This is a genomic window from Xanthomonas sp. DAR33341 (assembly GCF_003992815.1).
Lineage (GTDB): Bacteria > Pseudomonadota > Gammaproteobacteria > Xanthomonadales > Xanthomonadaceae > Xanthomonas > Xanthomonas cissicola.
Genome location: NZ_QEYV01000028.1, coordinates 1 through 57,671, shown reverse-complemented (window position 1 = coordinate 57,671; position 57,671 = coordinate 1). Strand labels below are relative to the sequence as shown.

The following is a 57,671-nucleotide window of genomic DNA, read 5'->3' as shown; positions in this document are numbered from 1 at the left end:
CGTAGCTGTTGCCTTCCAGCGGTGCGAGATAGCGCCCGCTGCGGTCGCGATTGTTTTGCGGCTTGAAGATGCCGGTGTAGCTGGCGTAGAGCGAATGGTGATCGTCCACGTCCAGGATCAGGCCGGCGTACGGCGTGGTGCGACCACGGCGCTCGTAGGTGTTGGCCGGCACCAGCTGATCGGTGTTCTTCCAGTCGGTGACGCGTGCGCCGGCGATGGCCGTGAGCGCGTCGGTCAGGCTGAAGCGGCCGGCAGCGTAGGCGGCCACCTGGCGCACGTCGCGTTCTTCGCCCTTCACCAGCGGCGTCCATTGCGGCTGCGCCATGCTGCCGGTCCAGGCGTAGACGCTTTCGGCCGTCAGCACCTGCGGCGGCTGCGGCCCGTTGGACCAGCTGCGCACGTTGCGGTTCATCCAGGTGGCACCGGCGACCAGTTCGTGATTGCGGCCCCACCAGGTCAACGGCACGCTGAGGTAGGCATCCAGGCTGTTTTGCGCAGTGATTGCGGGATAGCGCCCGCCAAAAGTGTTGGAAAGGCCCAGGCCGGTCTCGCGGTCCGGGTAATCGAAGTAGCCGAACAGCACCGACTTCCAATCGGCTTCGAACCGCTGATGCGAATATTCCACGTGCAGCTGCGCACCGTTGTCGAAGCGATGGGTCAGGCCGGCAAACGCATTGGTGGTGTCGGCCACGCCGCGCGCCCAGCGCGGCGTGAACGAATCCGATCGCGCAAAATCGGTGCGGCTACCGTCGCTGAAATACGCCGGCACGCCGCCCCAGGTGGTGCCGCGGCCGTCGTTGCGCTGCTTGTTGACGCCGATGTAGCCGCGGGTGGCATCGCTAAAATCCGCATCGACGATGCCGTAGAACAGCGACGATTGCTTGCTGTAGTAATCGCGGAACGACTGCTTGTCCTCGTCACTGGCAACCACCCGTCCACGCACGTTGCCGGCGGCGTTCAAGGGCGATTGCAGGTCGACGGTGCCGCGATAGCGGTCCCAATGCCCTGCCGACAGATCGACCCGACCGGTGAACACATCGCTGTCGGCATGCTTGCGCACCAGGTCGATCGACGCGGCCGGACTGCCCGCGCCGGTGGTCAGGCCGTTGGCGCCGCGGATGATTTCCACCCGGTCGTAGATCGCCATGTTCTGCTGCACGTCGCCGGTGTAGTCGGTGGGAATGCCGTCGATGCGGTAGTAGTCCACTTCGAAGCCGCGCGCAGTGATGTAGGTGCGCTCGGTGTCCCAGGTCGGCGAGTTGAAGCCGGCCACGGTGTCGGTGACGTCCTGCAGCGATTGCAGGTTACGGTCGACGATCTGCTGGCGGGTCACCACCACCACCGACTGCGGCGTCTCGCGCAGCGACAGCTCCAGCTTGGTCGAACTGCGCGCCACATCGGCGGTGTAGGAGTCGCTGCCTTCGGTCGCGGCGCCGCGGTGTGCCTCGATCTGCAGGCGGTCCAGATCGACCGGGTCGCGCGTGCTCGATTGCGCCGCAGCCGCCAATGGCCATGCGCAGGCCAGCGCCAGCAAGGAGTACGCCAGCGGGAGCTGCGGCGAACGGAGATCCGCACGCGTCAGCGCGCGCGCAGGGACGATACGATGGGACATGGGGTCAGCCTCAAGAGCGAGTATGGCCGTCGATGACGGCTATTGAGGCTGGCGTCGGCAGCGCCATCGGAAGGCGCGTACCGTTTGCTGGCTGGGGGCGCATGTTCGATCCGCGTCGAATCGCTGTCAATCCATGCGCGGGTCGATGCCGGGGCTCAGGAGCGCCAGCTCCGGGCAATCCGGCGAACAAGAAATGTCGCGTCGCACCGAAGCATGCCTGCCGACAGTGAAGATGGATCCGGCAACATACGCTCTGCTTCCACGCCATCGGCCACGCCGTGCGCAGGACCTCAGAGCGGTCGCCGCCCCGCCAGGCCGCGCGCGCGCATCGCCTCCAGTACGCCGCGCAGGATGGTGAGGTTGTGGCCGTGCGCAGCGCCTTCATGCAGCAGCACGATGGCGCCGGGTTGCAGGTCGCGCACGATGCGGGCGATGGTGGTGTCCGGCTCGCAGCGCACGCCGTCGAAACCGCGCGCGCTCCAGGCCACCCGGGTCAGGCCGTGCGCGCGCAGCGGCGAGGCGACGAAGGGGTTGGTCATGCCGACCACCGAACGGTACAGCCGTGGCGCCTGGCCGGTGATGCACGCCAGCACGCGCTGCGCCTGGCCGATTTCCTGTGCCATCCGGCGCGGTCCCAGCGCCCAGAACCAGGCTTGCGGATGGGTGTGGCTGTGGTTGCCGATGCCATGCCCGCGCCGCACCATGTCGCGCACCAGCTCGGGCCGCTGCTCGGCACGCGCGCCGACCACGAAGAACGTTGCCTTGGCGTCGTAGGCATCCAGCAGGTCGAGGATGGCCGGGGTGTCGTCGGACGGGCCATCGTCGATGGTCAGCCACACCTGCGGCACGCGACCGGATAACCGCGCCAGCACCGGCGCGTACAGCCGCGCGCGCGGCAGGAACACCGGCACCACGAACAGCGCATGCGACAGCAGCAGCGCAGGCAGCCCCCACGCCCAGCCCAGATGCCACCACAGCAGTGCCACCGCTACCTGCGAGAGGGCCAACAGGCCCACCCAGCGGTAGGGGCGCGAAGGGGTGCGATACAGCGTTTCCGGCGTGGTCATGCCCAATGATGCCATGCGGCGTAGAATGCCCGGTCTCCACGCTGCCACCGAAGTGCTGCCATGTCTCTCGATCCCGCCCTGCGTTCCCGTATCGATACGCTGCTGCAATCCAGCCGCGTGGTGCTCTTCATGAAAGGCCAGCCCGGCATGCCGCAATGCGGTTTTTCGGCCAAGGCGGTCGGCGTGCTGGACGGCCTGGGCATCGACTATGCCCACGTCAACGTGCTGGCCGACCAGGAAATCCGCGAGGGCATCAAGGCCTACGGCGACTGGCCGACCATCCCGCAGCTGTACGTGGACGGCGAGCTGATCGGCGGCAGCGACATCATCGTGCAGATGGCCGATAGCGGCGAGCTGAGCAGCATGCTCGGCCTGCAGGCGCCCGACCGCAGCCCGCCCAAGATCACCATCACCCCCGCCGCGGTCGAGATGCTCAAAGGTGCGCTGGCCGATGCGCCGGATGCCTCGCTGACGCTGGCCATCGATGCCAATTTCCAGCCCAATTTCCAGCTGGCGCCGACCAACCCGAACGCCATTGCGGCTGAATCCAACGGACTGCGCGTGCAGTTCGACCTGGCCAGCGCGCGTCGTGCCGACGGCATCACCATCGATTGGGTCGACGACATCCGCGGCCGCGGCCTGGCCATCGACAACCCCAATGCGCCCAAGCCGGTGCAGGAGCTGTCGGTGCGCGACGCCGACGACCGTCTCAAGGCCGGCAGCCTGACCCTGGTGGACGTGCGCCCGGCCGACGAGCGCGCGCTGGCCACGGTGGCCGCACCGTTCCGCACGCTGGATGCGCACGAGCGCGCCGCCATCGAACAGTTGCCCAAGGACACCCCGCTGGCGTTCCTGTGCCACCGCGGCGGCCGCAGCCTGCAGGCCGCCGAACATTTCCGTGGCCTGGGCTTCACCAACGTCTACAACGTCACCGGCGGCATCGATGCGTGGTCGGACGAGGTGGACAACGGCGTGGCGAAATACTGAGCAAGACATCAGCGGTCGTCGCACGGTCGCGGCTGCCGCTCACCGGTCATGCTCCTCTGCAGACTGCCGCACTTGCGACAACCGCGTGAGCGCAGCTTGCTCGGAAGCAGGCTAGGCCGGCACACCGCATACCGAAACGGGCGCTCCCTGAGCGTCCGTTTTTTCATGGATCGACCTGCACAAGGACATCGCTGCAATGCATACCCGCCTGCTCTCTGTCGCCCTGGCCGCGCTGCTACCGTTGGCCACCCACGCTGCCGAACCGTCGCGCGCGGTGCTGTTGGTCCAGACCTACGACAACCAACCGACCGACGATCCGCTGGAATACATTCCGGTCTGGCTCGGCAAGGGCCTCGCCAAGGAATCGACCCTACCCAAGGCGCTGCTGGGCCAGCCGTTGCAGGTCTTCAACGCAGGCGTTTCCACGGGCAACGTGCGGCTTGCGGCACTGACGGTGGACGACAACAGCATGTGCGGCGGCACCGCGAAGCTGCGCATCAAGGGCAACCCCACGCTGTCCGATTCGCCGCTGCTGTCGACCGTGGATGTGAATCCCGGCAAGCGCTTTGCCGGCCGCGCCGCCACCACCAGCGAACAGGCCGAGCTGTTCGCCCAGGTGAACAACACCGCGCAGCTGCGCAAGCGCGTCAAGCCGGCAGCCCTGGCGCAGGCGCTGGCCGCGTTCAATGCCGATCGCGCGCAGGATCTGGCGGCGCTGCAGATCGTCACCGATACGCCGCAACCGCAGCGACGCGTGGCGATCCTGACCTCCAACCATCCGATCGAGACCGGCAACCCGGACAACCCGACCGGCGTGCTCGTCGTCCTTGCGATCTTCGAGCATGACGGCAGCCGTTGGCAGTTCCGCAAGGGTCACGCTGCCAGCGGCTGCGACGATTGCGAAGACCTGCCGCTGCGCACGCATCTGCTGCAATTCGGCGATATCGACGGCAACGGCACGCTCGATTTCGTGCTGGCCGAAAGCGGCTACGAAAGTTACGGGTTTTATCTGCTGCTCGGGGAAGGCGCCAGCTGGCGTTCGGAAGCATTGCCGGGCGGCTGCTGATCGCCCTTGACGGCTCGCGCACTGCCTGGTGCGGCATGGGCATGGCGGAATCTTCTGCGTTGCGAGGTCCACCTCTGTCCGGCTGCAGCAGCGTCGTTGCCCGCGCTGCGCGGCAGACCTCGAGCATCGGCATGCAGATGGCCGATGCCGGTCCTTAGCCGGCAAATCCCCCGTCATCCAGAAACTGCTGCTCTTCTGCCGTGGCCTCACGCCCCAGCACCGCATTGCGGTGCGGGAACCGGCCAAAGCGCTGAATGATGCGCTGATGCTCCAACGCCCAATGGGTGGTCTGTGCATCGCCCAGTGCAGTGATCAGCTGCACCGCTCGCGCCTGCTCATCGGCGTCTTCGGCATGCTCGAAGGGCAGATAGAAAAACAGGCGCAGTTGCGCCGACACCTGTTGATCGAAGCCGCTGGCGAGCGCCTGTTTGGCGTGCCGCAGTGCCAGGCCATCGGTGGCATAGGCATGCGCGCTGCCGCGGAACGCATTGCGTGGAAATTGATCCAGCAGGATCAGCAAGGCCAGTGCGTCTTCGGCGCGCGCCATCCACTGCGCGTACTCGCCCCGTGCGGCGGCGAAATGCTGCTCGCTGAAGTGCTGCCGAAAATTGGCATCGAAGGCATCGTTGTGCGTGAACCAGCGGGCCGCACCGGCCAGCTCCCAGAAAGCCAACACCACATCGGCCTGCTTGTTGCGCTCTGTTTTGGCAATCATCGGCACACCCCCTGACGAATTCGGCATAGCATGCACGGGTGCATGTGATGAGCCCGCCGCTCTCGACCTCCAGCACTTGGCAAGCACGCCGCCGACGACTAGGTTGGCGGCTGACGTTTTCGTTTTACCGGGGAAATCCATGCGTTCCATCCTGTTCGCCGCGCTGGGCGCGGCGGTGCTGTGCGGGCCTGCGTCGGCGGCATCGCGCTTCGTGCAAGATCCCTACCCCAGCACCTATCGCGCGCTCGCGTCCGCTCCGGTGCTGATCCAGCACGCCACCGTGCTCACCGGCACCGGCGAGCGGCTGGACGATGCCGACGTGCTGCTGCGCGATGGCAAGGTGGCTGCGGTGGGCAAGGCGCTCGAGGCGCCAGCAGACGTGCGCCGTATCGACGGCACCGGCAAGTGGGTGACGCCCGGCATCATCGATGTGCACTCGCATCTGGGCGTGTATCCCAGCCCGGGCGTCAGCGCGCATAGCGACGGCAACGAGATGACCGCACCGGTGACGCCCAACGTGTGGGCCGAGCACTCGATCTGGCCGCAGGACCCCGGCTTCGGTACGGCGCTGGCCGGCGGCATCACCTCGCTGCAGGTGTTGCCGGGCTCGGCCAATCTGATCGGCGGGCGCGGCGTCACGCTCAAGAACGTCGCCTCCACCACCTACCAGGGCATGAAATTCCCCGGTGCACCATGGGGGCTGAAGATGGCCTGTGGCGAAAACCCCAAACGCGTGTACGGCCAGAAAGGTGGTCCCGGCACGCGCATGGGCAACGTGGCCGGCTATCGCGCTGCGTTCATCGACGCGGCCGAGTATCTGCAGAAGAACGCACCGAAAAAGAAAACCGCCAAGAAGCGCCATTGGTGGAGCCGCGGCGGCGACAACGACAGCAGCGGCGATGCCGGCGGCAAGCGCGATCTCAAGCTCGACACACTGGCCGGTGCCATCAACGGCGATATCCGCGTGCACATCCACTGCTACCGCGCCGATGAGATGGCGACCATGCTGGATCTGTCCAAGGAGTTCGGCTTCCACATTGCCGCCTTCCATCACGGCGTGGAGGCGTACAAGCTGGCCGACCGCCTGGCGCAGGACAACGTCTGCGGCGCGCTGTGGGCCGACTGGTGGGGCTTCAAGATGGAAGCCTTCGACGGCATCCAGGAAAACATCGCATTGGTCGATCGCCCGGCCAATAGCTGCGCCATCGTGCACTCGGATTCGGAAGAAGGCATCCAGCGGCTCAACCAGGAAGCCGCCAAGGTGATCGCCAACGCGCGCCGCAGTGGCATGGAGATCCCGCCGGAACGCGCCATCCGCTGGCTCACCAGCAATGCCGCCAAGGCGCTGGGGATCGAGCAGCAGACCGGCGCACTGGAGCCGGGCAAGATGGGCGATGTGGTGGTGTGGAACGGCAACCCTTTCAGTTCGTATGCGCTGGCCGAACAGGTGTATATCGACGGCGCGCAGGTCTACGACCGGCACAATCGCGCACTGCAGCCGGTGTCGGACTTCATGCTTGGCCAGGAGGTGGCACGATGAGCCGCGCAACCGTTGTGCGCCCGCGTCTACGCACGATCGCGGCGCTGGTGATGGCCACGCTGGCATTGCCGGCCTTCGGGCAGCAGGTGTTGATTCGCGGCGCCACCGTGCACACGGCCACCGCGCAAGGCACTCTGCAGAACACCGACGTGCTGGTGCAGGGCGGCGTGATTCGCGCCATCGGCCGCAACCTGGCAGTACCCACCGACGGCCACGTGGTCGAAGCAAAAGGCCGCCCACTGACGCCGGCCTTGTTCGGCGGCATCACCGAGATCGGTATCGAAGAAGTCTCTGGCGAAGAAAGCACCGTGGACAGCGGCGTCAAATTGGCCGATCAACCGATGCGCCCGGAGTTCGACGTCGGCCTGGCCTACAACCCCGACTCGGTGCTGGTGCCGGTGGCCCGCGTGGAGGGCATCGGCTTCACCGCGTTGGGGGCGACCACCAGTGGCGCCTTCATCGCTGGCCAGGGCGGCATCGTGCGGTTGGATGGCAGTCCGGATCCGATAGGCCCGCATGCCTTGTTTGTTCGCATCGGTGCAGCGGCGTCCGATCTCACCGGCAGCTCGCGCGCGGCGCAATGGATGTTGCTGGATCAACTGGTCGCCGAAGCACGCGGGCGTCTCCCGGCCGATTCGCCGCATGCATTGCTGACCCCGGTTGGACGCGGGGTACTCGCAAACTATCTGGCCGGCCGGGGTCGCATCGTGGTGCAGGTGGAACGCGCAGCCGACATCCGCCAGCTGTTGCGCTGGGCGCAGCGCGAAAAGGTGCGCATTGCCATTGCCGGCGGCGCCGAGGCCTGGAAGCTCGCGCCACAACTGGCGCAGGCCAAGGTCCCGGTGTTGGTCGACGCGCTGGCGGATCTGCCATCGACCTTCGACCAGATTGGCGCGACGCTGGAAAACGCCGCACGTCTGCGCGCTGCCGGTGTGGAGGTCAGCTTTACCCAGAACGGCGATGCCTCGCACAACGCGCGCAAACTGCGCCAGCTGGCCGGCAATGCGGTCGCCAATGGCTTGCCATGGGAATCCGGCCTGGCCGGTCTGACCCGCGTGCCGGCGGACATCTTCGGTGTGGGCGATCGCATCGGCAGCATTGCGGTCGGCAAGCAGGCCGATCTGGTGCTGTGGGAAGGCGACCCGCTGGATGTGGCGCATTATGCCGAGCAGGTCTGGCTGGGCGGCCGCGACATGCCGATGCGATCGCGCCAGAGCGAGCTGCGCGACCGCTACATGCAGCAGGCCGGCCCGCTGCCGCGCGCCTATCTGAAGTAGGCGTGCGGTGGTTGCTCAAGCGCCACCTGAGCATGGTCTTGCATCGTTGGTGTACCGGCGCAGCGGGGACCGGCGCACCGCTTGGCTGCTGTGCGCAGGCGATGTGCCGTCATGGCGTCCTGCCGCATCTTGCTGGCGGCCTTCGCTCTAGTGCTGTTTCCCACAAGGCCTATCGCATGCTCTCGGTTTCGCTCCTGACAGCGCTTTGCCGCCTTGGCGTCTTGCCCCGGCACATGCCACGCGCCCACCTCGCCGCTGCACGACCGTGAGCTCGCTCTTCCACGGTAGCGGCTTGCGTTCGATCGATCGTGCGGTGCTACGCCAGGCACCTGCCAATCTGCAGCGTGGCATGGAAGCGGTGGGCGGACGCCTGATTCTCACCGCAGATGCGCTGCTGTTTCAGCCGCATGCATTCAATGTGCAGTGCCAGTCGCTGAGCCTGCCGTTGCGGCAGATCGTGGCGATGCAGCCCTGCTGGACGCGCCTGTTCGGCCTGCTGCCGATCGCGCCGACATCGCTGGCAGTCCGGCTGGATGACGGAAACCAATACCGCTTCGTGATCGGCAAGCGCACGCATTGGATGGCGGACATCGCCTCGGCGCGAGATGCCTTGCGCTGAGCCGTGCAACGACGTCGATGCGTCGCAGAAGCAGTTGGCAAGGCGACTGCGTTCACTGCCAGGCCCCAAGCGGCCGCTGATCCGTGCGGCATTTCCCGCTCGTGCAGCGCGGTTGCCGTCTGCCCTCCACGCCAACCGACAACGGCTCTCGACGTTTGGTAGCCTCTTCATGGCGGACGCCAGAACTGCTAATTGCAGTTGCCCACTGTGGCGACAGTCAGCGATGCCCGCAAGCAACCAACGACTCCACCCTTGATCGCTGGAATTTCGAACAGTGCGCACAGTCTCCGTCTTCAGCACTCGCCTGGCATCGCGCGCACGCATCGCGACCATGCCTTGCTTCCGGACACTCACCCGCGTGCCTCGCAATCGTCCACATACCTTCGCCTGTGCGCTGCTGTTCTATGCCGGCGTCAGCGCACCTGCGCTGGCCGACTTCGGGATCAGCCGCAGCGGCGACCGCGTGATCGTCGACAGCGGCGCCGAGCTGGTGTTTGCGGTCGATGCCCGGAATGGCGACATCGTCTCGATGCGCTATCGCGACAACGAACTGCAGACCACCGAATCGAAGGGCTCGCACATCGCTTCGGGGCTGGGCAGTGCCAGTGTAGATGCACGCATCGTTGGCGAGACGATCGTGGTGTCGGCCAAGGCCGGCGACTTGGTCCAGTACTACATCGCGCGCAAGGGCCGCAACGCGATCTACATGGCCACCGATGCGCCAAGCTTGCTGCCGGTGGGCGAATTGCGCTTCGTCGCCCGCTTGAACGTGTCCACGTTGCCGAATGCGCAGCAGGAGCCCGATTCCAATGTCGGCAAAGCGATCGAAGGCAACGATGTCTTTCTGTTGCCGGATGGGCGCACCAGTTCCAAGTTCTATTCCGCACGTCGAACGATGGACGACCAGGTGCATGGCGTCAGCGGCTCTGGCGTTGCCGTGTTCATGCTGATGGGCAACCGCGAGCGCAGCGCGGGCGGCCCGTTCTTCAAGGACATCGCCACGCAAAAAACCAGCGTGACGCATGAGCTCTATCACTACATGTATTCCGATCACACCCAGACCGAAGCGTTTCGCGGCGGCCTGCACGGTGTGTACGGGCTGCTGTTCACCGATGGAAGCGCGCCGTCGGGCGCGCAGCTGGACACCGCCTTCGTCGATGCCACGCTGGGCCTGAGCGGTTATTTGCCGGCAAGCGGGCGCGGCGCAGTGAGCGGGCACGTCGGCGGCGTGTTGCCGGGCCAGCCGGCCGTCATCGGTCTGCGCAATGCGCAGGCGCAGTACTGGGCCACCGCCGACGGCAGTGGGGACTACCAGGTGACGGGTGTTCGCCCGGGCAGCTATCGCATGACGCTCTACCAGAACGAACTGGACGTCGCACAACGCAACATCGAGGTTTCCGCCGGCGCCACTGCGCACGCCGCACTGCAGGCAGTCGTTTTGCCGGGCACGGTGAAGTGGCAGATCGGCATTCCCGATGGCACGCCGGCAGGGTTCAGATATGCGGACCTGTTACCGCGGGCGCACCCTTCCGATGCGCGCATGCACTGGTCTGCGGTGACCTACACCGTGGGATCGAGCAGCCTGAGCAGCTTTCCGGCGGTGCAGTGGCGCGGCATCAACACCCCGAGCCGGATCGACTTCACCCTGCCCGCCAACGAGGTGCGCGGCTATCGCCTGCGTATCTTCGTGCCGTTGGCACAGGGCAGCGCACGTCCGCAGATCAGCGTGAATGCACGCTGGAACGGCCCGGTGCCTGCCGCGCCCACGCAGCCAAAGACACGCGGCATCACGCGCGGCACTGCGCGTGGCAACAACACCCTGTACGAAGTGGACATCCCCGCCTCTGCCTTGCAGGCCGGCAACAACCGCATCGAGATCGGCATTGCCTCCGGCTCCCCGGACAACGGTTACCTCAGCCCGGCAATCGTGTTCGACAGCATCCAGCTGGTGGCGTTATAGCAGCGTCCGAACACACGATCCGCGCAGCTGCCAGGCACGCGCGGCTGGTGCGTGGCGTGGGCATGCAGCGCTCAGCCGTTCCGATGTTCTTGGCACCCGCACCGCCCGTTTAGCGGCACAGTGTTAGCCGCTCCAGATCTGCGCGCCAGCACGTACGCGACCACATGCCGCGCAGATGCAGTCATCCATGCACATCGCTCACCGTGAGCTCATTCGAAATCCGATGCCGAAGCGACAGGCGCCACACACGCCACGTCGCTGTCATGTGCGCAACGAGCTGCGCCGACAGTCGCTAGCGAACAACGCACAGGCGGCGACTTGTCCACTTTGACAAAAACCGTGTGCGTGCCGACCGGTACCGCCGACACGCACAACACCGCTGCGGCTGCGCTTACTTCGCATCCAAGGTCGCGCTGACCTTGGCCCATCCGTTGCCGCGTACCACTTCAAAGCCCGCTTCGGCCGCATGCAGATACATGCTGTTGCTGTAGCGGCCATACTTGGAGCGGTTGTTCTGCAGCCAGGTCAGAAATGGCTTGGCATCCACGTTGAGGCTGCCGCTGGTCTTCAGCGTCGGCTGGCCGGCGGTCCCGGTCGGGATGAAGGTATAGACGTAATAGCCGGCGCCGGAATTGAAGCCTTCCCACAGGTCGAAGGTACGCCCGCCCGCGGTGATGACCTTGGTCGCGGTCACGGTGCCGACCGGCCAGGAATTGTGGTCGCCCCAGATCATCACTTCCAGCTGCGGATTGCCCTTTGCGGTGTCCCAGCGAAAGAAGATGTCGTAGGCGAAATCACCGGCCAAATTGGTGCCGCCTGCGCTGTAATTGAATTTGAATGGCAGCGAGCCGATCGAGGAGATCTGCTTGGGGAACAGCGTGTCGGTGGTCGGATTCCAGTCGTAATGCCAGCCGCGCACGATCGCGGGATAGCCGTAGAGGTTGTAGTCGGCGAAGTTGAAGGTGACCGTCAACTCCGGCGTACTGCCGGTGCCGAACGTGCCCTGGATGATATTGTTGGGATCGTTGAAATTGTTCACCCACGCATAGTGGTTGCCAAAGATCTTGTACGGGCCGGCGAGCGCCACCGGGGTGAGCGCGACCAGACCGAAGGCGAGCGCCGCGGTCCATCAGCGCGCGGCGCGCCGCCGCGGGGTCGGCGCCTGGGCGCGCGTCTGGACAAGGGAGCTGGATGGGCAGTTGTGCATAGTGACTCTCCGTATGATTCAACGCGGCGGCGCTGGTGCAGCGCTGTCGGGACCTGCCGTGCGGCAGTCGGGGTTGGACCCTAGCGGCGGCACCGCGCGGGGAGCTATAACGATTCCGGCGGCGCCACCCGGCCAAGCGCGATAGCGGGTGCCACCTTGCACTTGGAGCGTGCGCTGGCTAGCACTTAGGTCACAGGACGAGGGCGCAGCGGCAGGTTTCGCGCGAAGACGCCCGGGCGTGGGGGCGGCGAATGGTGCATAGCCACATACCCATCGTCCATCTCCCCACGTGCCGGGCGGCGTCGCTTGCGCGTGCAATGTCGTTCAACGCAGTGCGGCGTCGCTGCCAACGGTCTGGATCAGTCCGGCCGCCATCCGCGCGATCGGTGCCCGGAACAAGCTCCACCTCAGGCCTACGCGGCGGCGCCGTTTTGCGATAGCGTTCGCACGACAGACAACGCAACAGCCGGAGCGGGCGACGATGCGTATCGGAATCGTGGTGGACAGCGCGTGCGATCTGCCGCAGGACTTCATCCAACGTCACAACATCGTTGTATTGCCGATCAGCGTGCGCATCGGCGAGGCGGTGCTGGCCGATCACCGCGACGAGGAAGCCACGCTGAGCTTTCTGCAGGCGCACGTGGCCGAGCGCGGGCACGAAGCGGAAACCACGCCGTTTTCGGTCAACCAGATCCGCGATCTGTTCCTGCAACGACTGGTCATCGACTACGACCATGTGTTCTGCCTGACCATTTCCAAACTCCGCAGCCAGATCTTCGACAACGCGATGCAGGCCAGCTTCGCGATCCTCAACGACTACAAGCCGATTCGGCAGGCCGCAGGCCACACCTCGCCGTTCGCGCTACGGGTGATCGACACGCTCAACCTGTTCGCCGGCCAGGGCATCACCGCCGTGGAGGCGGCCCGCCTGCGCGACCAGGGCCAGAGCGTGGCGGTCATCCGTACCCGTCTGGAACAGCTGGCCGAGCACACCTATGGCTACATGATTCCACGCGATCTCTATTACCTGCGCGCCCGCGCGCGCACCAAGGGCGATCGCAGCGTCGGCCTGATCGGCGCCGCGCTCGGCAGCGCGCTGGACATCAAACCGGTGCTGCGCGCCTACCGTGGCGTCACCGAGCCGGTGGCCAAGCTCAAGGGTTTCGAACCTTCGGCCGAAAAGCTGTCCGGCTTTACCGTGCGCAAGATTCGCGACGGTCTGATGACGCCAACGGTGTGCGTGGGCTACGGCGGCGAGCTGGCCGAGCTGCATGCCCTGCCCGGCTACGCCGCACTGCAGGGCGCCTGCCAAACCCACGGCGTGGAACTCCTGGAAAGCGTGATGAGCCTGACCGGCATGGTCAACGTCGGCAAGGGCGCCTTGGCGGTCGGATTTGCCGCCGAGCCACACGCGTTTTCGGCCTGAGGCATGGCCGAGGGTGCGCTACCCTCGCCGCTCGCCAGACACGCCGTCAATCCACCGCGAGTCGCCGCTGCGTTCATGCCGCCAACGCTGACGCTAGCGACGAGGGCACCGCGCCAGGCAGCTTGCTGATGGCCACCTTGAATGAGGCGAAATCCAGCACAGATGGCTGCCGTCCATGGCGGCAGCCACGCCGCAATGGACACAGCGAACGACCTGCTAGAGATCGTAGGACAGCACGTCTTCGAAACCGAACGTGTCGAAATTCTCGATGCGCGAAGGATACAGGCGACCGACCAGATGATCGTATTCGTGTTGCACCACGCGTGCGTGGAAGCCTTCGGCGTCGCGCTCGATCGGGCTGCCGTCGGGTGCGAAGCCGCGGTAGCGAATGAAGCGATAGCGCGGAATCACTGCGCGCAGGCCGGGAATCGACAGACAGCCTTCCCAGCCGTTTTCCATGTCTTCCGACAGCGGTTCGATCTGCGCATTGGCCAGGGCCGTGCGCGGCACTGCGGGCGCTTCCGGATAGCGCTCGCTGGCGTCGAAACCGAACACCATCAATTGCAGATCCACCGCGATCTGCGGTGCTGCCAGACCGACGCCACGCGCCGCGTCCATGGTTTCGAACATATCGGCCACCAGCGTGTGCAACTCGGCGCTTCCCAGGTTGGTGACCGGCGGTGCCACGCGTAGCAGACGCTTGTCGCCCATGCGGATAATTTCGCGAATCATGCGGGTGCTCCTGACGATCGTGGCGTGGATTCTAGAGCGGCTGACGACCGGTAGCGAACAGGTGCAGGCGGTGCAACGGCACGCAGACGCTGCAGTGAACGGATGGTAGTTGCCGCGGGTTGTGCATGCCCGGCGTCGGGCGCCGCTCGCGCCAGCGCACGGTGCCGACAGTCGCCTTGTCTTGCCGCACTCAGCAGGTGTAGTGCATGCGCAAGCGGGCGTGTAACAGGCTTGTTCATCGCCCTGTGAATAAGCGTACTGCGCCTATCGTCAGCGCTGCGGCCAGCGTGAAGGTGCAACACCCGCTTCGCACCGGTTGAACCGGCTCGAACATGTCAGCGGCCAATGCGTTGACCGGCCTCGTCCAGCACGCGTTCGCCGTCTTCCTTGATGAAGCCGTGCGTGGCTGGCGGCAACAGGTCCAGTACCAATTCGGAGGGGCGGCACAGGCGCGTGCCGCGCGCGGTCTGGACGAATGGGCGGTTGATCAGGATCGGATGGGCGAGCATTGCGCTCAACAGTGTCGCATCGTCCAGGGTGGGATCGTCCAGTCCCAGTTCCAGATAGGGCGTGCCTTTCTGGCGGATGGCCTCGCGGACCGTGATGCCGGCAGCGGCGATGAGCGACTGCAGCGTCTGGCGGCTTGGCGGATGCTGCAGGTAGTCGACGATCTGCGGTTCGACGCCGGTGTGGCGGATCAGGGCAAGGGTGTTGCGTGAGGTCCCGCAACCGGGATTGTGGTAGATGACGGCGTGCATGGTGGCCTGGCGCTGGGTTGGCTGATGGAAGGCGGCGCCGGCAACGGATGTCCGAACGACGACCAGACCGGCCAGTGTACGAGTGGCGTCCGGGGATGCCGAGCGCCGGCCACGGCGTGCGCTGGCGCCTTGGTGACGGGCCGGGGGGAAGTGAATTTCCAGACTGCAATCCTGCCGATGACTTTTTCAGATTGCCGCTTCGCATTCGACGGCGAATGTGTCAAAAGATTGACACGAATCACGGATTCATGATTCAGTCATGAACAGACTGAAACGGAAGGATTCTCCCGAGCGCCGGTGTCAGCACGGCGTTTTTTCCCCTGTTGGACCCAAGGAAACCCCAACGATGATGAGCTTTCGCAAGCCCGGATGGATGCTGTCCGGTGTGTTGTGTGTCGCATGCCTGCCGGCGATCGCTGCAGCGCAGGAAGCTGCTACTGGCAGTTCCAAGGTCGGTATCGACCCCACCACCGGCAAATTGCGCCCGCTGACCGACGCCGAGAGCGCGGCGCTGGATCAGCAGGCGGCTGCAGCCGCCTCCGCAGCACGTAGTAGCGCCGCACGTAGCAGCTCGGTTCCGCAGACCGAAGCGGCCGCACGCGCGACCGAGCGGCGCCTGCCCAATGGCACCGTGGCGCGCAAGTTGCCGGCCACCCAAATGAGCTCGTTGACGGCAACCCGTCAGGCCGATGGACGCATCGTCATCGAACACAGCGACGAGGCCGGCGCCACCCAACCCACCCACGCCGAGCATGGAGCGCTGCCGCATGAATAAGCCCTTGTTGCTGTTGTCCCTGGCCGTGGCGGCCGCCCTGGCACCGCTGCATGCTCGGGCCGCCAATGTCACGCTGATCAATGGCGATGCCGGCACCGTGGTCGGTTTGAACGACCCGACCGCTGCCGCACCGCTGGGCGGCAACCCGGGCCGCACGATCGGCGAGCAACGCCGCATCGCATACCAGTACGCCATGGACCTGTGGGGCGCGGTGCTGCAGAGCAACGTCGAGATCAAGGTGTATGCCTCGTTCGCGCGGCTGACCTGTACCGCCACCGGCGGCACGCTGGGCCAGGCCGGGCCGAACTGGATCGTCAACAACTTCCCCGGTGCCAAGGCCAATACGCTGTATCCGTCCGCGCTGGGCGATGCGATCGCCGGGCAGGACCTGGTGCCGGATCCGTCCGATCCGGCCGACGTGTTTTCGCAGTTCAACGGCGACCTGGGCAAGGACGATTGCCTGGCCGGTTCCGGCTGGTATCTGGGTCTGGACGGCAAGACGCCCGAAGGCCAGATCAACTTCCTCAACGTGGTGATGCATGAGATCGGCCACGGTCTGGGCGCGGCCGGCTTCCTCAACAAGACCACCGGCGTGCTGGGTTCGGGCAGCGGCCTGACCGACGTCTACACCTCGCAGGCCTACGACAACGTCCAGAACAAGCGCTTCGACGACCCGACCATGACCAACGCCCTGCGCGCCGAAGCGATGCGCACGCCCGGCCGTACGGTATGGGCCGGGACGCGCGTGAATCGCGAGGCGGCGTTGATCCTGGATCCGCGTACGCTGCTGCGCGTCACCGCACCGGCCAGCGCTGCGGGCAAGTTCGAAGTGGGCTTTGCCAGCTTCGGTCCGCTGGCCACCGCGGCCAATTTCCCGGCGCGTTCGGTGGTGACGGTCAACGACGGCGTGGCGGCCGCATCGGCCAGCGATGGCTGCGAAACCCCGTTCGTCAATGCGGCCGATGTGGCCGGCAAGGTGGCGCTGATCGACCGCGGCACCTGCGCGTTCGCGATCAAGGTGAAGAACGCGCAGCTCAACGGCGCGGTGGGCGTCATCGTCGCCAACAACGCGGCCGGTGTGCAGACGATGGGCAACGCATCACCGCCGATCACCGACATCACCATCCCCGCCATCATGGTCTCGCAGGCCGATGGCGCGCGCCTGAAGGGCAGCACTGCGGTGGTCGCGGCGCTGTACGAAGATCCGCAGCTGCTGCAGGGCACCGACAGCGCAGGCCGCACGCGGCTGTACTCGCCCAGCGTGGTGGCCGGCGGTTCGACGTTCTCGCACTTCGATACCGATCTGCAGCCCAATGCCTTGATGGAACCGTTCGACACGCCGGAAGTGCAGGCGCACGTCAACATCGACCTGACCCCGGCGCTGTTTGCCGACATCGGTTGGACCTTGAACACCGGGCCGGCCAAGTTGGGCACCTGCAACACCTCGGTCCCGACGCTGGAGACCGGCGGCCTGATTCCGGGCGCGAACGTGTCTGCCGAAAGCAGCCTGTGCAAGACGCAGAACGTCGGCAACCGCCTGGGTTACCTGACCTGCATGGACGAACACGCGCGCGAGCTGCAGAGCCAGGGCGTGATCAGCCGCGTGCAACAGGCAGCGGTCTTCGTCTGCGCCACCAAGGTGCGCCCATAAGCACCGAACGCGTGATGTGAAGCGATGCGAACGGCGCCGGAAGGCGCCGTTCGTTTGTCTGCTGCCGCGTTGTTGCGTGCAGGCCACGCGGTCCATGCAGCGTGGCGACGATGCACACCACGGCGCAGGCGAGGATGCGGACCCCATGCACGCGCGGCATCACGCCGCCTGCGTGCATTGGCTACAAACCCTGCTGCGCGTCTTCGGAGCGAGGCGCCAGGCTTGCCGGCGCATCAATGCTCCGCCGCATACGGCGAGGTCAGCACCTGCGGCGCACGCCCCAGCGCAGCGCCCAGGCGATCCATCACGAAACGCAGGTAGAGGTTGCTGCTGAACTGGTTGTAGTCGCGTGCATTGTTGAAGGTCAGCCGCCCGCCCAGAAACAGCTGCGGCGCCACCTGCCATTCGGCCGCGCCACTGAGGTTGTAGGACACGCCGGTGCGGCTTTCGCCCGCATACACCGGGTCGGTGTAGCGATCGACCAGGCCAAGCAGCGCGGCCAGCGATGCGGCGTCGTAGGCCGCCTGTTGCAGGGTCGGGTCGGTGGGGAAATATGGCGAGGCCTCGGTGCTGAAGTGCTGCACACCGACGCTGGCGTCGACCTTCCAGTTCACCGTCTGCCCGGCCGTGCGCCCGCTCCAATGCACCGGGAACCCCAGGTCCACATAGTCCTGCGGGCTGAAGTAGCCACCGTGGCCGTAAGTGAAACCGCTGAGATTCTTGTCGTACTGCATGGTGGTCAGATTGACGCCGGCGGTGAGCGATTGATGCTCGGTCTCCAGTGCGTGCACGTAGAAGCCCAGGTCGACCTGGCGATGGTCGTTGTCGGCCACGTTGTTGCCCTGCAGGCGGTGCGCGGCAAGGTTGGCGTAGCCGCCGAGCAGGCCGTTGTCGGCAGTGGCCGACAGCGACAGCCCGGTGCTGGTCACACCGCCCCATTGGCGCCCGCTGCGTGCGTCCTGCGCACCGGCAAACGACAGCACGCTATCGGTCACCGCACGCCGCGAGGCCTCGGCCGACCAGCTGACGGTGTCGCCGAGCTCGCCGCGATAGCCCACGCCACCGATGAGGTTCTGCTCCTGGAACCTGATCGGGGTGCTGCCCAGTTCGGCACTGAAACCGCCATTGCGATACCGCACGCCGACGCCCACGCCGGTGTCGTCCTGGCTGAGCCGGCGGCTGCCGTTGCCGCTGGCGGCCATCGCATTGAGCGTGTCGGCCAGGCCGGTCGGCGTCTGCTGCGCGGCGGCCGTGCTGCCGGCCAGCGCGCGCAATGCGGCCGCATCGCCTGCACCCAGCTGTTCGCTGAGCGCGGCATTGCCCAGGATGTCGCGTGCCAGCTGCCCAATCGGCGTGTTGGAGGCGTTGATGCTGAGCAGGTAGGCCGGCAGCGGCTCGTTGGCCAATGCAGCCAGCGCAGCGGCAGTGCTGTTGTTGTTCTCCACCAGCAGTGCATTGAACAGGCCGGTATTCAAGGCGTAGCGGCGCAGGCGTTCGCGCGTGGCGGCGGTATCGCCTTCGGTGGCGAGCAACTGATACACCGGCGAATCGACCAGCGTGTCGATCGGGCCACGGTTGGCGGCCAGCGCATCGCCGATGGCGCTCTGCGGGCCGGTGCCGAAGCGGCTGGCGGTGGCGTAGTCGGTGCCGAGCGTGCCGGCATCCACCACGGTCGGTGTCAGCGTGACGCCGAGCTTGCCCTCGCCGACTGCGAATTCGGCCTGCACCGGCATTTCGATGTCGTCCAGACGGCCCAGGCCGTCTTCGCCGTCGCGCGCGCGATACAGCGCGCCGCCGGCAAGGCCGTCGCTGTTTTCCGCCTGCACGGCGCGCAATTCGTCGAGCACGCTGTTGCCGCTGCTGCGCGCGGGCAGTGCTTGCGCGGCGATGTTGCGCGGCTGCAGATCGCTGCCCGACACAGCCGGCAGCGCGCCATGCGTGGAAGCGCGCAAGCGGCTGGGCGCAGGCAACGTGGAAGGCACGGTGCTGGCGCGTACCGGTTGCGGCAACGCGTCGCTGCTGAGATCGGCGGCGGCATTGACGGGTGCGGCAGTCGCGACACGTGCGGCGCCGGGCTGCATGGCGAGCGGCGCGATGTATGCGACAGGTGCGGTTGCGACGTCGTTGTAGGCGCTGCCGGCGGCCATGCGTTCGGACAGCATCGCCGGCGAACGCGGCATGGCGCCGGTCATGCCGGAGAATGGGTTGAGCGGCCGACCGGATGCGGCGACGGCAGCCGGGCCACGTGCAGAAGCCAGGCCATTGTCGAGCTGCCCGGCCTGACGCTGCTGCGCCGCCAGCGCTGCACGGAAATACTGCTCGGCCTTGCGGTTCTTGCCGGCACTGCGATAGACGCGGCCGGCGGCCGCGAGCACGTCCGGCGACTCCGGTGCCTGCGCCAACGCGCGTTGCAGATAGCGCTCTGCATCGCGCAGGTCCGATTGCGCGGCGGCGCTATTGGCGGCGGCGGTGAGCGTGTCCAGATCGCTGGGCTGACGTTGCAGGATCTGCTGGTAGATCGCCAGCGCCTGGCGGTGCTCGCCGGCGGCCGCGTACAACCGCGCGAGCGCGGCCTGCGCATCGCGGTTGTCCGGCTGCTGCGCCAGCACCGGCGACAACGCGTCGTAGGCGCCTTCCAGATTGCCAAGCTCGCGCAATGCATCCACCTGCCGCAGCGTGTAGGCGCTGCGCAGGCCTTGGTAGCGGCGCAGCTGCTCCGGGGTCATGGTGGTGGCCTGCAGCTGTCGCAACACCGCCGAAAGCTCGGCGTCCTGATGCGCGCGCAGCAGCACGCTGGCGTATTGCAGGCGGTCTTCGATGCGCGGGCTGGCGCCGGCGACCAGCCGCTGGGCCAGCACCAGCGCGCGCTGGGTGTTGCCGGCGTCGGCATGCGCGCCAGCCAGGGCGGCCAGCAGTTGCGGATCGTCGAGCTGATTGCCCAGCGCCGTTTCGGTACGCGCCAGCAACTGCTGCGCCTCGCCCACCCTGCCCTGCGCGACCAGCTGCCGCGCCTGACGCGCCTGCAATTCGATCCATGCGGTGGCGCGCAGCTGGGTCATCGCCGGCGTGCGTGCCGCGGCTGGAATGCGATCCAGACTGTCGTAGGCGCCCTGCCAGTCGCCGCTTTCCTGCGCCAGCAGCGCATTGGCGTGCAACGCCTCGGGTTGGTCGCCGTGGACCGCGAGCAGGCCGTCCATCACGCTGCGCGCCTGATCCGGGCGGCCAGCCTGCTGGTAGAGGCGCGCCAGATCGAGACGGATCCAGGCATCACCCGGACGCTCGACCATGGCCGCTTCCAGCTCGGTCTGCGCGCTGACCGCATCGCCGGCGTCCAGAAACTGACGCGCACGGGCGCGCTGCACGTTGGAGCGCAGCAAGGCTTGGCCACCGGATTTGGCGCGCTCGGCCGCCGGCAGCCGGTCGAACAAGGCGCTGGCTTCCTGCAGGCGGCCCTGGCGGCTGTACAGCCCGACCAGGCCCTGCAACGCGCCGGCATTGTCGGCATCGCGCGCCAAGGCTTTGCGATAGCTGGCTTCGGCCGCGACCGGGTCGCCGGCGGCCTGCAGGTCACCCAGCGCCACGTGTCCGGCCGGCTCGTTGGGCAGCAGCTGCACCGCCTGCTCTATCAGCTGGCGCGCCTGCGCCAGATCGCCGCGCGCGCGCGCCGTTTCGGCCTGCTGCAGTTGCTGCCAGTAGCGGGCGCTCTCCAGTGCGTTTTTCCATTTGCCGTTGCCGGCCGCGGCCGGTCGCAGCAGTTCCTGCGCCTCGGCAAAACGCTGCTGACGCAAACGTACCGAGCCCAGGCCGCCGAGCGCTTCGGGGTCGCGCGCACGTGCACGCAAGACCTGGGTGAAGCGTTGTTCGGCTGCGCTCAGATTGTTGGCGCTCAACGCGCGAAAGCCTTCGCCCAGCAACACGCCGTTGGGATCGGCCGGCGTGGTGGCCGTCGTGCGTTGCGCGCGCAGCTGGCCAAGTTTGGCGGTCACTTCGGCATCGTTCGGGGTACCGGCAAGAAACGCTTGGTACAGCGGCGCATCGGCCATGCCGGCGTTGAGCCACAGCAGCGCCTGGCGCCAGCTGCTGCGTGCCGGCCCACCCACGTCCGCGCGCTGGGCAAGCGTGCGCAATTGCGCGATGCCGTCGCGGCGGGTAGGTTCGCGGTAACTGAGCACCTGCGCCAGCGCCAGCTGCACGGACGGATTGTCCGGGTCGCTGGATTGCAGGCGTCGCAGGCCATCGCGGGCGCGCTCCCAACCGGTGGGCGTGCCAGCCAGCGATTGGTAATACTCCAGCGCCAGGTTCGGCGGCGGCGGCTTGCCGGCGAAGGCGGCTTCGTAACTGCGCGCCGCTTCCACATAGCGCCCGGCAGAGGCAGCACGACGTGCATTGCGCAGATTGGAGTCTTCGCCCGCACTGCTGCTACCGCGCGCGCCGATCGCCACGCGCAGGCGCTGCGACTGCGGCGACTGCGGATGCGCGCCTTCCAGTTGCTGCAGGCGCTTGCGCGCCTCGGACTGGCGCCCCTGCGCCAGATCGATCTGCGCCAGGCCGAGCAATGCGTCGGGTTGGTCCGGGTCGATACCGAGCAGCTTCTTCCAGGTATCGGCGGCCAGATCGTCGCGACCCTGGTCGTGCCAGTAGTTGCCCTGTTCCACCAGCTGCCGGGTGGCGCTGGTCTGCGCATGCGCTGCCGGTGCGGCGAGCAGGCACAGCTCCAGCATGCCGGCGAGGTAGAACGGCTTCAGGTCGTTGCGGCGCATGCAGGGGTTCTCCAGGCGGGCAACAGGCGCCCGTCTGCGGCGAAGCGGTAGCGGTTCTCAAGCCATCCCTGTCCGAACAGGGCCAGCGTGCGTTCGAAATACGGCAAGGCAGCGGCGGCCGGCTGCGTGGCGGCGGGCACCCGCTGCGCCTGCGCCTTGAGCAGCGCGGGCTTGCCCAGCGCGCTCAGGTACGGCAACAGCGCCGCAGAAAATCCCACCGGCAGCGCGCCGGTGCCCACACCGCGCGCGGTGTCGATCTTTTCGGCCGGCGCCTGCTGCGCGGCGAGCAGGTCGGCCGGTCCGGACAGGTCCTGCAGCAACCGCGCGCGCAGCGGCTCGCCAGCGTCCAGCATGCCGGCCCACAGGTACACGCGGATGGCGTCGTAACTGCCCACATTGCCGCGCTTGGGATCGGCATTGAAGGTCTTGCCGTCCCACACCGTCCAATCCGGGGCAAACCCCACCGGCGCACTGTCGCGCAGCACGCGCGCGCTGTTGGCGGCGATGGCGGCCCATGGGCCCTTGGGGTCGGCGTTGGCGCAACGACGCAGCACCTGGATGGGTAGATAGCTGGGATTGAGCGTCCAGCGCCCGTTGTCGACGAAGCCGGTGCGGCCCGGCAGCAGCATCGGGCCCAACCCGGGCAGCGTGGCCACTTCCTGCGTGCGGATCAGCTGCAGCATCTGCTGGCCGGCCTTGAGATAGCCCGGGCGGCTCCACAACCTGCCGGCTTCCAGCAGCGCATAGGCAATCCACAACTCGCCATCGCTGGCGGTGTTGGCGTCCAGCACGCGCCAGGCGCCGCTGCCATCGCGGCCCCACAGCCATGCCGGCAGGTTGAGATCCGGGCGGCCGCCGCACAGGTTGTGGCGGGTCCAGCTCAGCACCTTGTCGAACAGCACCTGGTCGTTGTTGACCAGGGCGAAGAACAGCGCATACGACTGCCCTTCCGAGGTGGAGCGTTGATCGGGATTGAGAAAATCCACCACCCGCCCATCGGGCTGGATGTGCTTGTCGACGAAGGCGCTCCACAGCGGCCACGGCCCGCACTGGCTGGGCGTCGCCAGCGCGGCTGCCGGCAGCAGCGCGGCCACGCCCGCCAATGCGCCTGCATGCAGCAGGCGACGGCGCGTCATGCCACCGGTATGTGCGTGCGCGCTCATGCGCCGCCACCGTCGTTGAGCCGCTCGGCGGTGTGCCTGCGCAGCAGCACGCGTGCAGCCAAGGCCAGCAACAGCGCCAGCAGCACCACGGTGAAGGCCAGCCACACCGGGTGGTGCGAGAAATACCAGCGCAGCCAGGTCGGCAGCGGCAAGTGCCCCACGTAATAGGTCTGGTTGCCGGCCAGGCTGGTGACGTTGTTCTGCTGCAGCAACACCACGCTGCCCTGGAAATCCTTGAGCAGGGTCGGGTCGAACCAGGCATCGAACAGGCGGCTCATGTTGGCCGGGTCTTCGGTCTGGAAGGCGACCACGCTGCGGCCGGATTTCAGCGGCGATTCGAAGCCCATCAGCAGTACGTCGTCCGGCTGCGGCTGCAGGGCGATCTCGGCGGTGGTGGGCAGGTCGGTGCGGCGCGCATCGAAGGATAAAAATCGCGGCAGTCGTTCGAACAGCCAGTCGGTCAGCGCAAAGCGGGTCGCCTGCCCGTCCTGACCGATCGGCAGATGCGCGCGCCATTGCTTGAACAACGGTTGCGATTCGGCGCTACCGAGCAGCAACAGATCGCGGCCGGCATGCTGCTGCACCGCGCCGGCGCCAATGATCTGCGCATGCAGCGCCGGGTAACCGGTGGAAGCACCGAAATGCCCGAGCAGGGTCAGCACGTTGCTCAGGTCCTGATCGCCGGGATTGTCGGGCAGCACGATGGTGGATTCGGACAGGTCCGCCAGGCGCGTGAACGGATAGCCGGCATTGGCGAACGCCGCCAGGTTGGGCATCGCCATGTAGTGGTGGAAGCCGCTCAGGTCGATGGTGGAATCGGCATCGATGGCACCCGACACATCCGGGAAAGTGTTCTTGCACGCTTCGCCTTGCGGGCGATCGAAGAAGAAATGGAAGCGCAGCTGGCTGTTGGCCGAAAACGCGCCCACCGGCAGCGTCAGGTCCTGATGCACCGGCATGCTGCCGCGCGTCCCCAGGCTGTTCCACCAGCGCATCGGCGTGGATTGAGCGAACGGGCATGCACCGGCATGCTGCCGCGCGTCCCCAGGCTGTTCCACCAGCGCATCGGCGTGGATTGAGCGAACGGGCGACCGGTCAGCGGCAGCGTGGTCACGAACGATTCGTTGATGCTGACGTTGAGCGCGGATTTGTTGTCCTGCTCCGGCAGCGTGTAGCGGTAGTTCAACGCAACCGGGATGCCGTCGCGTTCCCACACGAACAGGTCCGGCGGCAGCTGCAGGCCTATCCGGATCAGGTCGGGGTGATAGCCGGTGACGTTGAGCTGGCTGGGCTGGGTGACCAGATCGCCGAAGCGTACCGGACGCTCGCTCGACACCCAGTTGGGCGCGTCGTAAGGCCGCCGCGGCGCAGGCGCGCTGATGTCGCCGATGCGGGCCACTGCGCCGGTCAACGGCGCACGCAAGGCCAGCGCGGTGGCGGCACGCTGCAGGTCTTCGCTGTTGCGGCCGAGCACCAGCAGCAGCTTGCCGTTGCGATCGTTGGGGTTGGGCAGCACGGCCACGGTGGGGCCGCGGATGTCGGCCACGCCGCTGTCGGCGGTCGCAAATTGCGCTGGCAAGGTGCCGGGCGTCGCGAAGACGACCGCGTTCCCGGACGCCGGCAAGGCCTCGGTGGATGCCGGGAACACCGCGCCCCGGTAGCCGGCCAGGCTACCGAACCACGAGGCCACCGTGCCGGCCGCCTGCAACGTGGCGGTGTCCGGGCGCTGCGGGAAATAGAACGGCAATTCCAGCCGGCGCGTGTCGCGCACATCGAAGAACGGCACCGGCAGCAACGCCAGGTTGTTGGCCAAGGCCAGCGGCGTGGTGGTCAGCGACAGGCTGGTGGCCGCATCCACATTCGCCCACAGACTGCTGTGGTCGGGGTCTTCGCAATCGCGCGTGTAGTGGCCGATCAACTGCAGATTGAGCTGGTTGTAATCGGTGACCAGGCGCGGATCGATCGGCAGATCGGCCGAGAGCAACTTGCCGGCGTTGGCCTTGTCGGTGGGCAGCGTGGCCACGGTGACGCCGTTGATGGTGACCTTGAGATGCGACAGGTCGGGCAACAGCGAGGGCGAGTAGCTGTATTTGAGATTCAAGGTGGCCGCGGTGACGATCTCGTCGCTGCGCACGCTGAAGGGCACGCCGGCGCTGCCCTGCACCCCGCGCAAGGTGATTTCGTAGTCGATACCCAGTTCGCGCAGCGTTGCCGCACGCGTGCTGCCGCCTGGCAACGGCGCCGCTGCGAAGGCGACGGGCACCTGCGATGGCGTGGCTGCCTGCATCTGGCTGCCTGCCTGCGCAGATGGCGTTGCAGGCATGGGCTGTTGCGCCTGCGCCAGGCCTGCCAGCAAGGTCAACGCACAGCTCAACACAGCCGGGAACATCCGCATCAGCTGCGTCCTGGTAAAGCAAACAGAAACACCACGCATCACACTCACGACTCCAGATCCACCGCGCGCCTCGGACGAAAGCCCTGCCGCGCGCTGTCCACGATATGCCCGCCCAGTCGCCCGAATCCGCGTGCACTGGCTTCCAACACCTGCCCCATCGAGCGCCAGAACGCATCGCGGTCGTGCTGGCCCAACTGCGACAGCCAGATGTCGGCGCGCGCGAAGGTCGACGCCACCAGCCAGCGCTCCTGTTCCATCGACATCTGCGTGAACTGGATGCTGACCTGTCCATCGCGGTCCTGGCGCACCACCGCCGGCAAGGTCTGCTCCACGCCGCGATGGCTCAGGCCGATCTGCACCGGCAAGCCAGGCTCGATCGGCTGCGGCTGCGCGAGCATGATCGCCATGCCGCCCGTGGAAAAATTCACCGAGCGACTCGGCAGCACATCGCCATCGGGCAGATACAGGGTGACCGGCACATCCAGCGGCACGCGGTGGGCGCTGCGCACCTGGCGCGTTTCGCTGGCGGTGGCAATCGTGGCGCCCAGCAGCACCATGTTGTAGAGCGTCCAGGCCAGGTTGAACCAGATGGTCTGCTGCTCGCCGCTGCCACCCACATAGATCAGCCGCAGCACACCGGCCACCATGCCCACCACGTTGAGCAACAACAGGAACAGATAGGGTTTGGCGATCTGCGCGTCGAAATAGCTGCGCGCCACCAGCCCCCCCTTGGGCGTGACGTTGAACTTGCCGAGTTTGGGATTGAGCAAGGCCACCAGAGTGGGACGGAAGATGTACCAGGCCAGCGTGGTTTCGTAGACCTCGTTCCACAGCAGATGGCGGAAGCGGCTCTGCACGCGCAGGTTGGTCAGGTTGGCCTGCAAAATATGCGGCAAGGCGTAGGCCAGGATCATCAACGCCGAGGCCTGGATCACGTGCGCGCCGAAGAACAGATAGGCCAGCGGCGCAGTGAGATAGATGATGCGCGGCACGCCGTAGAAGAAGTGCAGCATCGCGTTGAGGTAGCACAGCCGCTGCGACAGTTTGAGCCCGCGACCTAGCAAGGGGTTGTCGATGCGTGCGATCTGCGCCATGCCGCGCGCCCAGCGGATGCGCTGCGCCACGTGGCCGGACAGGCTTTCGGTGGCCAGGCCCGCGGCCTGCGGCACGGCCAGGTAGGCGGTGCGGTAACCGCGGCGCTGCAGCTTGAGCGCGGTGTGCGCATCTTCGGTGACCGTTTCCACCGCCACGCCGCCCACTTCTTCCAGCGCGGTGCGCTTGATGACCGCACACGAACCACAGAAGAACGTGGCATTCCACTGGTCGTTGCCATCCTGCAGCAGGCCGTAGAACAACTCGCCTTCGTTGGGCACCTTGCCATGCGTGTCCAGGTTGCGTTCGAACGGGTCCGGCGAAAAGAAATAGTGCGGCATCTGCACCAGTGCCAGCTTGGTGTCGTGCAGGAACCAGCCCATCGCCACCTGCAGAAAACTGCGGGTGGGAATGTGGTCGCAATCGAAGATGGCCACATAATCGCCGCTGCACTTCTTCAACGCGGCATTGATGTTACCGGCCTTGGCATGCGCGTTATTGGTGCGGGTGACGTAGTTGATGCCGACCTCGGCGCAGAACGCGCGAAACTCGTCGCGACGGCCGTCGTCCAGCAAATGGATGGTGATCTTGCCGGCCGGCCAATCGATCACGCTGGCCGCCAGCACGGTGGTGCGCACCACCGACAGCGGCTCGTTGTAGGTCGGGATGAACACGTCCACGCTGGGCCACAGGCGCTGGTCGGCCGGCAGCGGCACCGGCTTGCGGTTGAGCGGCCACAGCACCTGGAAATAGCCCAGCACCAGGATCACGAAGGCATACAGCTCGGCGCCAAGCAGGCCCAGGCCGAGGATGAAATCCACCGCGCTGCCCACGCCCATGGTCTGGGTCATGCGCCACCAGATGTAGCGGCACGACACCGCCAGCGACATCCCCATCATCATCAGGATGACCACCCGCCCGCCGCGGTTGCGCACCGCCAACGCCACCGCGAACAACACGCCGGAAAACACCAGCTGCTGCGTCACATCCATCGGCACGGCCACCACGAACACCAGCAGCAACGCACCCAGCAACCACAGCGCCCAGGTCGCCAGCGTGGGCAAAGGTGATGCGGAATGGCGGCTGGCAGCGGTCATCAATCGTCCTTCAGGCATGGCGGCGTGCGGCACAACAAGCGGCAAGCGCATGGGGCGCCTGCGGCGGGGAACAATGGGCAACAGGTCAACGCGAACGCAGGCGCTTGAGCGGGCTTTGCGCGCAGCTGCGCGCATCGGCCTGCAACAGGCGCTGGAACAAGCGCTCCAATGGCGTCTGCGCGGGCCGATCGGCCGGCTGCACGCCGCGCGGCGCCGGTTCGTCGAGCTGACGCAACTTGCGCAGCGGGGCGAGCGCATCCGGCACCTGATCTGCTGCGGTCACGACGGGTTGCAAGGAACGCTCTGGCACCGGGACGGTGGCCGGCATGCCCAAGCTCGGCGTCGGCGCTGCAACCCCCACCGGCGGCTGCACGGCATCGGGCGCAACGGTGATCGGTTCGACCGCTGCCGGCGCATGGGCCTGCGTCAGGCCGCAGGTGCGCGGCGACAGCTGGGTGTAGGCGAAATCGTGGTATCCCTGGCTCGCCGGCGTCCCCAGACGCGCGAACAGGCCCGACACATCGTCATGTTGGATTGCGTCCTTGCCCTTCTTCGCTGTCATCACACTCTCCTTGCCCGATCAGACATGCTCATGCCGTGCGCGCCAACACCAGGCGGCGCAGATCGACGGTGTCGCTCGGCACGCTCTGCACCGCCAGGCCTGCCAGCATCCCCAGTTGCTGAAACCACCCCTCGTACACCCCCTGCAGGAACCCATCGCTCCACGCGGCGCCATTCAGCGCGACGCTCAACGGCGCCCCCGCGTGCCGGATCTGCACATGGTCGGTGTGCTCCTCCAACGCGCACTGGCCCCAATCGCAGCGGCCCCACACCGCATTGGCCGCGTGCTGCGCGTCATCCAGCGTGGCGCAAGGCGCCAGCCGCTGTTCGCGTGCGAAACGGCGGCCGATTCGCGCCATCAACAGGGCCAGATCGTCCTCGGACAACTCGGCGCCGAACTCCTCGGCCATCGCGCGCACAAACCCCAGCCATTGCCGGGAGCAACTGCGCGTGCGGTATAGCGGCAGCGGGTCGAGTGCGCTCATTCAACAGACTTCGCAAGGAAAAGGGCCGTCACATGCGACGCATGCACCCGATGTGATGCACGTGTGATGATGTTAACGGCCGCCACCCCCGAATCGAGAGCTGCGTCTCACTTTTTCCGGCATTCCCTGACAGTGTGTAGGGAATTTACTGAGCGGGCGGTCACCCTGCAGTCACTCTTCTGCGGTGTCGCCCCGATCGATCATGTCTCTGCCATCGGCGGCAACCCGAACACGTCGCGCAGATAGCGCAGATACCCGATGTCCTCGCACATGCTCTTGCCGGGCGAGTCGCTGAGCTTGGCCACTGGCTGGCCATTGCAGCGGACCATCTTGATCACGATCTGCAGCGGCGTCGGCCCCAGATCGTTGGTGAGGCTGGTGCCCACCCCGAAGGCCAGCCGGCAGCGCGTGTGGAAGTGCTGGTACAGCCGCATCACCTTGTCGATATTGAGGCCGTCGCTGAATACCAGCACCTTGGTCCGGGGATCGACGCGGTGCGCTTCCAGATGCGCGATGACGCGCTCGCCCCATTCGAACGGGTCGCCCGAATCGTGGCGCATGCCATCGAACAACTTGCAGAAATACAGATCGAAATCGCGCAGGAACGCATCCAGCCCGACCACGTCCGACAACGCGATACCCAGATCGCCACGGTATTCGCGCGCCCACGATTCCAGCGCCGCCACCTGCGAATCGCGCAGCCGCGGCCCCAACGCCTGGAACGCCTGCAGATACTCGTGCGCCATGGTTCCCAGCGGGGTCAGCCCGTACTGCTTGGCGAAGTACACGTTGCTGGTGCCGACGAACTGCTCGCCCAGGCCATCGCGCAGCAGCGGCAGCAACTCGCCATGCCATTGCCGCGAGTAGCGCCGCCGGGTGCCGTAATCGGCGATCTTGCAGCCGGCCGGCATGCTGCGCAGGCTGGCTACCTTTTCGCGCAGGCGGCTGCGGCCCTCTTCGAAATCCGGCTCGGAGGTATTGCGGAACCAGACCTCGTTGATGATCGCCAGCAGCGGCACCTCGAACAGGATGGTGTGCAACCACGGCCCGCGGATGGTCAGCTCGATCTCGCCCGGATGGGTGGCCGATGCGGTCAGGCTCAGATACTTGCGATCCAGATGGAACAGCGCCAGGAAGTCGGCGAAGTCCGGCTTGATGAAGCGCAGGCTGCGCAGGTAATCCACTTCGTCCTCGCGCAGCCGCAACCGGCACAGCGCATCGATCTCGCGCGAGATCTCATCGATGAACTGCGCCAGGTCCACGCCGGGAGTGCGGCATTTGAAGCGGTAATCTACCTGCGCTGCCGGGTGCTGGTGCAGCACCGCCTGCATCATGGTGAATTTGTACAGATCGGTGTCGAGCAGCGAATGGATGATCATGCCGCCGGATTATGCCCTTAGCGGCGATGGCAGCGCGTGCACTGCGCACGCCCCGCGCGACGGCGCAGCGCACCTGTGTCGTCAGGCGCGGACCGGCGATTGCCAGGTTCGGCAAGCGAGTTTCAACCAGTCCTGCGCAGCGCAGCTGCTGGCAGAAGGCAGAAGGCAGAAGGCAGAAGGCAGAAGGCAGGCAAAATAACGCCAGCGCGCGCAGCCGCGCCCGCCTGAGGCGCATCACAGGTGCATACCATGCCTGTGCAGCCGCGATTTAGCGCGACTGACCACCAGAGCGAGCGCGTATCACGTGGCGTAGCCGGCGCCTGAAGCCCAAGCATGCGAGCGGTATCTGGCGATCCGTTCACCGACCGCGCCCGCCTTGCGGCAAGCGCAGCCGTTTGGCGAGTCGCCCTCAGCGCGCCAGCACCTGCTGCGCCGGCTTGCCCTGCACGGTGAAGTCGCTGTCGCCCGGGCCGCCGGCCTTGGGGTCGGTATACCAGCACCACAGCGCGATGCCTTCCACACCATGCGCCTGCAGCACCTTGCGCCACTGCTGCAACACCTGCAGCTGCAAGCGCGTATCGACGGCGGCCGTGCGCTGCTCGGGGCTTTCCCACGGCGCTGCTAGACTACCGCGCGCCGAACGCAATCCCAGCTCGGCCACCCATATCGGCTTGCCCACGCGCTGACCCAACTGCTGCAGGCGTTGCGCCGCAGCGGTCATTTCAGCGCTGCGCGCATCGGCAGCTTCGGACAGGCGCGCATACAGGCTGGTGCCCACCGCATCGAACAACGACCAGTAACGGAAGCTCTCGGCATGCTCCATGCCGTCTGCCACATACAGCAGTTTTCCGTGATAGACCTTGCGCACCGCTGCGACCAACGCCGGCCATTGCGGCGCGTCCTGCAACTTGCGCAACTCGGTGCCGATCACCAGCGCTTCGGCGTGTTCGTCCTGGGCCAACTTGGCCAACGGCAGCAACGCATTCTGGTAGGCCGCAAACCAGGCCGCCGGGTCGGTGGGTGCGGCATCGCCGGCCCAGTGCCCCGGAATCCAGACATGCACCTTGAGCGTCGGCTGCAATCCAGCCTGCAGGCTTTGCCGCAATGCAGCGCGCATGGCGTCGACACTGCTGTCGCTGCCCAGCACCGGATCGTTGGACTGCGGGCTGGCCTGCCACACGAACGCCACCAGCAACGCCTTGCTTGCACCTGTCTTGGCCAATGCGTCCAACGACTGCGCTGCAGCCTGGCTTTCCCACGGGGCATTGGCGGAGACCTTGACATTGGCGCCCATCCAGGTCGGCGCGGCCGCATTGCAGCCGTTTGCCAGCAGACACACGCCGATCAACATTGCGACGCTTAGAACGCGCTTGAACATGCAGCAGACACCTCGGCATTCGGCGGCGCCGCGTGCCGGGAGCACGCCGTCGCACGCAACGATGCATTGTTCTTGTCCTGCGGCGCCACCGTGGCCACCGACGGGTTGGCCGGCTCGGCAGTGTGGTCAGTTGCCGTTGCAGCCGGGGCCACCGCAGCGCTCTCGGCCATCGCCGACTGCCCTACATCAACATCCTGCGTCGCGGGAGCGTCCGATGCACGCAGCGGCAACGATACCGGCGTCGTCATGACAACGGCCTCGCCCTGCATCAAGGCCTGTTCGTCGGGCGCTGCGGCACGCATCCAGCTGCCCCAACCCTGCGGCTGTGCCCAGATCGCACCCGCCAGGCCCAGCACCAGCAATCCGGCCGCCTGGCCGCGTTGGTCGGCGTGCAGCGCACGCAGCAACAGCGCCGCCGGCACCCACAACAACAGCAGGGCATCGAAGCCAGCCCAGCCGAACGCGAACGACAACGCAGCCGCGCAGATCACGGTGCCGGCACTGGCCACCACGCCACGCGCCAACGCACCGCTGCGCGCACGCGCCACCAGCGCAAGCACCGGGAAGCACACCGCGGCCGCCACACCCCAGCGGACCGCCGGCAACCAGCCGTCGGCATGGCCGGCCAGTGGCAGCGGCAACGGATGCGACGCCTGGGCGATGCTGGACAGCGTCGGCCACGGCGCATTGAACACGACCAGATTGACGTAGGCCCACATGCCGACCAGGAACGCGAACGGCAGATAGCACACCAGGTAGAACGAGCCCGGTGCCTTGCGCAGCATCTGCGGCGGCATGACCAGCAGCAGCCATGGCGCGACCATTGTCGACAGCGCCAGCGTCTGCAGATCCAGGCACAGCAAAATGCACAACCAACCGGCAATGCGCAGATAGGTGAAGGCTTCCACCGGCGCCTGCAAGCGGCGCAAGGTGCGGCACAAACCGTAGAAGGCCAGCAACCCCACTGCCTGGCTGCCGCCAGCGGCGATCGGCAGCAGGAACAGCGGGTTGCAGCCCACCAGCAGCGTCAGAGCGCTGGCCCAGCCGCGCCCGAACACGCCAGCCAGATCGCGCCACAGCAGCGACAGGAACAGCGCGTTGGCAGCCACCGCAACGCATGGCCAGACCTGGAACGGCAGATTCCAGCGATGCAGGGTGAGATCGACCGCCCACGCCAACAAGCCGGTCGCCGGCACGCCGATGTCCGGCACAAGCGCGGGCACCGTGGCCACCGACTGCACCAGCAACGGCTGGCTCAGCAGCGACAGCGCCACCACGGCGATGAGGAACGCCGGCAGCCCGCTCTCGCGACGCTGCGCAACCGGCTCACTCTTCGAGTGCGGCGCGGCGCTCGTTTTCCGAATGCTTGCTGATGCCATGCGTGGTCTTCTCCCAATAGAACGGATTGTGGATCAGCTGCCAGAGACCCTTGTAGGCGGCGATCGACTGCAACGCCCAGTAGAACGGCACCGTCAGTGCGTACGGCGCCAGCTTGAAGTAGTCGCGTTTGAACGCTGCAACCAGCGTGATGTAGATGAAGAACGCATTGGCCAGCAGCAGATTGACCAGCGAGACCGCCGCCAGCCACGGCGGGAAGAAGCGCTCGAACATCGAGGTGCCGGTCAGCGCCCACGCCGCGTACAACGCCCACAGCACCGGCACGCCCAATGCGGTGAAAAAACCGCCGCCGATGAAGAACTGAAACCCCCAAAATCCCTTGAAGCCGGTACTGCGATACAGATGCACCGGGTCGCGCATATGCACCAGCCAGGTCTGCATATAGCCCTTGAGCCAGCGCGACCGCTGCCGGATCCAGTTGGGAATGCTGACGTTGGCTTCTTCGAAGGTGGTGGAATTGACGACGTTGACGCGATACCCGTTCTGGATCAGCCGCACGCCCAGATCGGCGTCTTCGGTAACGTTGTACGGGTCCCACGCGCGCACCTGGCGCAACACGTCCAGACGGAAGTGATTGGAGGTACCACCCAACGGGATCGGAATACGCAGGTATTCCAGCGCCGGCAGGTAGAAGTCGAACCAGAGCGTGTACTCCAGCGTGAACATCCGCGTCAGCCAGTTTTCGTCGGCGTTGTAGTAGTTCAACCGCGCCTGGATGCACACCACATCCTTCTCAGCCTTGCGGAATGCCGCAACCACGCGCTTGAGCTGGTCCGGCTCGGGCTTGTCTTCGGCGTCGTAGATGGTGAGCAGCTCGCCACGCGCAAAATGCAATGCGTAGTTGCAGGCCTTGGGCTTGGTCTTGGGCTGCGACGGCGGCACCCGGATGATTTCGAAGAACGCTTCCAGGCCGAGTTTCTTGGCCGCTTCGATGGTGTCCAGGTCGTCCGCTTCCAGCACCAGCTTTACGTCCAGCTTGCTGATCGGGTAATCCAGCTTGCGCAGCGCGTTGGCCAGAATCGGCAGGACTTCCGGCTCCTTGTACATCGGCACCAGCACGGTATAGACCGGCAGGTCGTCGTCGCGCAGCGCGGCCACTTCGTCTTCGGTGACCTTGATGTCGATGCGATGGCGCGAGCCGAACCACACCAGCAGCAACTTCAACCCGAAGGTGGCCAGAAAACCCAGCGCCACCAGCACGTTGACGGCGATCAAGGCCGGCACCGGGAACAGCCCCAACGTCGCCAGCATCACCGCCGCCAGCGCCCATAATGCGAACTTCTGCCCGCGCGTGATGACCTGGCGTGCCGAATACGTCGGCGCATGCGCCGCAAGCAGATTCAGCGCGTTGTCGGTGAGCTGCTCGTCGGCGTAGCGCTGCAGGCTCCAGATGATGTCGAACTTGGCGGTACCGACAAAGCGCACGTCTTCGCCGTAATGGGCGCGTGCCCAGGCGAACAGGGCCGGGTCCGGATCGGCCACCGCCAGCACCAGCACACCGTCCTCGCGCCGCCACGGCAACACCAGGCGTTGCGCGTAGCTATCCAGATCGCCGGGGGTGAGCAGCGCAGGATCCGGCGGCTGCTGCACCAGATCGATGAATTGCAGCCCGAAGTGCGCGGCAACGATGGCGTAGAACCGCTGCGCCGGCACGCCGCGCTGGGCCAGGATCACGTCGCCGAGGCGCGAGTTCCAGCGTTGCTGCAAGGCCAGCGCCGAGCGCAGCTGTTCGTCGGTGATGACGCCTGCCGACACCAGCGCACGACCTAGCAGGCCGCGTTCGCGGCCGATGTCCGGCGCTCGTCCCAGCGCGTCCGTTTCGCAGGTCACCGTCATGTGCGGCCCCTTAGAAACGCCACCAGGCGGCCACGAATGGCCCGCCCGCCGCACCGGTGTTGCGGCCCATCACCGGCTGCTGATACCCCACCTGCCACTGGCTGCCACCCGGCGCCGTATACAGCGTGGACAACTGCAACTTGGTGAGATCGTAGTTGGTGCCGGTGGCGACGAAGCCCACGCCGCCACCGCTACCGGCAACATCGAAGTTGCCACGCCCGTTGCCCAACCCCTGGATCACGTTGAGTTCGCCCAACAGCAGCCAACTCGGGGTCAGGCTCAGACCTGTGGACGCGTCCACCCGCAGTTCGTCGGACGCCGCGCTTCCGCGCAGGCGGACCGCGCCTCCCAGATCGACGTAGCCGTTGCGGCCGCCCAGCGTGTAACCGCGGCCGCGGCTGTAGCGCAGCTCGAGGCCATAGTCGCCGAGGCCGAGCGCAGGGTCGGAATTGGCGGAAGGATTGTTCGGGTGGTAGGTCTTCCTACGCCCATACGCGGGGATGCTCACCAAGGCCTGCACGGCACTGCGCCAGACATCGTTCTGCGCGCTCGGCAGCGCATAGCGCAAGCCAATTTCCTGATCGGCAAAACCGGTCGTCGTGGTTTGCTGACGGCCATTGACGGCATCGTGGTTGCTGAAACCCACGTCGTTGAAATAGAAGTTGCCGATGAAGCTGAGCTTTTCGGTCAAACCATGCTCGACGTAGACGTTGAGCTGGTCCTGACGGCTGCGGCCGTTTCCGTCGAATTGCTGGCCGTCGCCAAAGGTGCTGCGGTGGTGGCTGTCGTCGAACCACCCACGGCCATCGCTATGCAGCGCCTTGACGATTACCAGGGTGTCGCCTTGCGGCTGGGTCCACGCGCCGGCCAATGCGGTGCCCGGCGATGCGGCCAGCACACAGCCCAGCGCAAGCGCCGATGCCAGGACCGACAGCGCACGCGGTTGCGTTGGATTTGAATGAGAAAACGGGGCAACCGAGCTGGACTGCAACGGGGTAGCGCACGACCGACGTACCCGCCATTGCGGGTCGTTCCGTAAAGACATTGCACGATTCCTGATGGGGGACCCGGAAGGGACAGGAAGCTAGGGTTGATCACACTTCGGGGCGAAACGTATCACAGTTGCAGCCGGCGACCCATCACCGATTTATCACAAATTTAACGCGATCCAACTCATTTGTTTTGCAACAAACGCGGCACCTGTGCGGCTGCGTGAATCCAGATCGCAAGCCACACCCCAAGCCGCGTCAGCAGCCCGCGCCGATCAGATTCGAATTTACGAAAATAGCGCCACAATCCACGATGTTTGTGCCATTCCACGAAGAACGGCCGCGCGCGGCTGGAGACCCCGCGTACGTGTAGCACATGCAGATCATTGGCCACCGCCACCAGCGCACCAGCCTGGCGGGCGCGCCGGCACAGATCCAGGTCTTCAGCATGCAGCCGGTAACTGCCGTCCCAGCCGTCCAGCCGGTCGAACAGGCTGCGCTGCATCAGCATCAACGCCCCGGAGATCGCATCCACCGGCTGCAAGGCCCGCGACGGATCGGCCGGCACCGCCAGATTGGCGGCGGCGCGCGGCGCGCGCAGCATCGCGGCAAAGTCCGGGTCGCGGCGGCGCACAGCCGCATCAGGGCGCCCCTGCTCATCCACCTGCTCCACCCCCAACAGCACCGCCGGATGCCCCGCTGCCCGGTGGTACAGCTGCAGCAAGGTATCGCGCGCGACCATCAGGTCCGGGTTGATGAAGACCAGCCAGGGCGCCTGCGAATCGCGCGCGCCCTGGTTGCAGGCAGTCGCAAAACCAGGGTTATCGGGATTGGCGATGAAATGCAGCCGCGCATCGGCCAAGGCATGACGCTGCACCACTTCCAGGGTGTCGTCGCTGGAAGCGTTGTCGACCACCCGGATCTCGCTGATGCCCTCGGCCGCGCGCAATCGCGACAGGCACGCATCGATGGTGCTGCTGCTTTCATAGGTGACGACGACGGCGGCGATCTGGACGGGAGTCATCCGGCCATTATCCGGTGCCGGAGCGGCGCAGCGCCATGGCGGGTTCGCAATGCGCGCTGCGCGACAGGCGCTGCCGCGACTGCATTGCGTCGAGGGCCGGACGCGGGTTGATGTGCGCCACGCTCCCGCTTGCAAGCGGTGCCTGGCGCAAACGCGCGTTGCAGCATGGCGACCCATCGCCGCAAGGCGCATACTGCGCGCCCGGAGCCGCACGCGGTCTCCGTTGCCACACTTTTGTGCGACCGGCAAACCGACTGCGCAGCCAGGCAAGCGCGGGCAGCACTCGATGCATGTACCAGGCGTACATCCGCATCAGAGCGCGTCGCCCGTACGCACCTGATCGCCAGCCGTCTTGCAGCTTTTTTTTGGTGCACTCCCACACCTGATTGTTGAGATGACGGTTAGCGACCTTGCGGTTTCGCGCTGCCTCTTCATTGCCTGCATCGCCGCGCCCTGATGGACGATGCGATGCGGCAACGGCCCGGCAGCGCCGTTCTTGTCCTCGGCGGCGCGCGCGCCGCGTCCGCCGCCATACTCCTGATCACTTGGTCTATACCACTCACCGACGCAGCACGGTCGCTGCGCCTGTCGGGCGTCGGCCCATGAACGTCCCGCACCAGGTGCATGGCATGAGCCTGGAACTGGCATTGCCGGACTGGCCAGTACTGACCACCGATGAAATCCATCGCGTGCTGCAGCGGTTTGCGGCGGTGGGCCACCTCACTGCGTTGCGCTGGCATAGCGCGCGCCCGTTCTCTGCAGCGGCCTGCGTGGACACGGCAAGTGGCCCGGTCATCGTCAAACGCCACCACCGCAGTGTGCGCAGCGTGGCCGCGCTGCGCGAGGAACACAGCTTCATGGCCCATCTGCGCTGGGCCGGCGCGCCGGTGGTGGAGGTGCTGCACGACGCCCAGGGCCGCACTGCGCTGGCGCACGCCGACTGGGTGTACGAAGTGCAGCGGGTCGGCGCAGGACGCGACCTCTACCGCGATGCGTTGTCGTGGACACCGTTCACCGACGTTGCGCATGCGCGGGCGGCCGGCGCTGCGTTGGCGCAACTGCATCGCGCGGCCCAGGGCTTCGATGCGCCGGCACGCTCCACCAGCATGCTGGTCGCCAATCTGCGATTGTTTGCGCAGGCAGACCCGGTGCAGGCGTTGCACGATGCCTATCCAACCCGACCGCACCTGGCAACAGCCCTGCAGGACCGCCCCTGGCAACACGATCTGGCCACCCACCTGCTGCCCTGGCATGCGCAGGCATGGCCGCTGCTGTCCGCGCCGGGCGCGCTACCGTCGCTGTGGACCCATGGCGACTGGCATGCGTCCAACCTGCTGTGGGACACCAACGCCGGAGCGACCCGCGTCAGCGCCATCTTCGATTTCGGATTGAGCGACTGCAGCAGCGCGCTGTTCGATCTGGCCACCGCGATCGAACGCAACCTCATCCCCTGGTTGCGGCTGGACACCGGCGCACGCGCGCAGGCCGAGCTCGACCAGCTCGACGCGCTGCTGGAGGGCTACGCGCAGCATCGCCCACTGGACGCAAACCACTTGCGCCGCCTGGCCGCATTGCTGCCGATCGTGCATGCCGACTTCGCCTTGAGCGAAATGGAATATTTCGCCGGCATCACGCGTTCGCCCGCCAATGTCGATATCGCCTATCACCGCTATCTGCTCGGCCACGCGGACTGGTTCGCCAGCGCCGATGGTCGGCACCTGCTCGAACACCTGCACGCACGTGCGCGCCGACTGCCGTGAGCACCTTCCCTTCTCTGTCGAGTCTTGCCCAATGTCCGTTGCCTTCCCCCTGCTCTCCCGCTGCCCGCTTGCGCTTGCGCTTGCACTGGCGTTTTGCTGCGCCCCTGCACTGGCGCAACAGCAACCCGGCGCCGATGCAGTCGAACTGGACGCGGTCAACGTGCGTGGCGAACGTGTGGAGACCAGCACGGCTTTAAGCGGATTTGGCGCCGCCCGGCTACTGGACGCGCCCGCCTCGATCGCGGTCATCGATCGTGCGCAATTGCTCGATCGTCAGGCGCGCGTACTCAGTGAGGTATTGCGCGCCGATGCCTCCGCCGGCGATGCGTACGCGCCGATCGGCTATTACGAAAACTTCGTGGTGCGCGGCTATTCGCTCAATGCCGCCAACAGCTACCGCATCAACGGCATGAGCGCGGTAGGCGAACAATCGATCGCACTGGAAAACAAGCAGCAGGTGCAATTGCTCAAAGGCCTGGCCGGGCTGCAATCGGGCGTCAACGAACCGGCCGGGCTGATCGACTACCGCACCAAGCGGCCCGAGCACGTGCGCAGCGTCACCCTGGGCACCGACGAACAGGGCTCGCGCTATGTCGCCGCCGATCTGGGCGACTGGTTCGGTGCCGAACGCACGCTGGGGTTACGCGTCAACGCCGCACGCGAAGACATCGACAGCTATGTCGATCATGCCGACGGCTACCGCAATTTCCTGTCGCTGGCCGGCGACTGGAAGATCTCCCCGCAGGCGCTGTTGCAGCTGGACGTGGAATATCAGCACCGGCAACAGCGCTCGGTGCCAGGCTATCAACTGCTGGGCGGCACGCAGGTACCGCGCGATATCGATGTGCACCGCCTGCTCGGCTACCAGCCGTGGGCGCGGCCGGTGGAAATGGATTCGCTCAACGCGCAGCTGCGTTACGCCTACCAGTTCAACGACGACTGGCGCGCCACTACCGAAGCATCGCGCAGTCGTTCGAAGATCAACGATTTCTCCGCATTCGCCTGGGGCTGTTATGGCGCGGCAAGCTGCGCCGACATCGCCACCCCGAACGTCTTCAGCGCGCAGGGCGAGTACGACATCTACGATTACCGTAGCCCCGACGACACCCGTGTGCACGATCAGCTGCGTGCCACGCTCGAAGGCCATGTCGCGACCAGCGCGCTGGAGCATCACCTGAGCATCGGCGGCGAATGGCTGCGCCGCACCATCGACCGTTTTGGTTCGGTCAACGAATTGGTCGGCAGCGGCAGCATCGATCGCGACCCGGACGTCTTCGCGCAGACGGATGTTGCGCTGGATCCCAAGCAGCGCCGTCTGGACAGCCGCCAGCGTGCGCTGGTCATGGCCGACCGGATCGGCCTGGGTGCGCAGTGGGAACTGTCGCTTGGCGCGCGCTATGTGCAACTGGACGAACGCAGCTTCGATCGCGACGGCCAGCTGGAACGACGCACGCGCAAAGACACGGTGCTGCCGCAGGCAGCGCTGTTGTTCAAGCCGCAGCAGAACATGTCGCTGTATGCCAGCTACGCCAAGAGCCTGGCGGCCGGCGGCACGGCGCCGTGGTTTACCGATAACGCCGACGAGATCCTGCCGCCCACCAATGCGTACCAGCTGGAAACCGGCGCAAAGATCGACCTGCAGGGCCTGCGCCTGGGCGCGGCACTGTTCGACATCCGCCAGGCTTACCAGTTCACCCAACCGCAGGCCGATGGCGGTCTGCTCTACGTGCAGCAGGGTCGCCTGCATAACCGCGGCCTGGAGCTGTCTGCCGACGGCGCAGCGACCCGGCAGCTGCGTCTGTTCGCCAGCGTCGCGGCAATCCGCGCGCGCGCGGAGGACACCGGCATTGGCGAGTACGAAGGCCATCAGGCGATCAACGTACCCAAGCTGCGCGCCAGCGTGCAGGCCGATTACAGCGTGCCAGGTATCGATGGTCTGGCACTGCTGGGCGGCGTGCAATACAGCGGGCGCAAGTTTGCCGACCGTCTCGGCAACGCCAGCGTGCCGGCCTACACCGTCGCCAACCTGGGTGCCCGCTACGCCACGGCGCTGGGCGGGCTGGCGACTACCTGGCGCTTGAACGTGGACAACGCGTTCGACAAGCGCTATTGGCGCGATTCCGGCGAATATCAGGGCGATGCCTATCTGTTCCCCGGCGCACCACGCACTGCACGGCTGACGGTGCAGGTGGATTTCTAACCTGCACTGTGGGCACACATTGCGCGCCCTGCCGTGCATGCACAGCAATGACGCCCGATGCGCTATTGAGCAGCGTCCAACGCCCACCCAGCAGCGGTGCGAGGTCGCCTGCGGCCTGTGCTCGTGGACGACGATGCGTCGTGTCCTACGTCTGAACTGTATGTCCTTTCCCCCTCACGCGTCTTACCCCGCACCACGTTGATCCGCACCGCATCAGGTACCGCATGTCGCTGCTCGAATCCATCGCCGTTGTGATCAACCTGCTGGGCGTGTGGCTCACCGCGCGGCGCATTCGCTGGTGCTGGCCGGTGGGCATCGTGGCGGTGGCGTTGTATGCGTGGCTGTTCTACCAGTGGAAGCTGTACTCGGACATGCTGCTGCAAGGAGTCTATGTACTGACCCAGCTCTACGGATGGTGGCACTGGCAACCCGGAACCGCAGCAGACACACGGATACGCCCGCTGCCGATGCCGTCCGCCGAACGCTGGCTCTCGCTGGGCATCGGCGCGGCGTTCGCTGCGACACTGGGCGGCTACATGCATTACCGCACCGATGCGGTGCTGCCGTGGCTGGACGCGGCGCTGGCCAGTTTCAGCCTGGTGGCCAGCGTGTGGGCGGCACGCAAGCGCATCGCCAACTGGGTGTTGTGGATCGTGCTCGACTGCGTCTATGTCGGCGTCTTCATCAGCAAGGGGCTGTACCCCACTGCCGTGCTCTACGCAGGCTTCGTGGCGCTTGCGGTGTACGGCTGGCACAGCTGGAAAACCCAACAGAACCAGAACCTGGCTGTCGCACGCTAAGCCGGTCGCGGTTTGCGCGCGCGTTCTTCTTTACCATCGCAACATGCATGCCTTCCACCTCATTGCCTTGCTCACGCCCTGCGTCTTCCGTCTGCGGTTCGCCGCATGAGCGTGTCGCGCCAACACACCATCACCGAAGCGATCTCCGCGCAAATTTCAGCCGGCGAATGGGGACCGGATCAACGCCTGCCGGTGGAACGCGCATTGGCCGAGCGATTCGCCTGCACCCGCATCACGCTGCGCGAAGCGCTGCAGCAGCTTGAAGCCGAAGGCCGCATCTACCGCGAAAACCGCCGCGGCTGGTTCGTCAGCGCGCCGCGCGTGCGCTACGACCCTACCAGCATCGCCGGTTTCATGCAGTACGTGGCGGCGCAAGGACGCAAGCCGCGCACCGAATTATTGAGCGCCACCCGGCAGGTTGCAGGCACGGCTTACGCCGCGGCGTTGCGACTGGACAGCCCGTACGACGAGGTGTTCGTCCTGCAGCGTCGGCGCTGGATCGACCGCCGCGCAGTCCTGCTGGAAACCAATGTGGTGCTCGCGGCCTGGGCGCCGGGCCTGCTCGAACACGATCTGGCCGGATCGCTGTCGAGCGTGTTCAACCAGCGGCTGGGCCTGTTCCTGAGTCGCGCGCAGCTGTCGATGCATCCGGCCGGATTGGACGCGACACAGGCGCTGCTGCTGCAGTCCACTCCCGGCACACCATGTTTTCGGCTGCAGCGGATCAGCTTCGCCGAAGACGGCCGCGCGGTGGAGCTGGATATCGAATCCTGGCGCCACGACGCATTGGATGTGGTGGTGCGGACCGAGGCGCCGACGCGGTCTGCTTTTTAGGGTCGGGAATCGGGAATCGGGAATCGGGAATCGGGAATCGTTGAGGAGCCTGCCGCATTGCTGCGTTCGTGGTACGCGCGGCGTTGCTGCCGCCTCGGTGTCATCAACAGCGGATTCGAAACTGCTCGATAGCCGGATGACGTGTTCGGCCAGAACGCATCGGCGAGGTGCTGCGGCGGGCATCGACGAGGCGCGACCGTCGAGCGAGCGGTGGTTGCGTCTTTTGCTCGATGGCAGACATCACGACATCGATCCGGTCACGCGACAAGCGCGATCGCGAGACGAGGCAAATGCGGCAGCGGAGTGGAACCTGCAGTTGCCAGGTGGGCATGGTCGGATGACAAATGCCTTCGTGCATGCGTGATCCATGTCAATCCCGGACGATAGCCGCGCGCCTGGCGGTGCGCAGGTCTCGTCGGTGGCGACGCTAGGCCTCGAACAAGGCGCGTTGCAGGTCCGGTGGCGGCAGGTGCGCCAGGAGTCGAGTCAGCTGATCGCGCTGCGCGCGCAACGGGTCGTGCATGAGGAAGTTGGCCAGGCGCGCATGCCAGGCCGGCCAGCGTGTGGCCAGCGCGTCCATGTCGCCTTCGGCCGGGCGGCCTTCGTGCGGAGAGGCAACGAAGGCGGTCTCGCACAACACGTTACGCCAGCCCAGCCCAGCCATGCGCAGGCTCAAGTCCACCAGTGCCGCGTACCACGAGCCGTAACTGCTGGCGTCCAGGCCACCGGCCTTGCGCCGCGCCGTTCCGCGCAACAGCACCGCGTGCCCGATCGCCGACGGCAGTTCCGGGTGCAGCGGCGGCATCGCAGCACAGGCAGCCGCAAGCCGCTCGGGCGCGTCCGGCATCGGGTTGAGTTCGCCCAGCCGCGGCCAGCTGCAGGCCTCGCCCACATTGCTCCATGGCGTGGCGGTGGCGATCGCGGCATCGCGTGCAAAACACGCGGTCAGCTGCCGCAACCATCCGGGCAACGGGCAGGCATCCAACCCCAGCACCACCACGTCGGCATCGCCGCAGGCGCTGAGCATTTCGTCCAGATGCGCTACCTCGCCCAGCATGCGCTGGCGACGGGTGTGATGGGCCTGCAACTGCGTGCGCGCCAGCCAATGTTCGATCACTGCGCGCCCACGCGGGCCGGCCTGCGCATCATCGGCCAGCCAGACGCGTGTTCCTGCGGGCGTGGCCGCATCCAATGCGCCCAGGCACGCATCCAGCGCCTCGTCGTCGGTGCCCACAGGTATTAAAACAATAGGCTCCATCTACCCTGAGATCGCCCGCATGCTTCAGACTAAATAAAAACCACATTTCAAGAAAGCCTCGGCAATACGCACCGAGACTCTCTCTTCGCAAATAATCGCTCTATAACCTAAATTTCCCTAGTGCAGGTCGCTGTCGCGATAACGGTCAAACCCAATGCGGGGTCTTGCCACCACGTATAAGACGTCATAGGACATGTTTTCGACGACAGAGCCGACTGCCCCCAACCGTCTCCATTGTGATAAGCCTTCACCCTTGCTTGGCCTGCGGCAATGTTAATTGCATTAGAAAGTGGTATGCCACTATATTGCTCACTGAAGGACTGACTAAATGGAACTGCACCAACCCCCGCCACCATGAAAAAGTTAGCAACTACCAAACTTGCGCGAATAAAACGGGAACACTTTTTCTTAATCATCTTTTACTCTCCATGTTGACTGACCCCCCTGCAATTTATTTGCGACCACTCAAAGGCTTCATTGCGTTAAATTTAGCACCATACTCGTCGGTTAAATTACGCGCCTCCTGAGGATTGCGAACTATTGACGGAGTGATAAGCACGATAACTTCCCTACGACTGCTATTTTGTGTCTTGCGTCCAAAAAGAGCGCCTACAACTGGTAATTTACTAAGAAAAGGTATGCCATTACTTCCATCAGACGTACTATCGTCTATCAGGCCGGCAAGCATGATGGTATCACCATTCTGAACAGCTGCCTCAGTTTTAACTCTACGAGTATTGATATCAACATTGCAAGCTGCACTGTTGATCGTTGTGGCTGTTGCAGCCGTGCAAGCAGCTGGTCGCGCTCCAGGCGTACTAACTTCCTGGACAATATCGAGAAATACCATGCCATCCTTGGTCACTCGCGGACGCACCTTTAAGATAACACCGGTATCGATGTATTGCACCGACGAATAGCTGGCGTCTGTGCCAAGCCCGGTGTTAATGGATGTGGAATTTATAGGAATTCGCGATCCAACGTTAAGTGTTGCCTCTGCATTATTTCGAACAAAAACAGATGGCGTCTGCAAAAGGCGTAGATTGGTCACCTGATCTAGCGCGCTAATAATCGCAGCAGCATTCTTTCCGAGGAATGTCCAAGCTACCCCATTGTTCGTAATACTTCCCGAAATGTCACCCCAGATGCGTCTACCTGCAGCCGAGGGGAGGGCAGGACCGCCGCTTCTATCTGAATTAAATGGGTTAGTAACCGCATTCTCAAAGTACCAATTGACGCCATACTGCAAGTCACCGGTCAACGACACCTCAGCGATCTGAGCTTCGATATGGACCTGCATCGGCATTACATCAAGCTTTTCAATTACGTCGCGAATAGAGCTCCATGCCTGAGCAGTCGCACGCACTATCAGCGTATTCGTCTCGGCCACGGCCGAGACGCCAACTTTGCCGCCCTCAACGTCCAGAGTAACGCTACCGTTTTGATTAGTACTGGGCTGCAGCTGAAGCATGCCGCTCCCGTTGCTTCCGCCGAAACTTCCCGACGTGCCGGATTGACTGGAACCATCACTCGCGCCGCCGATACTTCCGCCAGTGGCTCCGCTACTGCTTCCAAGACTCTCATCTCTATCTGCACTGCCACTGTTATTACCGAGCATATTTACGACACCTCCAGGCACCAGCGAAGGAGAGCCACCACTATTACCACGCCCGCCGCCGAACACTTCCGAAAGACGATCGGCCAGATCCTTGGCCTTGATGTACTTCAGCTCGTAGGAGAACAGCCGCACGCCGCCACCGGCACTGTCGATACGGTCCAGCCACTGCTGGATCTGATCCAGATAACGCGGCTGCGGGGTGATCACCAGCACCGCGTTGGCGTTTTCCAGCGGCATGAAACGGAACATGCCGGCGCTGGGGGTCTTGCTCTGCTCGCCGAAGACCTTTTCCAGATCGGCAGAGACTTTTTCGGCCTTGCCGGACTGGATCGGAAACACGCCCACCGACATGCCCGACAACCAGTCCACGTCGAAGATCTGCACGGTGCGCAGGTAGTTTTCCAGCTCGGCGCGGGTGCCGCCCAGGGTGATCACATTGCGCGCCGGATCGGTGCCGACGATGGCATTCGGGCGTGCGTACGGCTCCAGCACCTTCTTCATCTCGCTGGCGGAAATGAACTTCAACGGCACCACGCGCACCTCGAAACCGCGCGCGGCCGACGGCGATGCGGTGCTGGGCGCCACGGTGCCGGCCAGCGCCTGGTCGGCCGGCACGATGTTGTAGCGGCCACCGCTGAACACCATGCGGGCGTTGTTCCAGCCCAGCACCATTTCCAGCAGGTTCAGGGCCTGCGCCGGCGACACCGGATTGGGCGTGGCCAAGGTCACGGTGCCCTGCACGCCCGGCGCGATGACGTAGTTCTGGCCGAGCATGTCGCCCAGGATCGCCTTGACCACCGCCTGCAGCGATTCGCCTTCGAAATTGAAGGTGGCGCTGCCGCTGCTGGCCATGCCCAGCGTGGGCGCCGGCGCGGACGCAGCGCCCTGGTTGATCATGGTGCCGCTGCCGCGCCGGATCACCGGACTGGGCTTGGCGTTGGCATCGCCGTCGGCGCGCTGCTCGGCGGGGGTCTGGGTGGCGCCGGCAGCACCGACGTGCGGATCCAGGCGCGCGTTGCGGCGCACGTCCGGCGGCGGAGTGGTGGCGCAACCGGCCAGCAGGCCAATCAGCAGGGACACGGGAAACAGGCGCGGCGTCATGCGTTCACTCATTGGGTCTGACCGGGGGTAGAGCCGCTCTGGCGCTGCTGTTGCAGCTGGCGGCGTCGGGCTTCGATGCGTTCGCGGATGGCACGCATCTGATCGTCGGAGGGACGTGGTGCTTCCTGCGCGCCATCGCTGCGCTGCGGCGGCACGGTTGGCGGTGCCTGCCCGCCGGGCTGTTGTACCGGCGCGACAGGTTGCGGTTGCGGCGGCTGCGGCGGGGCAAGTGCGGCAGCGTCGGGGGACGGTACCGGCGGGGTGGCAGGGGCGGCACCCCGTGCGGCGGCATTGGCGGTGGGCGGCTGCCCGCCCTGGCCGTTGAACACGTGCAATTCCAGGGTTTGCGTGCCGCTGGGGCCTTCGACGGTTGCGCTACGCGGCTGCAGGGCGAGCAGGCGCCAGCCCTTCACCGCCTCGCCGCCCAGCTGCACGCGCACCGAATCCTGCGGGTCCAGGGTCAACGTCGCCATCTTGAAGTTGTCCGTCAGCAGCACGCCGGTCAGGCGCACTGTCGAAGCGGCATTGCCGCCATCGTTGCCGGACAGGAAGAACGGATGCGGCAGGCGGTCCTCGGCAAACGCGGGATGCGCGGCGATTTCCGAATATTTCTCGAATGCGCCCAGGCGCTCCGGCGCCGGTGCCGGCAACGTGGGCAGACGCTGCACCAGTGCCGGGTCGTCGGGCAGCAGCTCCACGCGCTTGCCCAGGCCAGCGACGGCCAGCACGCAGACCAGCAGTGCCCAACCGACCACGGTGGCCAGCAGCCAGGTGCGCAGGCCGATCATGTCAAGGCGCATTGCTGGCCTCCGCGGCGTTGGGGGCAGCAGGCGCGGCCCCGTTGTTCAGCGGTGCGGCGCTGGCGCCCGGGCGCAGATAGCCGGCCAGTTCGAAGGCGATATCCAGCCCGTTGCCGCTTTCATTGGGCGAGAGCTGGTAGCGTTGCGCCATCACGTTGAGGTTGTCCACGAACAAGCGCGGCGTGCCGTTCTCCAGGCTGTACAGCACCGAGGCCAGTTCTGGGGTGCCGCAGCGTAAACGCACCTGCACCGCCACGCGGGTGAAGCGGTTCTTGCTCTCCGGCTGCAACGGCGAGCGGTTGCTGATGGCGCAGCTGCGGTTGCCAGGACTGGCCTCCACCACCGCCCGTTCCAGCCGCTGCACCAGCCCCGCGGAGGCGAGTTCGGCCGAGGTTTCCGGCAGGAAGCCCGGGCGGCTTTCCAGCGTCTGGCGCGCCTGCCGCAGCCGCTTGCTGACTTCCGGCGCCTGCTGCAATTGCACGCGCACGCGCAATTCGCGTTCGCGCAGCGCTTGCAGGTCGTCCTGCACCGCGATCATCGGTTGGGTGAACCACGGGTGCACCAGCACCAGGTAGGCCACGCCGATCACCAGCAGCAGCAGGCCCAAAGCGATCCAGCGATCGCGCTTAACGCTGCGTGGCATCGGCCGCCTCCTTCGCATCGGGGCCGGCAAGCTCGGCGGTGATGGTGAAGCGGTCGACATTCCGGCCGGCATCGCTCTGCAGCACGCCGGTCAGCGACGGCGTACGCCACAACGGCGAGCCTTCCAGACGACGCACCAGCGAAGAGGCTTCGTTGCTCAATCCGATCAACTGCAGTTGCCCGCCTTCGACCGAAAATTTTTCCAGATACGTGCCACCAGGCAGGCGCCGGCTCAGTTCGTCCCAGATTTCGACCGAGGTGGGGCGGGTGGCGCGTTGCTGCTGGAAGAAGCGCGCGCCTTCGACCAGGTCCAGCAATTGCTGCCGTTCGGCAGCGACCTGCCGCGCGCGCGCGGCATTGGCCTGCACCCTGGCGCGCAGATCGTCGGCGGCCTGGCGGCGGTTGTCGAGCAGCAGCCAGCCGGCAACGGCCAGCAGCACCAGCGCAGAGGCGGCCAGCAACAGATTCCAGCGCTGCATCGGGTCGCTGCGACGCAGGCGGCGCGCAGGCGGCAGCAGGTTCACGCCCAACGGAAGGCCGCTGGCGTCGGTCACGTCGATGCCCGACAGCGCACTGTTCCATGCGTCCGGCACGCCGGCCGGGCCATCGATCATGCGTCGCGGCACCACCACCAGTTCGGCATCGAGCTGGCCGTCTTCGCGCACATCGAGCACGCGCGCATCGAAATACACCTGGTCGGCGGTGAACGGAGTTTGCCGATCGATCTCGAAACGCGCCACGTCCTGCAGGCGCGCCGCTGCCGCTGCGGGCAGCCGCAATGGCCGGCGCAACGCATGCGCGGCCGGCAACAGCCAATGCCGCGGCAGGCCTTCAAGCGCGGTCGGCAGCACGTCGTTGACTTCCTGCGGATGCACCGGCCACGGCAGGCTGGCGACGGTATCGCAGCTGTGATCGCGCTGGCGCAGCAACTGCAGCGTGTTGCCGTCCTGTTGCAACAACAGGCGTGCCTGCGACAGACCCAACTGCCACTGCCACCGCTGCGGCAGCCAGGCCAGCAGCGATTGTTGCCACCAACGCCAGAAGCCTCCGGCCCCCGGCATGGCGCGTACGCCGATACGCCCCAAGGTATCCCGCCATGCGGTCATTGCACTGCTGCTCCCTCTTCCCAACGCAACACGGTATAGGCCGACCCTGGTAATGCAGACGCGCTGGTCGACACCACCGCCCGCAACACGGCCTCGCGTCCCTGACTCAGTCGCGCCCGGCTCTCGATACTATAAGTGCCCGAGCCACCGACCGTCGCCTCGCTGCCCGGCAAACCCAGCGGCGCGTCACGCTGGGCCAGCAGTTGCTGCGCGTCCAGCCCCATCGCGGTGAGCACCGGGGCGGGCGCAAACCGCGCTTCAGGCCGCGAACGACCGCTGTACAGCGTGACGTTGGGCAACAGCTTGCGATACAGCTCGCCATCAATGCCCAGCACCAGGCGCAGTTCCCCCAGGGTTTCGAATGGACTGTCTTTTGCGCCATACGGTAGCCCGGCATCGGCGTAGTCGCGATCTTCCGCGCCACCGCCGGGCTGGCTCAATGAATCGCCATCGCGCCAATCGGCGATGGCACCGGCGATGCGCCCGGCACTGGCCTGCTCGCCGCCCACCGCGCGCACCAGACCGGCCAGCAAGGTGGGCTCGGCCATGTTCAGATCCACCTTGCCGCTTTCATCGGTGATACGAACCTCCACGCTGGCATCGTCCATCTGCCAGCGATAGCGCCGGCCGTCCGGGCGCCAGCGTGCCTGGGTGTCGGCATCTTGCAAGCGAAACAACGCGTATTCCAGGCCAGAGCGCGCGTACTCCTGCGCCTGCGCACCGTTGCGCAGCATGCTGCCCTGCAGCGCTTCAACACGTGCGGTGAGCGCAAACGCACCGATCATCGCGGTGAGCAACGCAATCAACCACAACACCAGCACCAGCGCGGCACCGCGCGCGCGACTCATTGCCCTGCCCCCGGGTTGCTGGATTGCGGCAACGCCACCACCATCGGCGGCCATGCGGCGCCGTCACTGCGGACGTCGATGCGCACCATCAGCGGTAGACGGTCGTGCCATTCCCACTGCGGCAGCCACGCGCTCAGGCGCCCGCTTTGCGGATCCATGCCGCGATACCGAAAACTCGCCTGCTGCACGCCTTGAGCGAGTGTCTCCGGCGGCAGCGGGCTGCTTTCTTCGATCGGCTTGCCGGACTGCAGCATGGTCAACGCAATCAGCAGGTTGCGCCGATCGCCATCGCCGGCCACCGACAGGTCGTGCAGGTAAGGCCCGCCGCGGCCCAGGTAATCGGGCACGTCTGCGGCAAAGCGCAGGCGTTGCGGCTCGCCGATGAACAGGATCGGCTGCTGACTATGCGTATCGATGCCCATGGCGATCGGCAATGCTGCGGCCAGGCGCCGTCGCAGGAATTCTTCCACCGCACGCACGCGCTCGCTGCGCTGTGCGATCGCTTCGCCGCGCTGACTCACCGCACTGGCCGAGCGCAAGGTGGCAAACGCCAACGCCAACCCACCGACCAGCAACATCGTGGCCAGCAGCACTTCGATCAAGGTGAAGCCTGCGCTGCGCGAACGGCTCATGGCGCGCTGCCCTGCATGTTGGCCGCCACCAGCCGCAACGTGCGCCATTGCAGCATCTGATTGGGCTGCTCGCCCCAACGTACCACCAAGGTCAATTGCAGCAGACGGTGCGCGCCGGGCGACATCGGCGCATGCGGGTTGCGCCGAGGTTCGTCGTAGGGGCGCACTTCCATCGACCAGCGAAAGTGGCCGTTTTCGAACGTGCCGTGTTGCTGCCCGGGCTCCAGCTGCTTGTCAATGCCCTGCACGGCCAGCAGCGATTGCGCATGCAAGGTGGCGCGCGTGCTTTCATCGGCCGCGCGCACCTGGCGTGCAGCACCGGACAACGACCCGAGCAACAGGCTCAACGCCAACGCCAGCAATGCGAAGGCAACGATCACTTCGATCAGGGTGTAACCGCGCTGACGCTTCATGGCGCCGGCGTCCGCAATGGGCCCGAACGCACCTCGCCGGTGATCCAACCCACGTCCACGCGCCATCTGGCGTCCTTGACCTGCAGATCGATACGCCCGCCGGTAGAAGCGCCATCCGGAAAGAACTGGATCGCGCCCTGATCCTGCCGCGATTGCACCTGGCGCGCGCCGGTGAAGCGCACTTCCAGCGACGGCGGCAGATCGCCATGATGGCCGCCGGGTGCTTCCCAGCGCCGCTGCTGCGGGTCGATCAGAAACCGCTGCGGCGTGCCGGTGGCAATCGCCTGGGTGCGCGTGTAGCGCAGCTGCGAGGCGATCGCCTTGCCGGCAGTGCGCAGGCGCATGCCGTCGATGCCGCCGTTCAATGCGGCAGCGGCAAGTACGCCGGCCAGTGCGATCAACGCGATCACCAGCAGCATCTCCAGCAACGAGGTGCCACGCGCGCGTGCCCGACCAGGGCCGACCACTCCATGCCGATGACGCAACGGCTGACGCGCAACGCGCATGGCGAGCGCTTATTGGTACTTGATGTCCGCGTCGTAACTGCTGCCGCCGGGCTTGCCGTCCTTGCCCAGGCTGATCAGATCGAACGGCTGACCGTCGCCGGGCGCACGGTATTCGATGGCGTGGCCCCATGGGTCGTTGAGTTCGGCCGGCTTGGCGTACGGGCCCAGCCAACCGCTGCTGTCGCCGGGCTGGGTGACCAGGTCATCGAGTTTGCTCGGCAACTTGCCGGTGTCGAGCTGGAAATTCTCGATCTTGCCGGCCAGCGTCTGGATCTGCGACTTGGCCAGATTGGCCTTGCCACGATCGGCACCGCCAAGCACGCGACTGCCGACCAGCGTGAGCACCGCACCGATCAGCACGATGACGATGATGATTTCCAGCAAGCTCATGCCGGCCTGGCCTGCGCGCGACGGACTGCGGGTGATGGAACGCTTGATCATGAACGATTTCCTTGCACGTCGATGAGGGATGCTGCCGCCAACAGATGACACGGCGGGCATTGCAATGGTTCCCGCTTGGGTGTCGTGCGGTCACCGGAACGTTGTGATGAATACGCTACCCGGTCAAGCGCGCGGTTGGCCGTTGGACGCCGCACGCGCGCGGGATGTGCAGTGTACGAGCGCTCCACGCCGATTCGGACCACAGGCTGTTCTCGCCCGACGCCTGCACCGTTGCACTGACCTGCACTCTCAGCCGATTGCATTGGTAAGGTCATACAGCGGGACGAGGACCGAAATGATGACAAGCCCCACCACCGAGGCCAGCACCAGCGTGATGAACGGCACCAGCGCGGCCAGTGCGCGGTCGATGGCCTGCGCGGTTTCCAGCTCGAAGGTGTCGGCGGTCTTGAGCAGCATCGTGTCCAGTGCGCCGGACTCTTCGCCCACCTGGATCATCTGCAGCGCCAGCCGCGGAAAGCGCTTGCCGCGTGCCAGCGACATCGACAGGCCATGGCCGTTCTTGACGTCGTCGGCCGCATTGGCAACATCCTCCACCAAGGCCAGATTGGACATCACGTTGCGCGCGATGCCGATCGCCGCCAGCAGCGGCACGCCATTGCGCAGCAAGGTGCCCAAGGTGCGCGTCAGGCGTGCGGTTTCCAGCCGGGCGATCAGGCTGCCGACCACCTTCTGGCGCAGCAGCCATTGGTCCAGCGATGCACGGAATGCGGCATTGCGACGCTTGCGATCCAGCCATAGCCCCAGCACGCCCGGCACGACGATCAGCACGATCCACCAGTCGCGCACCAGCAGGCCCACGCTCAACACCGCCTGGGTAAACCACGGCAGCGCCACATCCAGGCTTTCGTACATCTGCGCAAATTGCGGCACCACATAACCGAGCAGGAACAGCAACGCACAGCCCACCACCGCCAGCAGGATCGCCGGGTAGATCAGCGCGTTGATCACCTTGCCCCTCAGCGCGCGGCTGCGCTCCAGATAATCGGCCAGCCGCTGCAGCGTGTCCTGCATGCTGCCGCCGGCTTCGCCCGCGCGCACCATGTTGATGTACAGCTTGGAAAACAGCCCATGCTGGCGCTCGAGTGCGGACGACAACGGCGCACCGCCGCGCACTGTATCGCGCACATCGCCGATCACCCGCCGGCTTTTTTCGTCTTCGGGCAGATCCATCAGAATCGACAGCGCACGGTCCAGCGGTTGCCCCGCGCCGATCAACGTCGCCAGTTGCTGGGTGAATTGCACCAGCGCCGCATTGTCGAACGGCTTCTTGCGCAGCAGCATGCGCAGCGACGGCGAATCGTTTTCGCCGGTGGCCAGGCGCGTTTCCACCGGCAGATGGCCCTGTTCCTGCAGACGCAGCGCCACCTCGGCATCGCTGGCCGCTTCCATCTGGCCGTCGAGCATTTCGCCGTGGGCGTCGAGCGCTTTGTAGCGGTAGAGGGGCATCAGGCTGGGAGGCCGGGATTGGGGAATCGGGAATCGGGAATCGGGAATCGGGAAAAGCACATCGCTGCGTATTGGCGACATCGCGCACCCATCGCTGTCCACACACAGCAGAGCCAGCGGGTGGCTGTGCTGGCGGTTCGTTGGTCCGGTGCCTGCTAGGCGTGTTTCTGCCGCCTTACCGATCACGCATCCTCCGTGACGCGCAGGACTTCTTCGATGGTGGTTTCGCCACGCAGGGCCTTGGACAGCCCGTCCTCGTACATGGTGCGCATGCCGGCCTGGCGGGCCAGTTGTTCGATTTCGCCCATGCCGGCACGGCGCATCACCGCACGGCGCAGTTCGTCGTTCATCACCAGGAATTCGACGATGGTGGTGCGTCCAAGATACCCGGTAGGTGCGGTGGCCGAGGGACGCGGGCGATACAGAAAGATGTCGCCCTCCGGTTGCAGGCGGCGCAGATCGAACTTGGCGATTTCTTCCGGCGAAGCCGCATAGCGCTCGGCATTGGCCAGGTCGAGTTTGCGCACCAGACGCTGCGCCAGGATGCCGTTGATGGTGGAGGTGAGCAGATAATCCTCCACGCCCATGTCGAGCAGACGAGTGATGCCGCCGGCCGCGTTATTGGTGTGCAGCGTGGACAGCACCAGGTGGCCGGTGAGCGCGGACTGGATCGCGATGCGTGCGGTTTCCAGATCGCGCATTTCGCCGATCATGATGATGTCCGGATCCTGACGCACGATGCTGCGCAATGCGTTGGCGAAATCCAGCCCGATCTGCGGCTTGGCCTGGATCTGGTTGATGCCTTCGATCTGGTATTCCACCGGGTCTTCGACGGTGATGATTTTCACATCCGAGGTGTTGAGCTGGCTCAACGCGGTGTACAGCGTGGTGGTCTTGCCCGAACCGGTGGGCCCGGTCACCAGCATGATGCCGTGCGGTTGCTCCAGCACCTTGCGGAACTGCGGCAAGAAGTCTTCGGTGAAGCCGAGCTTGTAGAAGTCGAACACCACCGTCTCGCGATCGAGCAGGCGCATGACCACGCTTTCGCCATGCGCAGTGGGCACGGTGCTGACGCGCAGATCCAGCTCCTTGCCCTGCACGCGCAGCATGATGCGGCCGTCCTGCGGCAGGCGGCGCTCGGCGATGTTGAGCTTGGCCATGATCTTGATGCGGCTGATGACCGCAGCAGTGAGCTTGGCCGGCGGGCTTTCGCCTTCCACCAGCACGCCGTCCACGCGGTAACGCACCTTGAGGCGGCTTTCGAACGGTTCGATATGGATGTCGGAGGCGCGCAGTTCCACCGCGTGCTGGATCACCAGGTTCACCAGCCGGATCACCGGCGCTTCGGAGGCCAGATCGCGCAGCGCTTCGATGTCGTCGCTACTGTTGGCATCGCCATCGGCGGTTTCGACGATGGTGCCCATCGCACTGCGGCCCTGGCCGTACCAGCGCTCGATCAGGTCATCGATTTCCGAACGCAGGCCCACCTGCAACAGCAACGTGCAGCCGGTGGCAAGACGCACTGCATCGATGGCGTAATCGTCGTAAGGATCGGCGATCCACAGCTCCAGCCGGCCATCGCGCTCGCCGACCGGACACAGATGAAATTGTTTGAGAAAACGCAGCGACAACCCCTGCACTTCGGGCAGCATTTCCGGCGGCGTATCGCCGAGCTGGCGTGCGTCCACCAACGGCAAGCCAAGGACGTCGGAGCAGGTTTCTGCATGATCGCGTTCGGACACCAGACCCAAACGGCCGAGCAAGGCGAGCAACCCCATGCCGGATTCGGCCTGTAATTGGCGCGCGCGCAGCAGATCGGTGTCTTTCAGACGACGGCGTTCAAGCAGCGCATCGACGATGCGCGTCTCCGCACTTCGATGCTCGATTGGATCGACGGCAACCGCGTTCACACTCGTCTCCACTGGTCCGGCGCCGACTGTAGCAGTTTGCCGCGACGATCAACCGCACGCATCTGAATCGCCCCGAAAAACAATGCCCCCGGCGATTGGCCGGGGGCATCGGTCACACTATTTCGCTACTCACTGTCGTGCAACGAGCGTCAGCTTCGCGTAGCTCGCCGCGCCGACCAACTTGATGTAGTAGGTGCCGGCCTTGGGGGCAGTGAAACGCACGGTTTCGCTGTTGCCCGGACGGGTCGACTTGGCGTCGTAGCTGGTTGCGCTGGGCTCGGCCTCAAAGCTGACGTACATCGACACATCGCCGGTGCCGCCGTAGGTCATGAAGCTGAGCACGGCGCCGGCCTTGGCCTCGAAGCTGTATAGCGTGGAGCCGCCGGCGGCACCGCTCAAGCCAGCAACAGGTGCCTTGTTGGTGAGCTCGATGGCGCTCGGCGCGCAGCTCTCGGTGGCCGGGTCGCACGGCTCCTCAAGCACGGCTTCCAGCGCGGCCTTGGCGTCGACGATGCCGCTGCCGATCGGGGTGCTGGCCGGCGGGGTCACCGGGAAGCGGCGGCTGGTCTGCTTGAGCAGGGCTTCGACCGCGGCCGGGGTCAGCGGGCCATCGCCCAGCCCGATGGCTGCGCTCTGCACCAGCGCCACGACGCCAGCCACGTGCGGCGAGGCCATCGAGGTGCCGCCTAGCCCCATATAGGTATAGCTACCCGAGGTCGGCGTGGTCGCACCGGTGTAGCCGGCCTGCCAGATGTAACCGCCCGGGTTGCCGTCCACGCTACCGCCGCCGCCCGGTCCAGAGAGGTCGACCTTGCTGCCGTAGTTGGAGTAGTAGGCGATGCCGCCGGTGATGCGCGTGGCGCCAACGGTGATGGTGTTGTTGCAGCTGGCCGGCGAATGGTTGGCCGCATCTTCGCTGCTGTTGCCGGCTGCAACCACCACGGTGGTGCCGCGCGACACCGCGCTGTTGATCGCCAGCTGGGTGGCCGAATCGCAGGGTTCGCCGCCACCGAGGCTCATGTTGATCACTTCGGCCGGGTTGCTGTTGGCCGGCACGCCGTCGACGCTGCCGCCGGAGGCCCACACGATCGCATCGGCGATATCGGAGGTGTAGCCGCCGCAACGACCGAGCACGCGCACCGGCAGGATGGTCGCCTTCGGCGCGACGCCTGCCATGCCCACGCCGTTATTGGTCGCCTCGGCCACGGTGCCCGAGACATGGGTGCCGTGCCAGGAACTTTCCTGCGCCTGTGAGCCCGCGTAGCAGACGTTGTCGGCCTCTTCCCAGTCGCCATAATCGAGTGCGCCCGGCACGCGCGCATCGGTGGGACGACGCGAGACTTCGGCGTCGGTGATGAAGTCGTAGCCCTGCAGGATGTTGCCGGCGAAATCCGGATGGCCCGGCAGGATGCCGGTATCCAGTACCGCGACCACCACGCCTGCGCCCTGCGACAGATCCCATGCAGCCGGTGCATTGATGCCGCCATTGGGGTTGCTCAGGTGCCACTGGTACTGGGCGTACAGCGGGTCGTTGGGAACCAGCTGCGGGCTCACGTCGGTGGCAGGAACGCTCTTGCTGATGTCGATCGGGCGCAGCATGCGGTCGATCTGCACGTCGGCCACGGATGGGTCGTTCTTGAGCTCGACCACCACCTTGTCCACCTGCGCGGCGGTCAGCGTGCTCGACAGCTTGATCAGGTCCGAGCCGATGCCCAGCTTGCGCACATACGTGGCCTTGGCGGCGGCAGCGCTGCTGCGCGCGCCAGTACCGACGCCAACGCGGCCCACCGCGGCCTGCACGGCGCTCAGCTTGCTGCTGCGATCGGTCGCAGCGGCGGTGCTGTCCTTGTAGCGCACGATCAACCGGCTACCGAACGCTGCGCCGGCCGGGGCTGCCTGGGTCGGTTCCTTGACCAGCAGTTTGGGGGCGGCAGCCAACGTGCCAGACGCACCGAGGGCCATCATCAGGATGGCGCCGGTCAGCGGGTTGAGACGGAAATTCTTGTCGATCACGGTGAAGTCCTCTTCGTATTTTTCGTGAATCAGGCTTGGCGCAGCCGGCGCAATCGCTGCGTAGCCGCGGTGCGGTGCGCTGCGTCCTTGCCGGCTACCCCTGGTACGGCCATCACTCCATGCGAATCCGTTGGCCGGCCCAGCCACGGTCCTTGCCCGCCCCCTCGGGCCTTGCAGATCGCGACGGCGCACCTGGCGCCGCCGCGCTTGATGCGATAACGCCTTACCAGCCGAAACCGGCACCCACGCCGATCGAGCTGTCGTCGCCGCTGAGCGCGCCGCCCACGGTGACGGTGGCGCGCGGGCTGATCGCACGCTGGTAGCCCACCGACAACGCCGACTCGCCGTTCTGGAAACCGACGCCGGCACCGAT

Annotated in this window: 46 protein-coding genes and 1 pseudogene (1 of these 47 running past the window's edge); 13 read left to right on the top strand and 34 right to left on the bottom strand. The window is 65.9% G+C overall.

The window, feature by feature from the left end; all coding sequences use genetic code 11:
* Positions 1 to 1,612, bottom strand: the 5' portion of a protein-coding gene (locus EO156_RS13320) for a TonB-dependent siderophore receptor (RefSeq protein ID WP_016849115.1). It extends 578 nt beyond the left edge of the window; the window shows 1,612 of its 2,190 coding nt (coding positions 1-1,612); it begins with the start codon at positions 1,610 to 1,612; the stop codon falls past the left edge of the window.
* Between the two features lie 290 nt (positions 1,613 to 1,902).
* Entirely contained in the window at positions 1,903 to 2,694 is a 792-nt protein-coding gene (locus EO156_RS13315; RefSeq protein ID WP_016849114.1) for a polysaccharide deacetylase family protein, read from the bottom strand.
* A 45-nt stretch (positions 2,695 to 2,739) separates the two neighbouring features.
* Between EO156_RS13315 and grxD the strand changes: the two genes are divergently transcribed.
* Complete coding sequence (gene grxD / locus EO156_RS13310) at positions 2,740 to 3,666, top strand: Grx4 family monothiol glutaredoxin (RefSeq protein ID WP_005913558.1); 927 nt, start codon at positions 2,740 to 2,742, stop codon at positions 3,664 to 3,666.
* Between the two features lie 196 nt (positions 3,667 to 3,862).
* Positions 3,863 to 4,732, top strand: a complete 870-nt coding sequence (locus EO156_RS13305) for a hypothetical protein (RefSeq protein ID WP_016850150.1) — start codon at positions 3,863 to 3,865, stop codon at positions 4,730 to 4,732.
* A 154-nt stretch (positions 4,733 to 4,886) separates the two neighbouring features.
* Here EO156_RS13305 and EO156_RS13300 read toward each other — a convergent pair whose 3' ends face one another.
* Positions 4,887 to 5,453: a DUF924 family protein gene (locus EO156_RS13300; protein WP_026007034.1), complete on the bottom strand. Its 567-nt coding sequence runs from the start codon at positions 5,451 to 5,453 to the stop codon at positions 4,887 to 4,889.
* Positions 5,454 to 5,586: 133 nt separating this feature from the next.
* On the opposite strand from EO156_RS13300, the gene EO156_RS13295 reads away from it, so the two are divergent.
* From EO156_RS13295 to EO156_RS13275, 4 genes are all read left to right on the top strand, one after another.
* Positions 5,587 to 6,987, top strand: a complete 1,401-nt coding sequence (locus tag EO156_RS13295) for an amidohydrolase (RefSeq protein WP_003483456.1) — start codon at positions 5,587 to 5,589, stop codon at positions 6,985 to 6,987.
* Entirely contained in the window at positions 6,984 to 8,264 is a 1,281-nt protein-coding gene (locus EO156_RS13290; protein WP_005913553.1) for an amidohydrolase family protein, read from the top strand. The genes EO156_RS13295 and EO156_RS13290 overlap by 4 nt, the downstream gene beginning before the upstream one ends.
* A 292-nt stretch (positions 8,265 to 8,556) precedes the next feature.
* Positions 8,557 to 8,883, top strand: a complete 327-nt coding sequence (locus tag EO156_RS13280) for a hypothetical protein (RefSeq protein ID WP_005933551.1) — start codon at positions 8,557 to 8,559, stop codon at positions 8,881 to 8,883.
* A gap of 331 nt (positions 8,884 to 9,214) precedes the next feature.
* Entirely contained in the window at positions 9,215 to 10,843 is a 1,629-nt protein-coding gene (locus EO156_RS13275; RefSeq protein WP_029829406.1) for a rhamnogalacturonan lyase B N-terminal domain-containing protein, read from the top strand.
* 391 nt (positions 10,844 to 11,234) lie between these two features.
* Here the strand turns inward: EO156_RS13275 and EO156_RS13270 are convergent, their stop codons facing one another.
* Positions 11,235 to 11,948 carry a cellulase gene (locus EO156_RS13270; protein ID WP_080573024.1) on the bottom strand — a complete coding sequence of 238 codons (714 nt, stop codon included), beginning with the start codon at positions 11,946 to 11,948 and terminating at the stop codon, positions 11,235 to 11,237.
* Positions 11,949 to 12,531: 583 nt separating this feature from the next.
* On the opposite strand from EO156_RS13270, the gene EO156_RS13265 reads away from it, so the two are divergent.
* A complete protein-coding gene (locus EO156_RS13265) occupies positions 12,532 to 13,476 on the top strand; it encodes a DegV family protein (protein WP_016848853.1) in 945 nt (314 codons plus the stop codon).
* Positions 13,477 to 13,692: 216 nt separating this feature from the next.
* On the opposite strand, the gene def is transcribed toward EO156_RS13265, so the two are convergent.
* Both def and arsC read right to left on the bottom strand, forming a co-directional pair.
* On the bottom strand, positions 13,693 to 14,208 hold the full coding sequence (gene def / locus EO156_RS13260) for a peptide deformylase (protein ID WP_003483472.1): 516 nt from the start codon (positions 14,206 to 14,208) through the stop codon (positions 13,693 to 13,695).
* 335 nt (positions 14,209 to 14,543) lie between these two features.
* Positions 14,544 to 14,966, bottom strand: a complete 423-nt coding sequence (gene arsC / locus EO156_RS13250; protein ID WP_011052324.1) for an arsenate reductase (glutaredoxin) — start codon at positions 14,964 to 14,966, stop codon at positions 14,544 to 14,546.
* Between the two features lie 346 nt (positions 14,967 to 15,312).
* Here arsC and EO156_RS13240 point away from each other — a divergent pair, with 346 nt between their 5' ends.
* Positions 15,313 to 15,741 (top strand): hypothetical protein, encoded by a 429-nt coding sequence (locus EO156_RS13240; protein WP_016848854.1) that lies wholly within the window; start codon positions 15,313 to 15,315, stop codon positions 15,739 to 15,741.
* Positions 15,734 to 17,392, top strand: coding sequence for a PA domain-containing protein (locus EO156_RS13235; protein ID WP_016848855.1), 1,659 nt, complete (start codon positions 15,734 to 15,736; stop codon positions 17,390 to 17,392). The genes EO156_RS13240 and EO156_RS13235 overlap by 8 nt, the downstream gene beginning before the upstream one ends.
* A 233-nt stretch (positions 17,393 to 17,625) precedes the next feature.
* Here the strand turns inward: EO156_RS13235 and EO156_RS13225 are convergent, their stop codons facing one another.
* From EO156_RS13225 to EO156_RS13165, 12 genes and pseudogenes are all read right to left on the bottom strand, one after another.
* Positions 17,626 to 22,152 (bottom strand): cellulose biosynthesis protein BcsC, encoded by a 4,527-nt coding sequence (locus EO156_RS13225; protein ID WP_033482963.1) that lies wholly within the window; start codon positions 22,150 to 22,152, stop codon positions 17,626 to 17,628.
* Positions 22,134 to 23,315, bottom strand: a complete 1,182-nt coding sequence (bcsZ, locus tag EO156_RS13220; protein WP_029829412.1) for a cellulose synthase complex periplasmic endoglucanase BcsZ — start codon at positions 23,313 to 23,315, stop codon at positions 22,134 to 22,136. The genes EO156_RS13225 and bcsZ overlap by 19 nt, the downstream gene beginning before the upstream one ends.
* A pseudogene (gene bcsB / locus EO156_RS13215) lies at positions 23,312 to 25,710 on the bottom strand (cellulose biosynthesis cyclic di-GMP-binding regulatory protein BcsB). The gene bcsZ and the pseudogene bcsB overlap by 4 nt, the downstream one beginning before the upstream one ends.
* Before the next feature lie 44 nt (positions 25,711 to 25,754).
* Complete coding sequence (gene bcsA, locus EO156_RS13210; RefSeq protein ID WP_016850173.1) at positions 25,755 to 27,899, bottom strand: UDP-forming cellulose synthase catalytic subunit; 2,145 nt, start codon at positions 27,897 to 27,899, stop codon at positions 25,755 to 25,757.
* A gap of 85 nt (positions 27,900 to 27,984) precedes the next feature.
* Entirely contained in the window at positions 27,985 to 28,461 is a 477-nt protein-coding gene (locus EO156_RS13205) for a hypothetical protein (RefSeq protein WP_016850174.1), read from the bottom strand.
* 28 nt (positions 28,462 to 28,489) lie between these two features.
* On the bottom strand, positions 28,490 to 28,945 hold the full coding sequence (locus EO156_RS13200; protein ID WP_003490744.1) for a hypothetical protein: 456 nt from the start codon (positions 28,943 to 28,945) through the stop codon (positions 28,490 to 28,492).
* Between the two features lie 200 nt (positions 28,946 to 29,145).
* The gene (gene pncB / locus EO156_RS13195) at positions 29,146 to 30,324 is read right to left on the bottom strand and encodes a nicotinate phosphoribosyltransferase (RefSeq protein WP_003490746.1); all 1,179 of its coding nucleotides are present in this window, start codon (positions 30,322 to 30,324) and stop codon (positions 29,146 to 29,148) included.
* A gap of 409 nt (positions 30,325 to 30,733) precedes the next feature.
* The gene (locus tag EO156_RS13185) at positions 30,734 to 31,702 is read right to left on the bottom strand and encodes a hypothetical protein (protein ID WP_016850175.1); all 969 of its coding nucleotides are present in this window, start codon (positions 31,700 to 31,702) and stop codon (positions 30,734 to 30,736) included.
* Positions 31,684 to 32,979, bottom strand: coding sequence for a hypothetical protein (locus EO156_RS13180; RefSeq protein WP_029829415.1), 1,296 nt, complete (start codon positions 32,977 to 32,979; stop codon positions 31,684 to 31,686). The genes EO156_RS13185 and EO156_RS13180 overlap by 19 nt, the downstream gene beginning before the upstream one ends.
* A gap of 49 nt (positions 32,980 to 33,028) precedes the next feature.
* Positions 33,029 to 34,936, bottom strand: coding sequence for a glycosyltransferase family 2 protein (locus EO156_RS13175; protein WP_016850339.1), 1,908 nt, complete (start codon positions 34,934 to 34,936; stop codon positions 33,029 to 33,031).
* Between the two features lie 10 nt (positions 34,937 to 34,946).
* On the bottom strand, positions 34,947 to 35,981 hold the full coding sequence (locus tag EO156_RS13170; protein ID WP_016850338.1) for a hypothetical protein: 1,035 nt from the start codon (positions 35,979 to 35,981) through the stop codon (positions 34,947 to 34,949).
* 128 nt (positions 35,982 to 36,109) lie between these two features.
* A complete protein-coding gene (locus EO156_RS13165; protein WP_029829417.1) occupies positions 36,110 to 36,949 on the bottom strand; it encodes a glycosyltransferase family 2 protein in 840 nt (279 codons plus the stop codon).
* A 602-nt stretch (positions 36,950 to 37,551) separates the two neighbouring features.
* Here EO156_RS13165 and EO156_RS13155 point away from each other — a divergent pair.
* The 4 genes from EO156_RS13155 (at position 37,552) to EO156_RS13140 (ending at position 42,543) form a co-directional block, all read left to right on the top strand.
* Positions 37,552 to 38,709: a phosphotransferase gene (locus EO156_RS13155; protein WP_126936750.1), complete on the top strand. Its 1,158-nt coding sequence runs from the start codon at positions 37,552 to 37,554 to the stop codon at positions 38,707 to 38,709.
* Positions 38,710 to 38,740: 31 nt separating this feature from the next.
* Positions 38,741 to 40,909, top strand: a complete 2,169-nt coding sequence (locus EO156_RS13150) for a TonB-dependent receptor (protein ID WP_016850510.1) — start codon at positions 38,741 to 38,743, stop codon at positions 40,907 to 40,909.
* A 224-nt stretch (positions 40,910 to 41,133) separates the two neighbouring features.
* Complete coding sequence (gene pnuC / locus EO156_RS13145; RefSeq protein ID WP_005913520.1) at positions 41,134 to 41,709, top strand: nicotinamide riboside transporter PnuC; 576 nt, start codon at positions 41,134 to 41,136, stop codon at positions 41,707 to 41,709.
* 105 nt (positions 41,710 to 41,814) lie between these two features.
* On the top strand, positions 41,815 to 42,543 hold the full coding sequence (locus tag EO156_RS13140) for a UTRA domain-containing protein (protein ID WP_005933565.1): 729 nt from the start codon (positions 41,815 to 41,817) through the stop codon (positions 42,541 to 42,543).
* 103 nt (positions 42,544 to 42,646) lie between these two features.
* On the opposite strand, the gene EO156_RS13135 is transcribed toward EO156_RS13140, so the two are convergent.
* The 16 genes from EO156_RS13135 to EO156_RS13060 form a co-directional block, all read right to left on the bottom strand.
* Entirely contained in the window at positions 42,647 to 42,901 is a 255-nt protein-coding gene (locus EO156_RS13135) for a hypothetical protein (protein WP_124632098.1), read from the bottom strand.
* Between the two features lie 69 nt (positions 42,902 to 42,970).
* Complete coding sequence (locus EO156_RS13130; protein WP_029829422.1) at positions 42,971 to 43,801, bottom strand: hypothetical protein; 831 nt, start codon at positions 43,799 to 43,801, stop codon at positions 42,971 to 42,973.
* Between the two features lie 107 nt (positions 43,802 to 43,908).
* Positions 43,909 to 44,217, bottom strand: coding sequence for a hypothetical protein (locus tag EO156_RS13125; protein WP_124632099.1), 309 nt, complete (start codon positions 44,215 to 44,217; stop codon positions 43,909 to 43,911).
* 35 nt (positions 44,218 to 44,252) lie between these two features.
* On the bottom strand, positions 44,253 to 46,532 hold the full coding sequence (gene gspD, locus EO156_RS13120; RefSeq protein ID WP_029829424.1) for a type II secretion system secretin GspD: 2,280 nt from the start codon (positions 46,530 to 46,532) through the stop codon (positions 44,253 to 44,255).
* Complete coding sequence (xpsN, locus tag EO156_RS13115; protein WP_029829427.1) at positions 46,529 to 47,320, bottom strand: type II secretion system protein XpsN; 792 nt, start codon at positions 47,318 to 47,320, stop codon at positions 46,529 to 46,531. Before xpsN ends, gspD begins: the two co-directional genes overlap by 4 nt.
* Positions 47,310 to 47,963 (bottom strand): type II secretion system protein GspM, encoded by a 654-nt coding sequence (gene gspM, locus EO156_RS13110; protein ID WP_016851598.1) that lies wholly within the window; start codon positions 47,961 to 47,963, stop codon positions 47,310 to 47,312. The genes xpsN and gspM overlap by 11 nt, the downstream gene beginning before the upstream one ends.
* Positions 47,947 to 49,068: a PilN domain-containing protein gene (locus EO156_RS13105; RefSeq protein WP_029829429.1), complete on the bottom strand. Its 1,122-nt coding sequence runs from the start codon at positions 49,066 to 49,068 to the stop codon at positions 47,947 to 47,949. The genes gspM and EO156_RS13105 overlap by 17 nt, the downstream gene beginning before the upstream one ends.
* Positions 49,065 to 49,916: a type II secretion system protein GspK gene (locus EO156_RS13100; RefSeq protein WP_016850855.1), complete on the bottom strand. Its 852-nt coding sequence runs from the start codon at positions 49,914 to 49,916 to the stop codon at positions 49,065 to 49,067. The genes EO156_RS13105 and EO156_RS13100 overlap by 4 nt, the downstream gene beginning before the upstream one ends.
* Entirely contained in the window at positions 49,913 to 50,548 is a 636-nt protein-coding gene (locus EO156_RS13095) for a type II secretion system protein J (protein ID WP_016850856.1), read from the bottom strand. Before EO156_RS13095 ends, EO156_RS13100 begins: the two co-directional genes overlap by 4 nt.
* On the bottom strand, positions 50,545 to 50,961 hold the full coding sequence (locus EO156_RS13090) for a prepilin-type N-terminal cleavage/methylation domain-containing protein (RefSeq protein ID WP_016850857.1): 417 nt from the start codon (positions 50,959 to 50,961) through the stop codon (positions 50,545 to 50,547). Before EO156_RS13090 ends, EO156_RS13095 begins: the two co-directional genes overlap by 4 nt.
* Positions 50,958 to 51,467, bottom strand: coding sequence for a GspH/FimT family pseudopilin (locus EO156_RS13085; protein ID WP_005920744.1), 510 nt, complete (start codon positions 51,465 to 51,467; stop codon positions 50,958 to 50,960). The genes EO156_RS13090 and EO156_RS13085 overlap by 4 nt, the downstream gene beginning before the upstream one ends.
* 9 nt (positions 51,468 to 51,476) lie before the next feature.
* Positions 51,477 to 51,908, bottom strand: coding sequence for a type II secretion system major pseudopilin GspG (gene gspG / locus EO156_RS13080; RefSeq protein WP_003490502.1), 432 nt, complete (start codon positions 51,906 to 51,908; stop codon positions 51,477 to 51,479).
* Positions 51,909 to 52,157: 249 nt separating this feature from the next.
* Complete coding sequence (locus EO156_RS13075; protein ID WP_003490504.1) at positions 52,158 to 53,375, bottom strand: type II secretion system F family protein; 1,218 nt, start codon at positions 53,373 to 53,375, stop codon at positions 52,158 to 52,160.
* A gap of 182 nt (positions 53,376 to 53,557) precedes the next feature.
* The gene (gspE, locus tag EO156_RS13070) at positions 53,558 to 55,285 is read right to left on the bottom strand and encodes a type II secretion system ATPase GspE (RefSeq protein ID WP_016850859.1); all 1,728 of its coding nucleotides are present in this window, start codon (positions 55,283 to 55,285) and stop codon (positions 53,558 to 53,560) included.
* 129 nt (positions 55,286 to 55,414) lie between these two features.
* Positions 55,415 to 57,298: a diffusible signal factor-reguated S8 family serine peptidase gene (locus EO156_RS13065; protein ID WP_011052349.1), complete on the bottom strand. Its 1,884-nt coding sequence runs from the start codon at positions 57,296 to 57,298 to the stop codon at positions 55,415 to 55,417.
* A 223-nt stretch (positions 57,299 to 57,521) separates the two neighbouring features.
* Positions 57,522 to 57,626 (bottom strand): hypothetical protein, encoded by a 105-nt coding sequence (locus tag EO156_RS13060; RefSeq protein WP_234706298.1) that lies wholly within the window; start codon positions 57,624 to 57,626, stop codon positions 57,522 to 57,524.
* Between the last annotated feature and the right edge of the window lie 45 nt (positions 57,627 to 57,671).

What these genes read in the sequence shown, in the direction of transcription:
- EO156_RS13315 (WP_016849114.1), bottom strand. Translation starts at nt 2,694, where the DNA reads ATGGCATCATTGGGCATGACCACGCCGGAAACGCTGTATCGCACCCCT.
- grxD (WP_005913558.1), top strand. Translation starts at nt 2,740, where the DNA reads ATGTCTCTCGATCCCGCCCTGCGTTCCCGTATCGATACGCTGCTGCAA.
- EO156_RS13305 (WP_016850150.1), top strand. Translation starts at nt 3,863, where the DNA reads ATGCATACCCGCCTGCTCTCTGTCGCCCTGGCCGCGCTGCTACCGTTG.
- EO156_RS13295 (WP_003483456.1), top strand. Translation starts at nt 5,587, where the DNA reads ATGCGTTCCATCCTGTTCGCCGCGCTGGGCGCGGCGGTGCTGTGCGGG.
- EO156_RS13290 (WP_005913553.1), top strand. Translation starts at nt 6,984, where the DNA reads ATGAGCCGCGCAACCGTTGTGCGCCCGCGTCTACGCACGATCGCGGCG.
- EO156_RS13275 (WP_029829406.1), top strand. Translation starts at nt 9,215, where the DNA reads ATGCCTTGCTTCCGGACACTCACCCGCGTGCCTCGCAATCGTCCACAT.
- EO156_RS13265 (WP_016848853.1), top strand. Translation starts at nt 12,532, where the DNA reads ATGCGTATCGGAATCGTGGTGGACAGCGCGTGCGATCTGCCGCAGGAC.
- def (WP_003483472.1), bottom strand. Translation starts at nt 14,208, where the DNA reads ATGATTCGCGAAATTATCCGCATGGGCGACAAGCGTCTGCTACGCGTG.
- arsC (WP_011052324.1), bottom strand. Translation starts at nt 14,966, where the DNA reads ATGCACGCCGTCATCTACCACAATCCCGGTTGCGGGACCTCACGCAAC.
- EO156_RS13240 (WP_016848854.1), top strand. Translation starts at nt 15,313, where the DNA reads ATGATGAGCTTTCGCAAGCCCGGATGGATGCTGTCCGGTGTGTTGTGT.
- EO156_RS13235 (WP_016848855.1), top strand. Translation starts at nt 15,734, where the DNA reads ATGAATAAGCCCTTGTTGCTGTTGTCCCTGGCCGTGGCGGCCGCCCTG.
- EO156_RS13225 (WP_033482963.1), bottom strand. Translation starts at nt 22,152, where the DNA reads ATGCGCCGCAACGACCTGAAGCCGTTCTACCTCGCCGGCATGCTGGAG.
- bcsZ (WP_029829412.1), bottom strand. Translation starts at nt 23,315, where the DNA reads ATGAGCGCGCACGCACATACCGGTGGCATGACGCGCCGTCGCCTGCTG.
- bcsA (WP_016850173.1), bottom strand. Translation starts at nt 27,899, where the DNA reads ATGACCGCTGCCAGCCGCCATTCCGCATCACCTTTGCCCACGCTGGCG.
- EO156_RS13205 (WP_016850174.1), bottom strand. Translation starts at nt 28,461, where the DNA reads ATGACAGCGAAGAAGGGCAAGGACGCAATCCAACATGACGATGTGTCG.
- EO156_RS13200 (WP_003490744.1), bottom strand. Translation starts at nt 28,945, where the DNA reads ATGAGCGCACTCGACCCGCTGCCGCTATACCGCACGCGCAGTTGCTCC.
- pncB (WP_003490746.1), bottom strand. Translation starts at nt 30,324, where the DNA reads ATGATCATCCATTCGCTGCTCGACACCGATCTGTACAAATTCACCATG.
- EO156_RS13185 (WP_016850175.1), bottom strand. Translation starts at nt 31,702, where the DNA reads ATGTTCAAGCGCGTTCTAAGCGTCGCAATGTTGATCGGCGTGTGTCTG.
- EO156_RS13175 (WP_016850339.1), bottom strand. Translation starts at nt 34,936, where the DNA reads ATGACGGTGACCTGCGAAACGGACGCGCTGGGACGAGCGCCGGACATC.
- EO156_RS13170 (WP_016850338.1), bottom strand. Translation starts at nt 35,981, where the DNA reads ATGTCTTTACGGAACGACCCGCAATGGCGGGTACGTCGGTCGTGCGCT.
- EO156_RS13165 (WP_029829417.1), bottom strand. Translation starts at nt 36,949, where the DNA reads ATGACTCCCGTCCAGATCGCCGCCGTCGTCGTCACCTATGAAAGCAGC.
- EO156_RS13155 (WP_126936750.1), top strand. Translation starts at nt 37,552, where the DNA reads ATGAACGTCCCGCACCAGGTGCATGGCATGAGCCTGGAACTGGCATTG.
- EO156_RS13150 (WP_016850510.1), top strand. Translation starts at nt 38,741, where the DNA reads ATGTCCGTTGCCTTCCCCCTGCTCTCCCGCTGCCCGCTTGCGCTTGCG.
- pnuC (WP_005913520.1), top strand. Translation starts at nt 41,134, where the DNA reads ATGTCGCTGCTCGAATCCATCGCCGTTGTGATCAACCTGCTGGGCGTG.
- EO156_RS13140 (WP_005933565.1), top strand. Translation starts at nt 41,815, where the DNA reads ATGAGCGTGTCGCGCCAACACACCATCACCGAAGCGATCTCCGCGCAA.
- EO156_RS13135 (WP_124632098.1), bottom strand. Translation starts at nt 42,901, where the DNA reads ATGCACGAAGGCATTTGTCATCCGACCATGCCCACCTGGCAACTGCAG.
- EO156_RS13130 (WP_029829422.1), bottom strand. Translation starts at nt 43,801, where the DNA reads ATGGAGCCTATTGTTTTAATACCTGTGGGCACCGACGACGAGGCGCTG.
- EO156_RS13125 (WP_124632099.1), bottom strand. Translation starts at nt 44,217, where the DNA reads ATGATTAAGAAAAAGTGTTCCCGTTTTATTCGCGCAAGTTTGGTAGTT.
- gspD (WP_029829424.1), bottom strand. Translation starts at nt 46,532, where the DNA reads ATGAGTGAACGCATGACGCCGCGCCTGTTTCCCGTGTCCCTGCTGATT.
- xpsN (WP_029829427.1), bottom strand. Translation starts at nt 47,320, where the DNA reads ATGCGCCTTGACATGATCGGCCTGCGCACCTGGCTGCTGGCCACCGTG.
- gspM (WP_016851598.1), bottom strand. Translation starts at nt 47,963, where the DNA reads ATGCCACGCAGCGTTAAGCGCGATCGCTGGATCGCTTTGGGCCTGCTG.
- EO156_RS13105 (WP_029829429.1), bottom strand. Translation starts at nt 49,068, where the DNA reads ATGACCGCATGGCGGGATACCTTGGGGCGTATCGGCGTACGCGCCATG.
- EO156_RS13100 (WP_016850855.1), bottom strand. Translation starts at nt 49,916, where the DNA reads ATGAGTCGCGCGCGCGGTGCCGCGCTGGTGCTGGTGTTGTGGTTGATT.
- EO156_RS13095 (WP_016850856.1), bottom strand. Translation starts at nt 50,548, where the DNA reads ATGAGCCGTTCGCGCAGCGCAGGCTTCACCTTGATCGAAGTGCTGCTG.
- EO156_RS13090 (WP_016850857.1), bottom strand. Translation starts at nt 50,961, where the DNA reads ATGAAGCGTCAGCGCGGTTACACCCTGATCGAAGTGATCGTTGCCTTC.
- EO156_RS13085 (WP_005920744.1), bottom strand. Translation starts at nt 51,467, where the DNA reads ATGCGCGTTGCGCGTCAGCCGTTGCGTCATCGGCATGGAGTGGTCGGC.
- gspG (WP_003490502.1), bottom strand. Translation starts at nt 51,908, where the DNA reads ATGATCAAGCGTTCCATCACCCGCAGTCCGTCGCGCGCAGGCCAGGCC.
- EO156_RS13075 (WP_003490504.1), bottom strand. Translation starts at nt 53,375, where the DNA reads ATGCCCCTCTACCGCTACAAAGCGCTCGACGCCCACGGCGAAATGCTC.